The 56,286-nt window shown below is 57.7% G+C and carries 54 protein-coding genes and 1 tRNA gene (1 of these 55 only partly in view); 26 read left to right on the top strand and 29 right to left on the bottom strand.

The window, feature by feature from the left end:
• Window positions 1-49, top strand: the final stretch of a protein-coding gene (cysB, locus tag AAGW23_RS12955; RefSeq protein ID WP_342406883.1) for an HTH-type transcriptional regulator CysB. Its footprint begins 926 nt before the window's first position; the window shows 49 of its 975 coding nt (coding positions 927-975); its start codon lies beyond the left edge, outside the window; its stop codon occupies window positions 47-49.
• A 97-nt stretch (window positions 50-146) separates the two neighbouring features.
• On the opposite strand, the gene AAGW23_RS12950 is transcribed toward cysB, so the two are convergent.
• Window positions 147-881, bottom strand: a complete 735-nt coding sequence (locus AAGW23_RS12950) for a phosphoadenylyl-sulfate reductase (protein ID WP_342406882.1) — start codon at window positions 879-881, stop codon at window positions 147-149.
• A gap of 181 nt (window positions 882-1,062) precedes the next feature.
• Here AAGW23_RS12950 and thrH point away from each other — a divergent pair, with 181 nt between their 5' ends.
• Window positions 1,063-1,680, top strand: coding sequence for a bifunctional phosphoserine phosphatase/homoserine phosphotransferase ThrH (gene thrH / locus AAGW23_RS12945; RefSeq protein ID WP_342406881.1), 618 nt, complete (start codon window positions 1,063-1,065; stop codon window positions 1,678-1,680).
• Window positions 1,681-1,720: 40 nt separating this feature from the next.
• Here thrH and pabB read toward each other — a convergent pair whose 3' ends face one another.
• The 4 genes from pabB to AAGW23_RS12925 are packed head-to-tail and all read right to left on the bottom strand — an operon-like array spanning window position 1,721 to window position 6,173.
• On the bottom strand, window positions 1,721-3,070 hold the full coding sequence (gene pabB / locus AAGW23_RS12940; protein ID WP_342406880.1) for an aminodeoxychorismate synthase component I: 1,350 nt from the start codon (window positions 3,068-3,070) through the stop codon (window positions 1,721-1,723).
• A gap of 48 nt (window positions 3,071-3,118) precedes the next feature.
• Window positions 3,119-4,102, bottom strand: a complete 984-nt coding sequence (locus tag AAGW23_RS12935) for an alpha-L-glutamate ligase-like protein (protein WP_102836311.1) — start codon at window positions 4,100-4,102, stop codon at window positions 3,119-3,121.
• A gap of 3 nt (window positions 4,103-4,105) precedes the next feature.
• Entirely contained in the window at window positions 4,106-5,632 is a 1,527-nt protein-coding gene (locus AAGW23_RS12930; protein ID WP_342406879.1) for an inactive transglutaminase family protein, read from the bottom strand.
• Window positions 5,633-5,636: 4 nt separating this feature from the next.
• Window positions 5,637-6,173, bottom strand: coding sequence for an ATP-dependent zinc protease (locus AAGW23_RS12925; RefSeq protein ID WP_342406878.1), 537 nt, complete (start codon window positions 6,171-6,173; stop codon window positions 5,637-5,639).
• Between the two features lie 266 nt (window positions 6,174-6,439).
• Here AAGW23_RS12925 and AAGW23_RS12920 point away from each other — a divergent pair, with 266 nt between their 5' ends.
• The 5 genes from AAGW23_RS12920 (at window position 6,440) to prpF (ending at window position 13,248) form a co-directional block, all read left to right on the top strand.
• The gene (locus AAGW23_RS12920) at window positions 6,440-7,162 is read left to right on the top strand and encodes a GntR family transcriptional regulator (protein ID WP_342406877.1); all 723 of its coding nucleotides are present in this window, start codon (window positions 6,440-6,442) and stop codon (window positions 7,160-7,162) included.
• Window positions 7,159-8,046, top strand: a complete 888-nt coding sequence (gene prpB, locus AAGW23_RS12915) for a methylisocitrate lyase (RefSeq protein WP_342406876.1) — start codon at window positions 7,159-7,161, stop codon at window positions 8,044-8,046. The genes AAGW23_RS12920 and prpB overlap by 4 nt, the downstream gene beginning before the upstream one ends.
• A 91-nt stretch (window positions 8,047-8,137) precedes the next feature.
• Window positions 8,138-9,265, top strand: coding sequence for a bifunctional 2-methylcitrate synthase/citrate synthase (gene prpC, locus AAGW23_RS12910; RefSeq protein ID WP_342406875.1), 1,128 nt, complete (start codon window positions 8,138-8,140; stop codon window positions 9,263-9,265).
• 75 nt (window positions 9,266-9,340) lie between these two features.
• Window positions 9,341-11,944: a Fe/S-dependent 2-methylisocitrate dehydratase AcnD gene (gene acnD, locus AAGW23_RS12905; RefSeq protein WP_342406874.1), complete on the top strand. Its 2,604-nt coding sequence runs from the start codon at window positions 9,341-9,343 to the stop codon at window positions 11,942-11,944.
• A 116-nt stretch (window positions 11,945-12,060) separates the two neighbouring features.
• On the top strand, window positions 12,061-13,248 hold the full coding sequence (gene prpF, locus AAGW23_RS12900; RefSeq protein WP_342406873.1) for a 2-methylaconitate cis-trans isomerase PrpF: 1,188 nt from the start codon (window positions 12,061-12,063) through the stop codon (window positions 13,246-13,248).
• 110 nt (window positions 13,249-13,358) lie between these two features.
• Here the strand turns inward: prpF and ppsR are convergent, their stop codons facing one another.
• The gene (gene ppsR / locus AAGW23_RS12895) at window positions 13,359-14,177 is read right to left on the bottom strand and encodes a posphoenolpyruvate synthetase regulatory kinase/phosphorylase PpsR (RefSeq protein ID WP_102836319.1); all 819 of its coding nucleotides are present in this window, start codon (window positions 14,175-14,177) and stop codon (window positions 13,359-13,361) included.
• A 156-nt stretch (window positions 14,178-14,333) separates the two neighbouring features.
• On the opposite strand from ppsR, the gene ppsA reads away from it, so the two are divergent.
• The 7 genes from ppsA (at window position 14,334) to AAGW23_RS12860 (ending at window position 21,370) form a co-directional block, all read left to right on the top strand.
• A complete protein-coding gene (gene ppsA, locus AAGW23_RS12890) occupies window positions 14,334-16,706 on the top strand; it encodes a phosphoenolpyruvate synthase (RefSeq protein WP_342406872.1) in 2,373 nt (790 codons plus the stop codon).
• A 222-nt stretch (window positions 16,707-16,928) separates the two neighbouring features.
• Window positions 16,929-17,417 (top strand): ribonuclease E activity regulator RraA, encoded by a 489-nt coding sequence (gene rraA / locus AAGW23_RS12885; RefSeq protein ID WP_342406871.1) that lies wholly within the window; start codon window positions 16,929-16,931, stop codon window positions 17,415-17,417.
• A gap of 68 nt (window positions 17,418-17,485) precedes the next feature.
• Window positions 17,486-18,478, top strand: coding sequence for a zinc transporter ZntB (locus tag AAGW23_RS12880; protein ID WP_342406870.1), 993 nt, complete (start codon window positions 17,486-17,488; stop codon window positions 18,476-18,478).
• A gap of 54 nt (window positions 18,479-18,532) precedes the next feature.
• Window positions 18,533-18,778, top strand: a complete 246-nt coding sequence (locus AAGW23_RS12875; RefSeq protein WP_342406869.1) for a CrfX protein — start codon at window positions 18,533-18,535, stop codon at window positions 18,776-18,778.
• Window positions 18,779-18,780: 2 nt separating this feature from the next.
• Window positions 18,781-19,605, top strand: a complete 825-nt coding sequence (locus AAGW23_RS12870) for a mechanosensitive ion channel family protein (protein ID WP_342406868.1) — start codon at window positions 18,781-18,783, stop codon at window positions 19,603-19,605.
• Window positions 19,606-19,687: 82 nt separating this feature from the next.
• Complete coding sequence (gene sigX / locus AAGW23_RS12865; RefSeq protein WP_148926099.1) at window positions 19,688-20,278, top strand: RNA polymerase sigma factor SigX; 591 nt, start codon at window positions 19,688-19,690, stop codon at window positions 20,276-20,278.
• A 99-nt stretch (window positions 20,279-20,377) separates the two neighbouring features.
• Window positions 20,378-21,370 (top strand): OmpA family protein, encoded by a 993-nt coding sequence (locus AAGW23_RS12860; protein ID WP_342406867.1) that lies wholly within the window; start codon window positions 20,378-20,380, stop codon window positions 21,368-21,370.
• A 691-nt stretch (window positions 21,371-22,061) separates the two neighbouring features.
• Here AAGW23_RS12860 and AAGW23_RS12855 read toward each other — a convergent pair.
• The 10 genes from AAGW23_RS12855 to AAGW23_RS12810 form a co-directional block, all read right to left on the bottom strand.
• Window positions 22,062-23,657: an isocitrate lyase gene (locus AAGW23_RS12855; RefSeq protein ID WP_342406866.1), complete on the bottom strand. Its 1,596-nt coding sequence runs from the start codon at window positions 23,655-23,657 to the stop codon at window positions 22,062-22,064.
• 510 nt (window positions 23,658-24,167) lie between these two features.
• Complete coding sequence (locus AAGW23_RS12850) at window positions 24,168-24,974, bottom strand: secretin N-terminal domain-containing protein (RefSeq protein WP_342406865.1); 807 nt, start codon at window positions 24,972-24,974, stop codon at window positions 24,168-24,170.
• Window positions 24,971-25,600: a histone acetyltransferase HPA2 gene (locus tag AAGW23_RS12845; RefSeq protein ID WP_342406864.1), complete on the bottom strand. Its 630-nt coding sequence runs from the start codon at window positions 25,598-25,600 to the stop codon at window positions 24,971-24,973. Before AAGW23_RS12845 ends, AAGW23_RS12850 begins: the two co-directional genes overlap by 4 nt.
• 4 nt (window positions 25,601-25,604) lie before the next feature.
• The gene (locus tag AAGW23_RS12840; protein ID WP_342406863.1) at window positions 25,605-26,030 is read right to left on the bottom strand and encodes a GNAT family N-acetyltransferase; all 426 of its coding nucleotides are present in this window, start codon (window positions 26,028-26,030) and stop codon (window positions 25,605-25,607) included.
• Window positions 26,023-27,189 (bottom strand): cupin domain-containing protein, encoded by a 1,167-nt coding sequence (locus AAGW23_RS12835; protein ID WP_342406862.1) that lies wholly within the window; start codon window positions 27,187-27,189, stop codon window positions 26,023-26,025. Before AAGW23_RS12835 ends, AAGW23_RS12840 begins: the two co-directional genes overlap by 8 nt.
• Before the next feature lie 75 nt (window positions 27,190-27,264).
• Window positions 27,265-28,635 carry an adenylosuccinate lyase gene (gene purB / locus AAGW23_RS12830; protein WP_342406861.1) on the bottom strand — a complete coding sequence of 457 codons (1,371 nt, stop codon included), beginning with the start codon at window positions 28,633-28,635 and terminating at the stop codon, window positions 27,265-27,267.
• 111 nt (window positions 28,636-28,746) lie between these two features.
• Entirely contained in the window at window positions 28,747-29,370 is a 624-nt protein-coding gene (gene hflD, locus AAGW23_RS12825; RefSeq protein WP_342406860.1) for a high frequency lysogenization protein HflD, read from the bottom strand.
• Window positions 29,367-30,497 (bottom strand): tRNA 2-thiouridine(34) synthase MnmA, encoded by a 1,131-nt coding sequence (gene mnmA, locus AAGW23_RS12820; RefSeq protein ID WP_342406859.1) that lies wholly within the window; start codon window positions 30,495-30,497, stop codon window positions 29,367-29,369. The genes hflD and mnmA overlap by 4 nt, the downstream gene beginning before the upstream one ends.
• Window positions 30,498-30,563: 66 nt before the next feature.
• Window positions 30,564-31,004: an NUDIX hydrolase gene (locus tag AAGW23_RS12815; protein ID WP_342406858.1), complete on the bottom strand. Its 441-nt coding sequence runs from the start codon at window positions 31,002-31,004 to the stop codon at window positions 30,564-30,566.
• A gap of 114 nt (window positions 31,005-31,118) precedes the next feature.
• The gene (locus AAGW23_RS12810; protein WP_342406857.1) at window positions 31,119-33,344 is read right to left on the bottom strand and encodes an NADP-dependent isocitrate dehydrogenase; all 2,226 of its coding nucleotides are present in this window, start codon (window positions 33,342-33,344) and stop codon (window positions 31,119-31,121) included.
• Window positions 33,345-33,710: 366 nt separating this feature from the next.
• Between AAGW23_RS12810 and icd the strand changes: the two genes are divergently transcribed.
• Window positions 33,711-34,967, top strand: coding sequence for an NADP-dependent isocitrate dehydrogenase (gene icd / locus AAGW23_RS12805; RefSeq protein WP_342406856.1), 1,257 nt, complete (start codon window positions 33,711-33,713; stop codon window positions 34,965-34,967).
• A gap of 57 nt (window positions 34,968-35,024) precedes the next feature.
• Here icd and cspD read toward each other — a convergent pair whose 3' ends face one another.
• On the bottom strand, window positions 35,025-35,282 hold the full coding sequence (gene cspD / locus AAGW23_RS12800) for a cold shock domain-containing protein CspD (RefSeq protein ID WP_342406855.1): 258 nt from the start codon (window positions 35,280-35,282) through the stop codon (window positions 35,025-35,027).
• A 213-nt stretch (window positions 35,283-35,495) separates the two neighbouring features.
• Between cspD and clpS the strand changes: the two genes are divergently transcribed.
• Together clpS and clpA are read left to right on the top strand one after the other, a co-directional pair.
• Window positions 35,496-35,858 (top strand): ATP-dependent Clp protease adapter ClpS, encoded by a 363-nt coding sequence (clpS, locus tag AAGW23_RS12795; protein WP_102836338.1) that lies wholly within the window; start codon window positions 35,496-35,498, stop codon window positions 35,856-35,858.
• A 29-nt stretch (window positions 35,859-35,887) separates the two neighbouring features.
• Window positions 35,888-38,158 carry an ATP-dependent Clp protease ATP-binding subunit ClpA gene (gene clpA / locus AAGW23_RS12790; protein WP_342406854.1) on the top strand — a complete coding sequence of 757 codons (2,271 nt, stop codon included), beginning with the start codon at window positions 35,888-35,890 and terminating at the stop codon, window positions 38,156-38,158.
• A 193-nt stretch (window positions 38,159-38,351) separates the two neighbouring features.
• On the opposite strand, the gene infA is transcribed toward clpA, so the two are convergent.
• The 4 genes from infA to trxB form a co-directional block, all read right to left on the bottom strand.
• Complete coding sequence (infA, locus tag AAGW23_RS12785) at window positions 38,352-38,570, bottom strand: translation initiation factor IF-1 (protein ID WP_002553999.1); 219 nt, start codon at window positions 38,568-38,570, stop codon at window positions 38,352-38,354.
• A 99-nt stretch (window positions 38,571-38,669) separates the two neighbouring features.
• Entirely contained in the window at window positions 38,670-39,377 is a 708-nt protein-coding gene (locus AAGW23_RS12780; RefSeq protein ID WP_342406853.1) for an arginyltransferase, read from the bottom strand.
• A gap of 52 nt (window positions 39,378-39,429) precedes the next feature.
• Window positions 39,430-40,110, bottom strand: coding sequence for a leucyl/phenylalanyl-tRNA--protein transferase (gene aat / locus AAGW23_RS12775; protein WP_342406932.1), 681 nt, complete (start codon window positions 40,108-40,110; stop codon window positions 39,430-39,432).
• A 43-nt stretch (window positions 40,111-40,153) separates the two neighbouring features.
• Entirely contained in the window at window positions 40,154-41,101 is a 948-nt protein-coding gene (trxB, locus tag AAGW23_RS12770; RefSeq protein ID WP_342406852.1) for a thioredoxin-disulfide reductase, read from the bottom strand.
• A 214-nt stretch (window positions 41,102-41,315) separates the two neighbouring features.
• Here trxB and ftsK point away from each other — a divergent pair, with 214 nt between their 5' ends.
• From ftsK to cysG, 6 genes are all read left to right on the top strand, one after another.
• A complete protein-coding gene (ftsK, locus tag AAGW23_RS12765) occupies window positions 41,316-43,718 on the top strand; it encodes a DNA translocase FtsK (RefSeq protein ID WP_342406851.1) in 2,403 nt (800 codons plus the stop codon).
• Between the two features lie 15 nt (window positions 43,719-43,733).
• Window positions 43,734-44,360 (top strand): outer membrane lipoprotein chaperone LolA, encoded by a 627-nt coding sequence (lolA, locus tag AAGW23_RS12760; protein WP_342406850.1) that lies wholly within the window; start codon window positions 43,734-43,736, stop codon window positions 44,358-44,360.
• A gap of 75 nt (window positions 44,361-44,435) precedes the next feature.
• A complete protein-coding gene (locus tag AAGW23_RS12755; protein WP_342406849.1) occupies window positions 44,436-45,761 on the top strand; it encodes a replication-associated recombination protein A in 1,326 nt (441 codons plus the stop codon).
• Window positions 45,758-46,132, top strand: a complete 375-nt coding sequence (crcB, locus tag AAGW23_RS12750) for a fluoride efflux transporter CrcB (protein WP_342406848.1) — start codon at window positions 45,758-45,760, stop codon at window positions 46,130-46,132. The genes AAGW23_RS12755 and crcB overlap by 4 nt, the downstream gene beginning before the upstream one ends.
• Before the next feature lie 72 nt (window positions 46,133-46,204).
• Entirely contained in the window at window positions 46,205-47,485 is a 1,281-nt protein-coding gene (gene serS / locus AAGW23_RS12745; protein ID WP_342406847.1) for a serine--tRNA ligase, read from the top strand.
• A 151-nt stretch (window positions 47,486-47,636) separates the two neighbouring features.
• Complete coding sequence (gene cysG, locus AAGW23_RS12740; protein ID WP_342406846.1) at window positions 47,637-49,034, top strand: siroheme synthase CysG; 1,398 nt, start codon at window positions 47,637-47,639, stop codon at window positions 49,032-49,034.
• Between the two features lie 30 nt (window positions 49,035-49,064).
• On the opposite strand, the gene AAGW23_RS12735 is transcribed toward cysG, so the two are convergent.
• The 7 genes from AAGW23_RS12735 to AAGW23_RS12705 all read right to left on the bottom strand — a co-directional run bounded on the left by AAGW23_RS12735 (window position 49,065) and on the right by AAGW23_RS12705 (window position 53,267).
• Complete coding sequence (locus AAGW23_RS12735) at window positions 49,065-50,063, bottom strand: glutathione S-transferase family protein (protein ID WP_342406845.1); 999 nt, start codon at window positions 50,061-50,063, stop codon at window positions 49,065-49,067.
• Between the two features lie 83 nt (window positions 50,064-50,146).
• Window positions 50,147-51,127: a glycosyl transferase family protein gene (locus AAGW23_RS12730; RefSeq protein ID WP_342406844.1), complete on the bottom strand. Its 981-nt coding sequence runs from the start codon at window positions 51,125-51,127 to the stop codon at window positions 50,147-50,149.
• On the bottom strand, window positions 51,124-51,459 hold the full coding sequence (locus AAGW23_RS12725) for a TusE/DsrC/DsvC family sulfur relay protein (RefSeq protein WP_342406843.1): 336 nt from the start codon (window positions 51,457-51,459) through the stop codon (window positions 51,124-51,126). Before AAGW23_RS12725 ends, AAGW23_RS12730 begins: the two co-directional genes overlap by 4 nt.
• Window positions 51,456-51,758, bottom strand: a complete 303-nt coding sequence (gene tusB, locus AAGW23_RS12720) for a sulfurtransferase complex subunit TusB (RefSeq protein WP_342406842.1) — start codon at window positions 51,756-51,758, stop codon at window positions 51,456-51,458. Before tusB ends, AAGW23_RS12725 begins: the two co-directional genes overlap by 4 nt.
• Entirely contained in the window at window positions 51,758-52,117 is a 360-nt protein-coding gene (gene tusC, locus AAGW23_RS12715; RefSeq protein WP_342406841.1) for a sulfurtransferase complex subunit TusC, read from the bottom strand. The genes tusB and tusC overlap by 1 nt, the downstream gene beginning before the upstream one ends.
• On the bottom strand, window positions 52,117-52,509 hold the full coding sequence (gene tusD / locus AAGW23_RS12710; RefSeq protein ID WP_342406840.1) for a sulfurtransferase complex subunit TusD: 393 nt from the start codon (window positions 52,507-52,509) through the stop codon (window positions 52,117-52,119). Before tusD ends, tusC begins: the two co-directional genes overlap by 1 nt.
• A gap of 89 nt (window positions 52,510-52,598) precedes the next feature.
• A complete protein-coding gene (locus tag AAGW23_RS12705; protein ID WP_342406839.1) occupies window positions 52,599-53,267 on the bottom strand; it encodes a Bax inhibitor-1/YccA family protein in 669 nt (222 codons plus the stop codon).
• Window positions 53,268-53,395: 128 nt separating this feature from the next.
• Here AAGW23_RS12705 and AAGW23_RS12700 point away from each other — a divergent pair.
• The 3 genes from AAGW23_RS12700 (at window position 53,396) to AAGW23_RS12690 (ending at window position 56,040) form a co-directional block, all read left to right on the top strand.
• A tRNA-Ser gene (locus AAGW23_RS12700) sits at window positions 53,396-53,485 on the top strand.
• Between the two features lie 278 nt (window positions 53,486-53,763).
• Entirely contained in the window at window positions 53,764-54,669 is a 906-nt protein-coding gene (yedA, locus tag AAGW23_RS12695) for a drug/metabolite exporter YedA (RefSeq protein WP_342406838.1), read from the top strand.
• Between the two features lie 183 nt (window positions 54,670-54,852).
• Window positions 54,853-56,040 carry an MFS transporter gene (locus tag AAGW23_RS12690; protein ID WP_342406837.1) on the top strand — a complete coding sequence of 396 codons (1,188 nt, stop codon included), beginning with the start codon at window positions 54,853-54,855 and terminating at the stop codon, window positions 56,038-56,040.
• Between the two features lie 45 nt (window positions 56,041-56,085).
• On the opposite strand, the gene AAGW23_RS12685 is transcribed toward AAGW23_RS12690, so the two are convergent.
• On the bottom strand, window positions 56,086-56,256 hold the full coding sequence (locus AAGW23_RS12685) for a hypothetical protein (RefSeq protein WP_319296544.1): 171 nt from the start codon (window positions 56,254-56,256) through the stop codon (window positions 56,086-56,088).
• Window positions 56,257-56,286: the final 30 nt, after the last annotated feature.

Raw genomic sequence — 56,286 nt, 5'->3', positions numbered from 1 at the left:
AGTGGAGTTGGATGAATTGTTCATGGACGTCGACCTGCCGACCTTCTAGTTCGAGCGTCATCCAATTCATTAAGCCGACACCCGTACGCGTGGCTCAGTAAGGGGCTCGTTTCAAGCCCCTTGAGTGATAGATCCGGCGTAGATCGTTAGTTTTTAGCGATCAAGTTCCCGGCGTGTAGGCCGCATTCCTTCTGGGTTGACTCTTCCCACCACCAGCGTCCCTCTCGCTCATGCTGATTGGGCAGCACTGGGCGTGTGCAAGGCTCGCACCCGATGCTGATGAATCCGCGTTCGTGCAAGCTGTTGAAGGGCAACTCGAGCATACGGATATAACCCCAGACCTCTTCGCTGGTCATCTGAGCCAGCGGATTGAACTTGTACAGGCTGTGGTTGGGTGTCGAGAACGCGTTGTCAATTTCCAGAACCGCAACCTGGCTACGTGTCCCCGGGCTTTGGTCGCGGCGCTGGCCCGTCGCCCAAGCGCGGACGCCGGACAGCTTGCGGCGCAGCGGTTCGATCTTGCGAACTCCACAGCACTCACCATGACCGTCTCGGTAGAAGCTGAACAGACCCTTCTCGTTAACCATCGGCTGTAACAGCGCCGGGTCCGGCGTCATGATTTCGATGGGAATACCGTAGTGTTCGCGGACCTGTTCGATGAAACGATAGGTCTCGCTGTGCAGTCGCCCGGTATCGAGGCTGAACACTTTCACGTTCTTGTTCAGCTTCCAGGCCATGTCGACCAATACGACATCCTCGGCCCCGCTGAACGAGATCCACAGGTCATCCCCAAACAGGTCGAAGGCAAGTTTGAGTATGTCCTGCGGGGATTTGCCGGCATAGGAGGCTGCCAGCTCGGCTATATCAATGGTTTGGCTCATCAGGCGGCTTCCTTGGTTGGCGCTTGGCGCTCTGCTGCGCGATGGTAACAAAGAGTCTTTATTACCCTAAATAACGTTTAAGGAAGAGCGCCCATTCTTCGTGGCATAAGCAGCGCGTTGCTTCGCCGGGGCCTTGCCGTTAGAGTGCCGCTTCAATTTTTCTGCTGTAAGGAGCGCGTCCGTGGAAATAGCCTGTCTCGACCTTGAAGGGGTATTGGTTCCGGAAATCTGGATCGCGTTTGCCGAGGCCACTGGAATCGAATCGTTGCGGGCAACCACGCGCGACATTCCTGATTACGACGTACTGATGAAGCAGCGGCTGCGTATTCTGGATGAGCACAACCTGAAACTGCCGGACATCCAGAAGGTTATTGCTACATTGAAGCCGCTGGATGGGGCCGTCGAATTTGTGGACTGGCTGCGTGAGCGTTTCCAGGTGGTCATCCTATCGGACACCTTCTACGAGTTTTCGCAGCCGCTGATGCGTCAGCTAGGTTTTCCGACGTTGCTCTGCCATCGCTTGATCACTGACGAATCGGATCGCGTTGTGGATTACCAGCTTCGTCAGAAGGACCCCAAGCGCCAGTCGGTCATTGCGCTGAAGAGCCTCTACTACCGCATCATCGCAGCAGGCGATTCGTACAACGACACCACCATGCTCTCCGAGGCGCACGCCGGCATCCTCTTTCACGCACCGGACAACGTAATCCGTGAGTTCCCGCAGTTTCCGGCGGTCCATACCTTCGACGCGCTCAAGCAAGAATTCATCAAGGCATCCAACCGCAAGCTGACGCTATAGACGACCAGGCTCCACGGCAACTGCTCAAGTCCCGTGGAGCCTATGACGCCAGCGTCGTCTCAAGTGTGCTCAGCAACACGCTCACCTTGTCCATCGTCTCCTGATATTCGGCTTGCCACGCCGAATCTGCCACGATCCCGCCACCGCCCCAGCAATACACGCTGTCCTTGCGGAACAGCAGAGTGCGGATCGCAATAGAGCTGTCCATCTCGCCACGCACGTCCAAATAGAGCAGTGAGCCACAGTAAATGGCGCGGCGAGTCGGCTCTAGCTCATCGATAATTTCCATGGCCCGAATCTTCGGTGCGCCTGTAATCGATCCGCCCGGAAAGGCGCCGGTGAGCAAGTCAAGCGCATCCTTGTTCGGATCAAGTCGACCAGTGACGCTGCTGACCAGGTGATGCACATTGGGGTAGGTCTCCAGGCAAAACAGCTCCGGAACCCGCACGCTTCCGATCTCACAGCTGCGGCCCAGGTCGTTGCGTAGCAGGTCGACAATCATCAGGTTCTCCGCCCGGTCCTTTGTGCTGGCCATCAACGCGTCGGCTTGAGCCAGATCGCTTTCCGGGTCCAGATTTCTTGGACGGGTGCCCTTGATCGGGCGGGTCTCGACTGTCCTGTCGCTCACGCGCAAGAAACGTTCAGGGGAGACGCTTGCAATTGCGCCTTCTTCCATCGTCATGAAACCGGCGAAGGGGGTCGGGCAGGCGTCACGCAGGAGGCGGAACGCTTGCCATGGATCGCCGTTATAGGTCGCTTGAAACCGTTGGGCGAAGTTCACCTGGTAACAGTCGCCTGCCTGGATATACCGCTGGATGCGCGCGATAGCGCCTTGATACTCGCTGGGTTTCAGGTTCGCGACGAAAACAGACGACAAGCTGAACGTCGAGGGTGGAGATTCCCAATCAGTCTCGAACAAGGTGGTCAGGCGACTGCGTTCCGCCTGGACCAACGACGGATGAAAGACCAGGTGCGTGGTTTGACGCTGGTGGTCGTTCACCAAGGCCCAGGCATAGACGCCGAATCGGGCGTGCGGAAGGCCCAGGTCATCGTGAGCATGATCAGGCAGCCTTTCCAAGCGTGAGCCGAAATCATAGCTGAGATAGCCCAGCAGGCCACCTATGAAGGGTAGGTCAATGTCCGACGGCGCTTCGGCATCACCCAGTGAGCGGAGCGCCTCGCGAAGTCTTGAAAAAAATGCGCCCCCTGTTTCCGACGCGCTAGGGACTAGCACCTGTGTTGGCCAGGCGCTGAGCAGGTCGAATCGGCCACGTTCTGCCACCGGACGGCCCGAGTCGAGCAGCACGGCACCGGGCGCGTGGCGAATGCGCTCGAACCAAAAGGCTGGATTGGGGCGATAGGGAAGGGCGTGAAGCGTGCAGAGGGGCATGATGTGTTTCGTTCGGGAGATGGCCCGGCCAATGGGCCGGGCTTTGGCTCAATCGTGAGCCGGTATGTGGCCAAACAATTCTTGAGCGAATCGCACTCGCTCTTCTGGGGTTTCCTGCCCTCCGCTTTTCTTGAGCTCCTCGACGCGATTCTCCACGGCATGCGCCCGGTGGGTAAGGCCACAATCGTTGGCGATCTGAATGTTCAGGCCCGGACGCGCGTTAAGTTCGAGGATCAACGGTCCCTTATCCTCGTCCAGCACCATGTCCACACCGATGTAGCCAAGGCCGCAAAGCTCGTAGCAGCCGGCTGCAAGCTTCATGAACCCGTCCCAGTTTGGCAGTTGTACGCCGTCCACGGCATTGGTGGTATCCGGGTGTTTGGTAATCTTGTTGTTCAGCCAGGTGCCGCGCAACGTGATGCCCGTCGCCAGATCCACTCCGACCCCGATTGCACCCTGGTGGAGGTTGGCCTTACCGCCGGACTGCCGAGTTGGCAGGCGTAGCATGGCCATGACCGGGTAACCCATCAGGACAATGATGCGGATGTCCGGAACGCCTTCGTAGCTGATGCTTTTGAAGATCGGGTCGGGGGTGACGCGGTACTCGATCAGAGCGCGGTCGCGGTGCCCTCCCAGCGAATACAACCCGGTGAGGATGTTGGAGATCTGATGCTCGATCTCGTCGTGAGTCAGGATTTTCCCTGACACCGTTCGATAACGCCCCTCGAAACGATCAGCGATGACGAGGATGCCGTCACCGCCGGCACCCTGTGCCGGCTTGACCACAAAGTCGGTGTGGTCCTTGACGATGTCCTTGAGCTTTTCGATATCGCGCTCGGTCTCGATGATCCCGTACATCTCAGGGACATCGATACCGGCTTCGATTGCTCGCTCCTTGGTGATGATCTTGTCATCGACAATCGGATACAGGTTGCGCTTGTTGTACTTGAGCACGTAGTCCGCATTGCGGCGATTGATGCCCATGATGCCTTTGGCTTCGAGGGCCTTCCACGTCTTGATTAGACCGAACATGGCTCAATCCTTCAAAAAGGCTTTGAAACGAAACAGTTCGGTCAGGCGGTAGCCGCGATAACGACCCATCGCGAGCATGAAGCCAACCATGATCAGCAGCACTGCCGGGAAAGTGAAGATGAAGTAGGTCAGTTCCGGAATGTTCATCAGCAGGAATGCCAGCGCTGCTGCGATCAGCGTACCGACCGCCACCTTGAACGCATGACCGCCGCCACGTTCTTCCCAGGTGATGGAAAGGCGCTCGATGGTCATAGTCAGGATGACCATGGGGAACAGTGATACGGATAGGCCGCGCTCGAGCCCAAGCTTGTGGCTGAACAGGCTGATCACCGCGATCAGCACCACGACGAACGTGAGCACCACTGATAGGCGTGGCAGCATCTGTAGTTTCAAATGCTCAAGATACGAGCGCAGCGACAGCCCCAGTGCGGTGATGACCGTGAACAGGATGATGCCGAAACCGATCTGGGTTTCACGGAAGGCCAGCGCAATCAGTACTGGTGTAAAGGTACCCAGTGTTTGCAGGCCGCCAAGGTTGCGCAGGATCAGAATCACCAGAACACCGATCGGAATCATGATCATGATCTGGTAGGTCTGCTGGGTCTGTAGTGGCAGTCCGTAAAGCGAATATTCGAGGAAGTCTGCGTCGGTATTTTCGTCAGTCAGCTTTGCCAGGCGGATGGCATTCATCTCGCTGCTGTTCAGCGTAAAGGTGACTTGCGGGTTACGTCCTCCTTCGAGGTTCATCAGCGGCTCGTTGCCGGTCCACCAGACCAAGCGGTCCTGCGGCAGGCCCTGCTCACCGGTTTCCGGATTGAAATACAGCCACTTGTCACCGTTGAAGCTCCGCAGCCAGAGCTCCGGAGATTGCGCCATGTCGGCTTGCAGGCGAACCGTGTGCACGCGCTCCATGGGAACGTGGGCTATGGATAGCAATAGCTCGATCACTCGCGCCTTGTTAGGCGTCGAAGCGTCGCCGCCAAGCAGCAGTTTGACGTTATCGTCATTGGCATTGTTGACCCGTTTTATGGCTTCGCTGATGAAGGTTTCAACGTCAGCCGAATGCTGGCGAATGGGTGATAGCAACGCCTCTGCTGCAATTTTCTCAGCCCCTTCGACCGGAATGCTGTCACGGAAGATCGGGCCGGTAGTTTTGGTCTGTTCGCCGCTGTAGCGTCGGGTCAGTACCAGTCGGTAGTAAAGCGTTTGCTTGCCATTGACGCGCCGCGCGGACCAGGTAACCCGGCGGTTGCCATCGGCACGGTTGATGCTCACGCCATAGTTGTTGGAAATGAAGCTCTCATTGAGGCTGACGAATTCCTGATTGAGTGGCGGTACGTACATCTGCAGCTTCACCGGCTCGCGCGGGTTGGCCTGGAATTCGACCTTGGCGTCAATATTCCAAAGGTCATCGGTTTCATCTTCAGTCACCGGAATGCCCAAGATGAAGATCTGGTAAGCGGTAATTGCGATGCCCAGCGAGACGAGCAGAAGAATCAGGATTTTCAGGTGCAGGGTAAGTGCGCGCATGGGGTTACTCGTCAGCGTCAGATTCGATAATGCAGCCGGGTTTGCCAGCGGCGTACTTAAGAGCAGGGTCGACCAGAGCACCGAAGCGAGAGAGCGCATCGGAACCGATCAAAAGTGGGTATTGGAATGCGCTTCGGTCCGTGAGGTTCACTTCGATACTGCGTTTTGCCTTGCCCATACACAAATTGAGTTCAACAACCGGGCGCGGCGTATAAGTTTTCTCTTCCTCTGGATCGAAGTCACCAGCACGACGCTTGATCTTGCTGATGCGCTGTAACGGGAGTTCGATGGGGCGGTCATGGGCTTCATCAATAGCGAGATAAAAGCGAACCCAGCTTTTTCCGTTGCGCTTGAAACGTTCGATGTCGCGCGCGCTGAGCGAGGCAGTCTGGGCACCGGTATCAAGCTTGGCTGGCACCTCCAGACCAAAGTCCGGCAATGCCACGTGCTCATTCAGGCCGTAGATCGTTTTGTCATCGGCCTGTGACAAGAGCGGGACGCTTAAGAGGCAGAGCAATAGAAGACGGGTTTTGGTGCTCATAAATCCAGGTAGTCGAGTCGGAAAAGCGGCCGGAACAACGAGCCAGGCTAAAGCACGTCGGAGCGAGCGCCGACATGGCGTATATAGCGGCGCATTCTAGCATGGGCGGTAGATCACGAAGCTAGGCTCAAGCCAAACTGCGGCGCTACGGGTCCAAATGACTTCGTCATGCGGCAAGCTGATTGTCGACAATCTACTTTTGTATCATTGACCAGGCACGCTTCGAGGGCTAGCTTGTGGCTGTAAAAGGCTTAGGTGTCGACAATATGCTGGATGCGTTGGAAATCCCCCGCCTTGATCAGGTAGACAGCGGAACCCTCTCTGAGCACGTGTTTCGACGGATTCAGGCGGCTATTGTGAAAGGAGATATCGCGCCCGGCAGCAAGATATCGGAGCCTGAACTTGCGCGTACCTACGGCATCAGTCGCGGTCCACTGCGCGAGGCGATCCACCGGCTGGAAGGGCAGAAGCTGCTGGTTCGCGTGCCGCATGTTGGCGCACGGGTGGTTTCGCTCAGCCATGCCGAGCTGATCGAGCTCTACGAAATCCGTGAGTCACTGGAAGGCATGGCCTGTCGCCTGGCAGCCGAGCGTATGAGCGAGGCGGAGATCCAGGATTTGCGTCGGGTGCTGAGCACCCACGAACGCGATGAAGCCTTCCAGGCCGGCGTCGGCTATTACCAGCAGGAAGGCGACTTCGACTTCCATTACCGAATCATCCAGGGTAGCGGTAACCGCACGCTGGCCAAGTTGCTGTGCGACGAGCTGTACCAACTGGTCCGTATGTACCGCATCCAGTTCTCTGCAACGCCCAACCGCCCGCGTCAGGCGTTCGCCGAACACCACCGGATTCTCGATGCCATTGCCGACCGTGACGGCGAGCTGGCCGAGCTGCTGATGCGGCGCCACATCTGCGCTTCCAAGCGCAATATCGAGCGGCACTATCTGGCTGCTCAACAACAGACATCACAACCAAGAGGTGAGGCATGACACTTCCTACCCCCGGTCAGCGTTTCCGTGACGCGGTGGCCAGCGAGCATCCGCTGCAGGTCGTTGGCGCCATCAACGCCAACCACGCCCTGCTGGCCCAGCGTGCTGGCTTCAAGGCCATTTACTTGTCGGGCGGCGGCGTGGCGGCCGGTTCGCTCGGCCTGCCGGATCTCGGTATCACCGGTCTCGACGATGTGCTGACCGATGTGCGTCGCATCACCGATGTCTGCGACCTGCCCCTACTGGTAGATGTCGACACCGGTTTCGGCTCCTCGGCGTTCAACGTGGCGCGTACCGTGAAGTCGATGATCAAGTTCGGCGCGGCGGCGATCCATATCGAGGACCAGGTTGGGGCCAAGCGCTGCGGCCATCGCCCGAACAAGGAAATTGTTACCCAGCAGGAGATGGTCGACCGCATCAAGGCGGCTGTTGATGCGCGTACCGACGACAGTTTCGTGATCATGGCGCGTACCGATGCGCTGGCGGTCGAAGGGTTGAATGCCGCGCTGGACAGAGCCGCCGCCTGCATCGAAGCAGGGGCTGACATGATCTTCCCCGAAGCCATCACCGAGCTGGCGATGTACAAGACCTTCGCCGACCGCGTGAAGGCGCCAATCCTGGCCAATATCACCGAGTTCGGTGCAACGCCGCTGTACACCACCGAAGAGCTGGCCGGCGTCGATGTATCCCTGGTGCTCTACCCGTTGTCGGCGTTCCGTGCCATGAACAAGGCGGCCGAGAATGTCTACACCGCGCTGCGCCGTGACGGCACTCAGAAGAATGTGATCGACACCATGCAGACGCGTATGGAGCTCTACGATCGCATCAACTACCACGCATTCGAGCAGCACCTCGACGCACTGTTCGCTCAAAAGAAGAGCTGACAGAAAGACCCCGCTGGGTGTCGGCGGGCTCTATACGGTCATTTTCAACGTGATTTGCAGTATCCAGAACAAATCCAAGAAGGAGATAGCAATGGCTGAAGCAAAAGTTTTGAGTGGCGCAGGTCTGCGTGGCCAGATCGCCGGCCAGACCGCCCTGTGTACCGTTGGCAAGACCGGTGCCGGGTTGACCTACCGCGGTTACGACGTACGTGAGCTGGCGGCCGAGTGCGATTTCGAAGAAGTGGCCTACTTGCTGTTCTACGGCGAGTTGCCAAACACACAGCAGCTGACCGATTACAAGAGTCGCCTAAAGACGATGCGGGACCTGCCGCAGCCGCTAAAGGAAGTGCTCGAGCGCATCCCTGCCAGTGCGCATCCGATGGACGTCATGCGTACCGGTTCCTCGGTGCTCGGCACGCTGGAGCCGGAGCTCAGCTTCGACCAGCAGCGCGATGTGGCCGAGCGACTGATGGCCGCTTTTCCGGCGATCATGTGCTACTGGTACCGCTTTACCCATGATGGCGTGCGCATCAACTGCACCAGCGACGAAGAGACCCTTGGCGGTCATTTCCTCGCGCTGTTGCATGACAAAAAGCCTAGCGACTTGCACGTCAAGGTGATGAACGTCTCGCTGATTCTTTATGCCGAGCACGAATTCAACGCTTCGACCTTCACGGCCCGCGTCTGCGCCTCAACGCTGTCCGATCTCTATTCCTGCGTGACCGGCGCTATCGGTTCGCTGCGCGGCCCGCTGCATGGCGGCGCCAACGAAGCGGCGATGGACATGATCGAGCAATGGAAGAGTCCGGAAGAAGCCCGCGAGGCGATCCTCGGCATGCTCGAGCGCAAGGACAAGATCATGGGCTTCGGCCACGCGATCTACAGCGTTTCCGACCCGCGCAACGAGGTCATCAAGGTATGGGCCAAGAAGCTCGCCGATGAAGTGGGCGACTCCGTGCTCTATCCGGTCTCGGTTGCCGTTGACGAAACCATGTGGGAGCAGAAGAAGCTCTTCCCGAACGCCGACTTCTACCATGCGTCCGCCTATCACTTCATGGGCATCCCGACCAAGCTGTTTACGCCGATCTTCGTCTGCTCGCGCGTTACCGGCTGGGCATCCCATGTGTTCGAACAGCGCAGCAACAACCGGATCATTCGGCCGAGCGCCGAGTACATCGGTCCGGAGCAGCGCAAGGTCGTCCCGATCGCCCAGCGTTGATCGGAGCGAGGGAGCTCGTCGCCGGGCTCCCCAAACCTTGCCCCACAGAACATTACTGAATTGAGTTCTTCCGGCATGAATACAGAACACCGCAAACCTTTGCCTGGCACTGGGCTTGACTACTTCGATACCCGCGAGGCGATCGAAGCGATTCAGCCGGGTTCCTATGACAAGCTGCCCTATACGTCCCGCGTCCTGGCCGAACAGCTGGTGCGTCGTTGTGAGCCCGAAGCGCTGACCGACTCGCTGAAGCAGATCATCGAGCGCAAGCGCGACCTCGATTTCCCGTGGTATCCAGCTCGTGTGGTCTGCCACGATATCCTCGGTCAGACCGCGCTGGTCGATCTCGCCGGTCTGCGCGACGCGATCGCGGAGCAGGGCGGTGACCCGGCGAAGGTCAACCCGGTTGTTCCGACTCAGTTGATCGTCGACCACTCGCTGGCGGTTGAATTTGCAGGCTTCGATTCGGATGCGTTCGAGAAGAACCGAGCCGTCGAGGAGCGACGCAACGAAGACCGCTTCCACTTCATCGAGTGGACCAAGACCGCCTTCAAGAACGTCGATGTGATCCCGGCCGGCAACGGCATCATGCATCAGATCAACTTGGAGAAGATGTCGCCGGTGATTCAGGCGCGCGGTGGCGTGGCCTTTCCAGATACTTGCGTAGGCACCGACTCGCACACGCCGCACGTCGATGCGCTGGGTGTGATCGCCATCGGCGTCGGCGGTCTGGAAGCCGAAACCGTGATGCTCGGCCTGCCGTCGATGATGCGACTACCCGATATCGTTGGTGTGCGCCTGACTGGCAAGCGTCAGCCTGACATCACTGCTACCGATATCGTGCTGGCGCTGACCGAGTTCCTGCGCAAGGAGCGTGTCGTTGGCGCCTGGGTCGAGTTCTTTGGCGAAGGGGCCGACAGCCTGACGATTGGCGATCGCGCGACCATCTCCAACATGTGCCCGGAATACGGCGCGACCGCATCGATGTTCTACATCGACCAGCAAACCATCGATTACCTCAAGCTGACCGGCCGCGAGCCGGAGCAAGTTGCGCTGGTCGAGCAGTACGCCAAGGAAACGGGCCTGTGGGCAACCGCGTTGGAAGGTGCCGAATACGAGCGCGTGCTCGAATTCGACCTGTCTAGCGTGGTGCGCAACATGGCGGGCCCTTCCAACCCGCACAAGCGTCTGCCGACCTCGGCGCTGCACGAGCGTGGCATCGCCGACGAAAACATGCTGGCTGCGGCCAGGGCCGAAGAGGCCGAAGGCCTGTTGCCGGACGGTGCGGTGATCATTGCTGCCATCACCAGCTGCACCAACACCTCCAACCCGCGCAACGTGGTGGCCGCCGGCCTGCTGGCGAAAAAAGCCAACGAGCTGGGGCTGGTGCGCAAGCCTTGGGTGAAGACCTCCTTCGCGCCGGGTTCCAAGGTCGCCAAGCTGTACCTGGAAGAAGCTGGGCTGCTCAGCGAGCTGGAAAAACTCGGTTTCGGCATCGTCGCCTACGCCTGCACCACCTGTAACGGCATGTCCGGTGCGCTGGACCCGGTGATCCAGCAGGAAATCATCGAGCGTGATCTGTATGCCACCGCGGTACTCTCTGGTAACCGCAACTTCGACGGCCGTATCCATCCGTACGCCAAGCAGGCCTTCCTTGCTTCACCGCCGCTGGTAGTCGCTTATGCCATCGCCGGTACCGTACGTTTCGATATCGAACAGGATGTGCTGGGTACCGACAAGAACGGCAACCCGATCACCCTGAAGGACCTCTGGCCGTCCGACGAGGAGATCGACGCCATCGTCGCGTCCTCGGTCAAGCCGGAGCAGTTCAAGCAGATCTACATTCCGATGTTCGATCTCGGCACCATCGAGGAAGCCAAGAGTCCGCTGTACGACTGGCGTCCGATGTCCACCTACATCCGTCGTCCGCCGTACTGGAAAGGCGCGCTGGCTGGTGAGCGCACACTGAAAGGCATGCGCCCGCTGGCGATCTTGCCGGACAACATCACCACCGATCACCTGTCGCCGTCCAATGCAATCCTGCTGGATTCGGCCGCCGGTGAGTACCTGGCCAAGATGGGTCTGCCGGAGGAAGACTTCAATTCCTACGCCACCCACCGTGGCGATCACCTGACGGCGCAGCGCGCGACGTTCGCCAACCCGCAGCTGGTCAACGAGATGGCGGTGGTCGACGGCAAGGTGCAAAAGGGTTCGCTGGCGCGCGTCGAGCCGGAAGGGAAGGTGATGCGCATGTGGGAAGCCATCGAAGCCTACATGAACCGCAAGCAGAATCTGATCATCGTGGCCGGTGCCGACTACGGCCAGGGCAGCTCGCGTGACTGGGCTGCCAAGGGCGTGCGTCTGGCCGGTGTCGAGGTGATCGTCGCCGAAGGCTTCGAGCGTATCCACCGTACCAACCTGGTGGGCATGGGCGTGCTGCCGGTCGAGTTCAAGCTGGGTACTACGCGCCTGACCCTTGGTCTCGATGGCACCGAAACCTTCGATATCGAAGGTGAGCTGTCGCCGCGCTGCGACCTGGCTCTGGTCATTCGCCGCAAGAGCGGTGAAGAGACCCGTGTCCCGGTCACCTGCCGCCTTGATACCGCGGCCGAAGTCGGCGTCTATGAGGCCGGCGGCGTACTGCAGCGTTTCGCCAAGGACTTCCTCGGGCAGGCGTGACCGTTCGACCACGTAGGGTGGATGGCGTATTTCCATCCGCCGCACCAAATCGGGCGGTGGCTCGGTGAAGCGCGATCCACCCTACGGTCCATTCATTTTTAAGCCAGGAGTCACTCATGGCTCATCAGCCTCAGATCAAGATTTCCGCGACCTATATGCGCGGCGGCACCAGCAAGGGTGTGTTCTTCCGGCTGCAGGACCTGCCGGAGAGCTGCCAGGTGCCGGGCGCTGCGCGCGATAAGCTGTTCATGCGCGTGATCGGCAGCCCCGACCCATATTCTGCGCACATCGATGGGATGGGCGGCGCCACGTCGAGCACCAGCAAATGCGTCATTCTGTCTAAAAGCAGTCGGCCCGATCACGACGTCGAGTACCTCTATGGCCAGGTGTCGATCGACAAGCCCTTCGTCGACTGGAGCGGCAACTGCGGCAACCTTTCAACCGGCGCCGGTGCGTTCGCGCTGCATGCCGGCCTGGTGGATGCCGAGCGCATTCCACAGAACGGCACCTGTGTGGTGCGGATCTGGCAGGCCAACATCGGCAAGACCATCATCGCCCACGTGCCAGTCACTAATGGCCATGTACAGGAGACCGGCGATTTCGAGCTGGACGGCGTGACCTTTCCAGCTGCCGAGGTCGTGCTGGAATTCCTCGATCCGTCCGACGACGGCGAGGAGGGCGGTTCGATGTTTCCTACCGGCAACCTGGTCGATGATCTCGATGTTCCTGGCATCGGTACGCTCAAGGCGACCATGATCAGCGCCGGCATTCCCACTGTGTTCGTGAATGCCGAGGACATCGGCTACCAGGGCACTGAGCTGCGTGAGGACATCAACGGCAATCCGGATGCTTTGGCACGTCTGGAGGCGATTCGTGTGGCCGGAGCGCTGCGCATGGGCTTGATCAAGACCGCGGAGGAGGCGCTGACCCGTCAGCACACACCGAAGGTTGCGTTCGTTTCCCAACCGAAAAGCTATCGGGCGTCCTCGGGCAAGAACATCGAGGCAGGTGAAGTCGATTTGCTCGTGCGGGCGCTGTCCATGGGCAAGCTGCACCACGCCATGATGGGCACCTGTGCGGTGGCCATCGGCACGGCAGCTGCAGTCCCGGGTACGTTAGTCAATCTGGCTGCTGGCGGCGGCGAGCCTCAGGCGGTGCGCTTCGGTCATCCGTCCGGCTCGCTACGTGTCGGCGCAGAAGCAAAACAGGTCGACGGTCAATGGACCGTAACCAAGGCGATCATGAGCCGCAGCGCGCGCATATTGATGGAGGGGTGGGTGCGTGTGCCCAGCGATACCTTCTGACGATTTAACGACACTCGACGCCTGATTTGCGACGGAATCGGATTCCATTGGACCTGGATAACAAAAAAGTCCGCACCAAGCGGACTTTTCGTTGTCTAGCAAAACGGACGCTATTTGAGCCGGCGCTCGACGCCCTTCTCGACAAGGATTTTGGCGGATATTTCTTCTACCGAGAAATGGGTCGAGTTGATGTAGTTGATGTTCTCGCGACGGAATAAGTTTTCGACCTCGCGAACTTCGAACTCGCATTGGGCGTAACTGGCGTAGCGGCTGTTGGGTTTGCGCTCGTTGCGAATGGCGGTCAAACGGTCAGGGTCAATGGTCAACCCGAACAGCTTGTCGCGGTGGGTCTTGAGGGCGGCAGGAAGTTGCAGACGTTCCATGTCGTCTTCGGTCAGCGGGTAGTTGGCGGCCCGGATGCCGTACTGCATTGCCATGTACAAGCAGGTGGGCGTTTTGCCGCACCTGGAGACGCCGACCAAAATAAGATCGGCCTTGTCATAGTAGTGCGTGCGGGCACCGTCATCGTTGTCCAAAGCGAAATTGACAGCGTCAATTCGCTCCATGTAGTTGGCGTTATGGCTGATCGAATGGGATTTGCCGACGGAATAGGAAGAGCGTGACATCAGTTCATGTTCCAGCGGGGCAAGGAAGGATGAAAAAATGTCGATCATGAATCCATTAGACTCAGCCAGGATGTCACGTATCTCCTGGTTTACCAGCGTATCGAATATGATCGGCCGAGCGCCGTCGCTGTCCGCCGCTTTATTGATTTGCTGTACCATTGCCCGCGCTTTTTCAGCCGTATCGATATATGGCCGCGTGAGCTTTGTGAAAGTAATGGTTTCGAACTGTGCCAGTAGGCTTTGGCCGAGCGTTTCGGCCGTAATCCCAGTACCGTCGGATATGAAAAATGCAGTTCGTTTCATTGCGCTTGGGACCTTAAGTCAAGAACGGTTCTCAGCTATAGTAGGCCCCTTCGCCGAGCCTCGATTGGCAGGCATTGTTACTTATTTTGCAGGGCCAGGCCACCGTGCTGCGGATGGGCACGAACCGAGTTTCCAACACAACGTGGAGAGATCACCTTGGTAGAGTACGTAGTTTCCCTCGATAAGCTCGGCAATCATGATGTTGAGCGTGTAGGGGGCAAGAACGCCTCCCTCGGCGAGATGATCAGCAACCTGGCAGGTGCAGGTGTTTCGGTACCTGGTGGTTTCGCCACTACCGCCGAGGCCTATCGTGATTTCATGGAGCTCAGTGGTCTTAACGAGCAAATCCATGATCTTCTGGATGCGCTGGACGTGGACGACGTCAACGCGCTCGCCAAGGCCGGCGCGCAGATTCGCGGCTGGGTCATGGAGGCTCAATTTCCTCCTAAGCTAGATGCCGACATCCGAACCGCTTTCGCTGAGATGGCCGGTGGCAATGAACACATGGCCGTTGCCGTTCGCTCTTCGGCGACCGCGGAGGACCTGCCGGACGCTTCGTTCGCCGGCCAGCAGGAAACCTTCCTTAACATTCGTGGTGTCGACAACGTTATTCGTGCGACTAAAGAAGTATTCGCCTCGCTCTTCAACGACCGCGCAATTGCATACCGTGTCCATCAGGGCTTCGATCACAAGTTGGTCGCACTGTCGGCAGGCGTCCAGCGCATGGTTCGCTCCGAGACGGGCACTGCAGGCGTGATGTTTACCCTGGACACCGAGTCAGGATTTCGCGACGTCGTGTTTATCACCGGAGCCTATGGCCTCGGCGAGACTGTCGTCCAGGGTGCGGTCAACCCTGATGAGTTCTACGTACACAAGCACACCCTCGAAGCTGGTCGCCCCGCCATCCTGCGTCGCAATCTCGGCAGCAAGGCTATCAAGATGGTCTACGGCGAAGAGGCGAGTGCCGGCAAGTCGGTCAAAACCGTCGAGGTCGACCAGGCTGACCGCATGCGCTTCTGCCTGACCGATGAGGAAGTGGCCAATCTCGCCCATCAGGCGATGACTATCGAGAAGCATTATGGCCGTCCGATGGATATCGAGTGGGCAAAAGATGGCGATGACAATCAGCTGTACATCGTTCAGGCCCGCCCGGAAACAGTTAAGAGCCGCAGCAGCGGGAACGTCATGGAACGCTACCTGCTGAAGGAGAAAGGCAAGGTACTGGTCGAAGGCCGTGCCATCGGCCAGCGCATAGGGGCCGGGCCGGTAAAGATCATTCACAACGTATCCGAGATGGACAAGGTTCAGCCGGGCGATGTGCTGGTTTCCGACATGACCGACCCGGATTGGGAGCCGGTGATGAAGCGCGCCAGTGCAATCGTCACTAACCGCGGTGGTCGTACCTGTCACGCGGCCATTATCGCTCGCGAATTGGGTATCCCTGCAGTGGTCGGTTGCGGTAACGCTACCGAGCTGCTGCAGGACGGCCAGCGGGTCACCGTCACCTGTGCTGAGGGCGATACAGGCCTGATCTTTGAAGGCGAGCTGGGCTTCGACATCCGTCAGAACTCTATCGATGCCATGCCGGAACTGCCGTTCAAAATCATGATGAACGTTGGTAACCCGGACCGTGCATTTGATTTCGCCCAGCTGCCCAATGAAGGCGTTGGTCTGGCACGTCTCGAGTTTATTATTAACCGAATGATCGGTGTGCACCCCAAGGCTCTGCTCAACTTCGATGGCTTGCCGGCTGATGTGAAGAGCAGTGTCGAGAAGCGTATTGCCGGCTACGGCGACCCGGTCGACTTCTACGTCGAAAAGCTGGTTGAGGGCGTCAGCACCTTGGCGGCTGCGTTCTGGCCGAAAAAAGTAATCGTGCGGCTGTCTGACTTCAAATCGAATGAATACGCCAATCTGATCGGCGGTAAGCTCTACGAGCCCGAAGAAGAGAATCCGATGCTCGGCTTCCGCGGTGCATCGCGTTACATCAGCGAATCTTTCCGCGACTGTTTCGAGCTCGAATGCCGTGCCATGCGCAAAGTTCGCGACGTGATGGGGCTGACCAATGTCGAGCTGATGGTGCCTTTCGTGCGCACCTTGGGCGAAGCCTCTCAGGTTATCGACATCTTGGGACAGTTCGGTCTCAAGCGTGGCGAGAACGGCCTGCGCATCATCATGATGTGCGAACTACCGTCCAACGCGTTGTTGGCCGATGAATTCCTTGAGTTCTTTGATGGCTTCTCCATTGGCTCAAACGACATGACCCAGCTTACGCTTGGTCTTGACCGCGATTCCGGGATCATTGCTCATTTGTTTGATGAGCGTAACCCGGCCGTCAAGAAGCTGCTGGCGAACGCGATCGAAGCTTGTAATAAAGCGGGCAAGTACATCGGTATCTGTGGTCAGGGGCCTTCCGATCACCCGGACCTGGCCAAGTGGCTGATGGAGCAGGGCATTGAAAGCGTATCGCTGAACCCGGATTCTGTACTCGATACCTGGTTCTTCCTGGCGGACGCCGAAATCAAATAAACGCAGCAGATCAAGCAGAAGGGCGATTGTCGCGCTTCTGCTTGATCTCCATCGCGTCGCAATCTCCGCCGTCTACCGCTGTCGCGATAATCGCGGCTTCAGCCAGTATTTTTGTAGCGATTGCTGCGGGACTCGGTGCTCGAGATTGGTCAGCGAACTGCTTGTCCTTGGTGGATGTTTACGTCCAACGCCGGACGCGTTTCAAGAACGAGGAAACTTATCATGCAATACATCACCCCTGATCTCTGCGATGCCTACCCCGAGTTGGTGCAGGTGGTTGAGCCGATGTTCAGTAACTTCGGTGGTCGCGATTCCTTCGGCGGTCAAATCGTCACCATCAAATGCTTCGAAGACAATTCCTTGGTCAAGGAGCAGGTGGATCTTGATGGTACTGGCAAGGTGCTGGTAGTTGATGGCGGCGGCTCGCTGCGCCGCGCATTGCTTGGTGACATGCTTGCCGAGAAGGCAGCGCGTAATGGTTGGGAAGGTCTGGTCATTTATGGCTGCATACGTGATGTCGACGTGATCGCGCAGACCGAGTTGGGTGTTCAAGCCCTGGCTACTCATCCAATGAAAACCGACAAGCGTGGCATCGGCGATCTAAATATTCCGGTGACTTTTTGTGGCGTTACGTTCCGCCCCGGTGAATACGTGTATGCCGACAACAACGGCATTATCGTTTCGCCAGAAGAGCTCAAGATTCCTGCTTGAGCTGCGGCTGTTGGTTGATCAAGCCCGGCTATGCCGGGCTTTTTTGCGATCTGTAGGAGGCGGGACCGTTGCTTGAAGAGTTAGGGCGTACAGGGCTGCTGCATGCCCTTGTGTTAGACGGGCACGGTGGTGCGCGCAGGATTGCCTATACCGACATCTCTTGCCTGACATTAGCCGAGCATGAAAGCTTGTGGCTCCATTGGGATCGAAGTCAGACACAAGCGCAGGCTTGGCTACGCAACCACAGCGGTTTGAGCGCTTTCGCCTGCGACGTACTGTTGGAAGAAAATACTCGTCCGCGTTTGCTTTCGCTGCCCGACGACGAGTTGCTGTTATTCCTGCGAGGCGTAAATCTGAACCCCGACGCCGAGCCTGAGGACATGGTTTCCCTACGTGTTTTTGCCGATGCACGCAGAGTAATTTCGTTGCGCCTGCGACCGCTGCGCTCGACCGAGGTGGTACTTCATCAACTGGAAACTGGGGTTGGCCCAAAAACGGCGTCCGAAGTATTGCTAAGCCTGGCCGACGCGCTTACTGATCGGGTGGATCAACTGGTCGCAGTGCTGACCGAAAAGCTGGATGAGGAAGAGGATCGAGTCGAGACAGATGAACGCTACACGCCGCCCCAGGACAAAATGTTGTCATTGCGGCGCCAGGCGGCTGGTCTGCGACGTTTCCTGTTACCGCAGCGCGAAATCTATGCGCAGCTGACTCGCAATCGTTTGCCGTGGTTTGTCGACGACGATACGGATTACTGGAATGAGCTTAGCAATCGGTTGATACGTTATTTGGAAGAGCTGGAGCTGGTCCGTGAGCGCGTCAATCTGGTGCTTGAAGCCGAAGAACGGCGAATGCGCGAGCGAATGAACAGAACCATGTACCTGCTCGGCATCATTACAGGCTTTTTCCTGCCGATGAGTTTTCTAACCGGCTTGCTCGGAATCAATGTGGGAGGCATCCCTGGCTCCGAGAACCCTTATGGGTTCGCAATAGCCTGTGTGCTCATTGGTGCGGTTGCGTTTTTTCAGTGGTGGATCTTTCGCCGGCTGAAATGGGTGTGATGTGACTACTCATAGGGCTGTGCCGTCAGAGTCACACTGTTGTCGAGGTAGAACATGCACGATCCCTTTGAAGAATCCCTGCGGGACATGCTCAATACGCAGCCGGAGCGTCATGACGATGCCCGTCTGGACCGTGTGCTGAAAACTGCCAATCGACAAGTTGGTGCTGGCGATCTATTTGGCCTGATCGGACACTGGCTGCAGGCCGTGCTGATCGCATTCAATAGCGGCACTCCGCACACCTCGGCTGTCACCCGTCGTCATTCCGATTCCCATACCTCTTTCAATAAGGTCGATTGATCATGGAACTCGATCCCTGGAGTCAGAGCTTTCTGGGTGCTATGAGCGCTCTTTGGCAACCTGTCGCTGCATTTATTCCGCGCTTGTTCGGGGCGTTGTTGCTCGTAGCCATCGGTTTTGTGGTTGCCAAGCTTTTGGACACGCTACTGTCGAAACTCCTGGCAAAAATAGGGCTGGACCGTCTGGTTGCCGGCACCGGGGCGACGAAACTGCTTGGGCGTGCCGGTATTCGCATGCCAATCTCGGTGTTGCTCGGCAAGATTGTTTATTGGTTCGTGTTGCTGATCTTCCTGGTGTCGGCGGCAGAATCCCTGGGGCTCGCCCGCGTTTCGGCAACACTCGATATGCTCGCGCTTTATGTGCCAAAGGTCTTTGGCGCGGGGCTGATTCTGTTGGTTGGCATACTCCTGGCGCAGCTGGTCAACGGGCTTGTTAGAGGAGCGGCGGAAAGCGTCGGCCTTGAATACTCCGCTGGACTCGGACGGGTTGCACAAGGCTTGGTGATCATCATCATCATCTCGGTCGCAATCGGTCAGCTCGAGATAAAGACCGAGCTGCTCAACTACGTTATTGCAATTGCGCTGATCTCCATTGGGTTGGCTGTTGCGTTGGCTTTCGGCCTTGGCAGCCGAGAGCTGGTGAGTCAGATTCTCGCTGGTATTTATGTGCGAGAACTTTATGAGGTTGGCCAAAGGGTGCGCATCGATGAGCTGGAAGGGTCAATCGAAGAGATCGGGACGGCGAAGACCTTACTGCTCACTGATGAGGGCGAGCTGATCTCGGTTGCAAATAGAGTGCTGCTAGAGCAGCGCGTAGGCAGCCGTTAGGCCCGGTATTCTGTTAAAGTGCGCCGCCTCTTTTGCGGGTTACCGCAAACGGCCGCCACGATTATTGCCGGTTCGAAGCGTCTTGACTAAAGCCCAACCGCCGACCATGAGCTACGATCCCCGCCAGCTTTCCGATGAGGAGCTGGTGCAGCGCGCTCATGCCGAGCTGTTTCATATAACGCGCGCCTATGAAGAGTTGATGCGCCGTTATCAACGCACGCTCTTCAATGTATGTGCGCGGTATTTGGGAAACGACCGAGACGCAGATGACGTCTGTCAGGAAGTGATGCTCAAGGTTTTATATGGTTTGAAGAACTTCGAAGGTAAGTCGAAATTTAAAACATGGCTATATAGCATCACCTATAACGAGTGCATTACCCAATACCGAAAAGAGCGTCGCAAGCGGCGTTTACTTGATGCATTGAGCCTTGATCCTGTCGAGGAAGCATCCGATGAAAAGGCCCCTAGCGTTGAGCAAAGGCCCGAGCTGGACAAGTGGCTGGTCCATGTGAATCAGATTGATCGGGAGATTCTTGTTTTGCGTTTTGTCGCGGAATTGGAGTTTCAGGAAATTGCCGACATCATGCACATGGGGCTAAGCGCGACGAAGATGCGTTACAAGCGAGCGCTTGATAAATTGCGCGAAAAATTCTCGGGAGTCGCTGAAACTTAACGGCATTAAGCTGTCCTATTGTTAGCGAACAGCTTGGGCTTGCAGTTAGCCGGTTTCCTTAGATTGTTCTGATACTCACCACCAGATGGGGATTTACGGATGAAGCTTAAAAACACCTTAGGCGTTGTAATTGGCTCTTTGGTTGCCGCCACTTCTGTTAGCGCGCTGGCCCAGGGCCAAGGTGCCGTAGAGGTGGAGGCATTCGGTAAGCACTACTTCACCGATAGCTCGCGTGATGTGCAGCGTGACGGCGAACTGTACGGGGCTGGCGCTAGCTATTTCCTGACTGATGACGTTTCGCTTGGTTTGTCATACGGCGAATACCATGATTTGACGTCCCAAGACCCTGTTGGCGCAGGCGGTCATAAGGACATCAAGGGCAGCCTGACTTCTTTGGATGCTACTTATCACTTCGGTCAGCCCGGTGTTGGTCTGCGTCCCTATGTATCGGCTGGCGCTGCTCACCAGAGCATCGGTCAACCCGCGCGTGGTGGTCGTGATCACAGCACCTTCGCTAATGTCGGTACTGGCGTAAAGTACTACTTCACCGAGAACTTCTTCGCCAAGGCAAGTGTTGACGGCATGTACAACATCGATGCGGACGAAGCCGAGTGGATGGCTGGCGTAGGCGTTGGCCTGAACTTCGGTGGGGGTGCTCAGCAGCAGGTTGCACAGGTCGAACCGACTCCGGCTCCTGCGCCAGCACCTATGGTCGACAACGAACCAGAGCCGGAGCCGGAACTGGTCCGCGTCGAGTTGGACGTCAAATTCGATTTTGACAAGGCGCGTGTTCGCGAAGAAAGCTACAACGACATCAAGAACCTGGCTGATTTCATGCAGCAGTATCCTCAGACCAACACTACCGTTGAAGGTCACACTGACTCGGTGGGAACTGATCAGTACAACCAGCGTTTGTCCGAGCGTCGTGCGCAAGCCGTTCGTGAAGTACTGGTTAACCAGTACGGCGTAGAGAGCCAGCGTGTCGATTCCGTCGGTTACGGTGAAACCCGCCCGGTTGCTGACAACAGCACTGAAGAAGGGCGTCAGATCAACCGCCGCGTGGAAGCGGAAGTCGAAGCACAGGTTCGTTAATTCGGATCTTGTTTTGCTAGCTCGGCAGGCGCCTGGCAAATCTTAGGTGCCTTCTAGCTTCAAAAAGCCGATGCCAGATTATGGCATCGGCTTTTTTTGCTTTCGCCGTTGCACGGTCGTCTCATTCGTGAGCGCCTTTAAATTTGGGAGTGCTGCATGGGTAACGTCAGCAGCCCTCTGACCACGGCGCTGCAAGGCGCTCTTAGCACTTCTCGGTAACCCTGAGAGCTGTCGCGCGCGGCGCGGGCGTTCAAAGGGGCTCTCCTCTCAGGCCTTTCTCCCGGCCTCCACAATAATTGCTCCGATGCAGGCACGAAGTTCGCTTCGTTGCCGTCCAGCGGCAGGCAGATGCCAGGTAGGTTACGTCGCTGCTTCAGGTGAGTTTGCGCTATGAACCAAGCAGGCTGGTTTGTCGTCCGGCAGCGGGCTGGGTAGTATTCGTTACGGCAGGGCGGCCGCAGTCCACACGCAAATTTTGATTGAGGAGGAATATTCCCGAGCATCTGCAGAGGGTCTGCAGCGTAATGATGCTAGAGCGGAGAAGAACTCATGTGGCGATTGAGGTGATGCCCGTTTGATTGCAGCTCTTGCACAAACAAAAAAGCCGCCCCTTTTAGAGGGCGGCTTTTTGGCAGATGCCAAGACATCTACAGACCATCGACCCAGACCGCGTCTGGGTCAGATCCAGCTCTTAGTGGAACTGGTTCATGGTGTTGTCCTTACCGCTCGCCTTCAGAGCCGCTTCGCCAGCAAAGTACTCCTTGTGGTTGTCGCCGATGTCGGAGCCAGCCATGTTCTGGTGCTTGACGCAGGCGATACCCTGACGCAGCTCTTCACGCTGTACACCTTTGACGTAGGCCAGCATGCCCTGATCAGCGAAGTACCCTTTAGCCAGATTGTCGGTCGACAGTGCGGCGGTGTGGTAAGTCGGCAGGGTGATCAGGTGGTGGAAGATACCGGCATGAGCGGAGCCATCCTTCTGGAAGGTACGGATCTTCTCGTCGGCAACTTGAGCCAGTTCGGTTTCGTCGTACTCGACGCTCATCAGTTTGGCGCGATCGTAGGCTGAAACATCTTTGCCTTCGGCAACGAATGCATCGAACACCTGCTGGCGGAAGTTGAGGGTCCAGTTGAACGACGGGCTATTGTTGTAGACCAGCTTGGCGTTCGGGATCTCTTTACGGATCTCGTCAACCATGGCTGCAATCTGGCCAACATGAGGCTTCTCGGTTTCGATCCACAGCAGGTCGGCGCCGTTTTGCAGCGAAGTGATGCAGTCGAGGACGCAGCGGGCTTCGCCGGTGCCTTTGCGGAACTGGAACAGGTTGCTCGGCAGGCGCTTAGGACGCAGCAGCTTGCCTTCGCGATTCAGAACGACGTCACCGTTGTTCAGGTCGGCAGCAGAGACTTCTTCACAATCCAGGAAGGAGTTGTACAGGTCGCCCAGGTCACCAGGCTCTTTGGTCACTGCGATCTGCTTGGTCAGGCCGGCACCCAGAGAGTCGGTACGCGCAACGATAACGCCGTTGTCGATGCCCAGCTCGAGGAATGCATAGCGGACGGCGGCGATCTTGGCCAGGAAGTCGGCGTGAGGAACGGTTACTTTGCCGTCCTGGTGGCCGCACTGCTTCTCGTCGGAAACCTGGTTTTCGATCTGGATGCAGCAAGCGCCTGCTTCGATCATGCGCTTGGCCAGCAGGTAAGTGGCTTCCGGGTTACCGAAGCCAGCGTCGATGTCGGCGATGATCGGTACGATATGGGTTTCGTAGTTATCGATCTGATTCTGAATTTCGGCAGCCTTGGCGTTGTCGCCAGCTTCACGAGCAGCGTCCAGCGCTGTGAACAGCAGGTCTAGCTCGCGGCTGTCAGCCTGACGCAGGAAGGTGTACAGCTCTTCGATCAGGTCGGATACGGCAGTCTTCTCATGCATGGACTGGTCCGGCAGCGGGCCGAACTCGGAGCGCAGAGCAGCAACCATCCAGCCGGACAGGTAGAGGTAACGCTTGTTGGTAGTCTTCAGGTGCTTCTTGATGGAGATCAGCTTCTGCTGACCGATGAAGCCGTGCCAGCAGCCGAGGGACTGGGTGTAGGCGGACGTGTCGGCGTCGTACTCGGCCATGTCCTTGCGCATGATGTCGGCAGTGTACTGCGCAATTTCCAGACCGGTCTTGAATCGGTTCTGAGCGCGCATGCGAGCTACGGATTCAGGGTTAATCGCGCTCCAGCTGCTTCCAGCTGCTTCTTTCAGAGCGGCAACGGCTTTGATGTCGTTTTGATAAGCGGACATGGTCAATCCTTCAAAGAGATTCGTGTTTGGTTGAGCACCGACTTTTCCCACTGAAACCTGCGTGTTTGCGCTGATGATGCGGGCAACACGCGGCAGAGCGTCGAAATATCGACCGAGACGAGGATTGAACCAAGGAGAGGAGGGTATGCAGTTACGACCGCAAGAGAATTCGGTTAGCTGTGGAATGATCGTGGCATTCCTGCACACAGCGACGCGTGGGCCGTTGAGTGAGTCAGCATACTGATGTCTCAAGCTGATGCGTTAATCGCTTCCCCGTCCCTCAGGACGACTCGTTCCAGTCGCAACCTCGTCAGTCCGCCTTGTGGGCAGTACAGTCACGGAACGCCTCTGCTGGTTGGCTGAGTGCGATCCGGAGACCCTCTTCAGGGCCCCTGGTTAGCGGGAGCGGAGCCATAATGCGCTGGCGAAAAGTGTTCGTCAAATGTTTTGTAGTGAACTTTAGTAGGCACTACATTTTTTAACTTAGCGGTGTTTCGCCGCTGAACCTTTTTAATTCAGCGTGTCTACTTTTAGTCGTAGCGATAGGTCTTGGCGACCGCCGGTGGAATATCTGCGTGCCAGGCCGCTCTCGCTAGAGCTTGCGGATTCGTCGACGCCACCGAGCTCAATCCATTCCCCAAGCCGCCCGCTCACTCGAGTATCGGTTTGCTGGATATTGATCGTGCCTGGCTGAGAATTGCTCATGCGGTCGTTATGGCTGCTGATAGTCACTTGCACCCGGTCGCCTTGGACAGTAGCGGTGGCATAGAAGCCCCGAGTTACATCCCGATACTGCGTCTGCTGATAGATCTGCCCGTATCCATCGCTCCCCGTGGTGTTGATTGGGACGCTTTGACCTATCTGAATCAGCGCTGGATAGCCCTCGGTGGCTTGGACTTGTTGAACGCCGCCGCCTTGGCTATTGGTGCTGTGACGAATTATCCGCACCTGGTCCCGACCTCTGTTCTCGCCGCGTCCGCTCTGGATCTCGACCTCACCGAAGCGCGTAGCGCCGTCGATGCGGTAGCCGCTTTCGCTGCCTGTAGCCGTGTTTTGCGTATCGACACTGATGAGCAATCTGCGGGGTTCGGTATCGAGCCTGGTCAGCACCTCGCGCAATTCAGTGATTACAGCAGGCGGTGCGTTCACGATCAGCTGGTTGCCATATGCGTTGACCTTGCCTTGATCACCTACCACTGATTGAGCAATCGGTAGTACGTCTTCAGCCATCCGGAAATCCAGTGGAATGACCTCCGTGGCGGCATGTAGCGTCGAGCTAATGATCAATAGGCAGGCAGCGAGAACGTGACGAGTCATATCAGAAAGCTCCGCATATCGGGATCGGGAAGGCTACGGTCCCAGGCGGCATCGAATAGTCTTTGCTGTTGGCGAGCACGCGTGGGGTCTCGGTATAGCGCATGACCAGAAAATTGATCCGCGTTCGGTCGAATCAGCATGCCGCACTCATCGGCTATAAGGAATGCGGAGGTCTGTATTGAATAATCCGGATGAGCACTGCGAATGTGGCAGTTGCTGGTCAATCTGCGGCTCAGGCTGACCAGGCGGTGTCCATCGGTGACTGCGCGAGACGAGTCACCTACCAAGATGCGCAGGCGATTGCGTGGATGCGCCCGCAAGAACCGTGCGCATGACGTTTGAATGCTGCTGTGGTTGTACAGCCAGGGTTCCAGATCTGGTGTGTAGATGCTCAGGTTACGCCTGACTTGCTCAATCAGTGAAAGCGCGTGCTCACGTGCTTCAGTCATGTCATGGAATGGCTGAATTGTTGTATCGACATCTAGCGAAAACGGCGCTGCGCTCCATTCTTGGAGCGGTGTGGGCCGTGCCGCTGGGTTGTCAATCTGGAAACGACCCGGTGACTGGAACTCGATCATCGACGAGGCGTCTTTGCTGACAGAGTGATCCGGGTCGTCATGCGCCATATGGCTAGTGGCTCTTTCGTAGCATATCGACGTGGGGGAGGCCGGCCTCGAGAAACTCTTCGCTGACGACTTCAAAACCAAGTCGCTCATAGAACGACGTGGCGTGTACTTGGGCGGTGAGTCGCTGTTCATTAAGGCCGCGCCGCTCGGCCTCGTTAATAACCGCTTTCATCAGTGCGCCGCCGACGTTCATCCCTCGCCAATCGCGCAGTACCGAAACGCGACCAATGTGTCCGTCATTAAGTAGTCGGGCGGTACCGATCGGATAGCCGCTTTCCAGAGCTAGGAAATGCACGGCCTCAGCATCATCCGAATCCCATTCCAGTTCGGGCGGTACCGATTGCTCAGCAATGAACACAGTCTCCCGAATCCGGCGTAGGTCGGCGTTGTCCTGCTGCCAGTCGGCGATGCGAACTTCTATGTCACTCATCAGCAAACTCCAGACTTCCCTGTTTGACCAGTTGCAGCATGAGATTACGCCCATCCTCATCGCTCAGCCACCCAGCGAGGTTTTCTGCATGGAGCGCGTCGGCGGAACAAACCAATTTCAGCAGCTCTTTCAGGTGCCCTGGCAGCAGTCGGCTTTGGCCGCTGGCAAACAGCAACAGGCCGATGTCCACCTCGCTCCAGGCCAGCCTTGCACTCAGGTTGCGGACCAGTATGGCGCCATCCTCAAGCGCTGCCAGCATTGCCTGTTCGTCAATCTCCGGACCCTGTACTCGCTCTGGATAGCGCGGCTCGGTCATGAACTGCCCGAACCAGGTGAGCAGCAAGCGCTCGTCACCCATATGCTCGGCGAGCATCGCTCGCAAGCGATCCAGCGCATCGCTCTGGATCTGGTGTGGGTCTTCGATCGGGAGGAGGTCTGCATCACTGTAACGTTCTTCATCAGGCAAAAACTGCGCGAGGAAGTCGGTGAAGTGGGTTAGGACCTCCGCTGCGCTGGGTGCTCTGAAGCCCAGCGAGTAGGTCATGCATGCGTCTTCGGCGGTGCCGAAATGAGCCAGTCTCGGTGGCAGATAAAGCATGTCGCCTGGCTCGAGAACCCATTCGTCAGTGCCTTGAAAATCGGCAAGTATGCGCAGGTCGGCATGCTTGAGCATTGCGCTCTCGCTGTCACACATCTGTCCTACGCGCCAGCGCCGCTGGCCATGGGCCTGGAGCAGGAAAACGTCGTAATTGTCGAAATGCGGGCCAACTCCGCCACCCGGCGCTGCGAAGCTGACCATGACGTCGTCGATTCGCCAGTTTGGCAGGAAACGAAAATGTTCGATCAGCTCGGCGACTTCCGGCACTAGCTGATCGACCGCCTGAACGAGCAGAGTCCAGTCTCGCTCAGGCAGGTTCTGATAGGTGTCTTCGCTGAACGGCCCTCTGCGTAGTTCCCATGGCGTCTCGCCATGCTCGACAACCAGGCGCGACTCGACTTCTTCTTCCAGCGACAGCCCGGCCAATTCGTCCGGAGACACCGGGCTTTCAAACCCAGGAATGGCTTGGCGGACCAATAGGGGTTTTTTCTGCCAGTAGTCACGAAGAAACTCGCGCGCGCTGATCCCGCCGAGGATTTGCAAAGGGGTGTCGGAAGTCATGCCAGTTACCTTGCTCTATTTAAGAGCTGCAAATAAAAACGCCCGGCACAGCCGGGCGTGCAAAAAATGGGTCGCTTAGATCCGCTTGGCCTGCTCGGCCGCGTTGCCGATGTAGGCGGCCGGAGTCAACTTGCGGAGCTCCTGCTTGGCTTCGGTCGGCATATCCAGTCCTTCGATGAAAGTCTGCAGCGCCTCGGGGCTGATGCCTTTGCCTCGGGTCAATTCCTTGAGTTTCTCGTAGGGGTTCTCGATGGCATACCGACGCATGACGGTCTGGATCGGCTCGGCCAGTACTTCCCAGCACGCGTCGAGGTCTTCGGCAATGCGCGCTTCGTTGAGCTCCAGTTTGCCGATACCTTTGAGGCTGGCTTCGTACGCAATGATGCTGTGAGCGAAACCAACACCCAGATTGCGCAGTACGGTGGAGTCGGTCAGGTCCCGCTGCCAGCGCGAGATAGGCAACTTGCTCGCCAAGTGGCTGAGCAGTGCATTGGCAATGCCGAGGTTGCCTTCGGAGTTTTCGAAGTCGATCGGGTTGACCTTGTGAGGCATGGTCGAAGAGCCGATTTCGCCAGCGACGGTGCGCTGCTTGAAATAACCCAACGAGATGTAGCCCCAGATGTCGCGGTCGAAGTCGATGAGGATCGTATTGAAACGTGCTACTGCATCGAAGAGCTCAGCAATGTAGTCGTGCGGTTCGATCTGAGTCGTGTAGGGGTTCCAGGAAAGGCCAAGATCGTTTTCGATGAATTCACGCGCGTTAGCTTCCCAGTCAACGTCGGGATAGGCTGAGAGGTGGGCATTGTAGTTACCGACGGCGCCATTGATCTTGCCGAGCAGCGGTACTGCCTCCACCTGTGCAATCTGGCGTTCGAGACGATAAACCACATTGGCCAGTTCCTTGCCCAAGGTGGTAGGCGACGCCGGTTGGCCGTGCGTACGGGAGAGCATCGGCACATCGGCGTGGGCTATGGCCAGACCACGGATTGCCTCCGCCAGTTGGCGCATCAGCGGCAATAACACCTCGTCCCGGCCTTCGCGCAGCATCAGTCCGTGGGACAGGTTGTTGATATCCTCGCTGGTACAGGCGAAATGAATGAACTCGTTGACCTTGGCGAGCTCAGGCAGCTGCTTGGCTTGCTCCTTGAGGAGATATTCCACAGCTTTTACATCGTGATTAGTCGTGCGTTCGAATTCCTTGACGCGTTCGGCATGCTCGACTTGAAAGTTCTCGGCGAGCTGATCGAGAAGGGCATTGGCCTCGTCCGAGAAGGGCGCCACTTCAGGAATGCCGGCATGCGCGGCCAAGCGCTGCAGCCAGCGGACTTCAACCTGAACACGGCAGCGAATCAAACCGAATTCACTGAAAATGGGGCGCAGGGCGCTGGTTTTGCCGGCGTAGCGGCCATCGACAGGGGAAACCGCGGTGAGCGAGGAAAGCTGCATAAAGGGCATTCTCGGACAGTCGAGCAACGAAAAGAGGGCGCAGATTATACATGAAAGCGAAGGGCAGACTGCTGCAGTGGCGACATTGCTTGCCGAGCAACTTGCTGTGGCCTATTCCGATCGAAGCATTGGGTAGAGCTCATCGAGCAGCTTGCGCCGGCTGAATACCATCTGCCAACGGTGCCCGCCAAGCTGCCGCCAGAGCCGCGCTGAACGTATTCCCGCCAGCAGAAGCGCGCGGATCTTAGCGGCGTTGTCGCTCTGCTGAAGGTGGCGCATATCGCCTTGGACCTGAATGCGTTGGCGAAATGTGCTGAGCGTATCCTGATACAGCCCGCCAAATGACGCGATCACGTTTTCGTGCGTCAGACCAAAGTGGTCGGCCTGCTGCTGTATCTGGTCCAGGCGATTGCCGATCACCTGTAACAGGTCTCTACGTTTATCCAGTTGCCGTTCCAGGCCTATCATCGCCAGCGCATAGCGCAGTGGCTCGCGTTGCAGACTGCTGGTATCTCGTTCCAGTGCGCCAACTAGGGCTCGATAGCCCTCCCGAAGGTTCAAGTCATCGCCGCCATAGATTTCCAGAGCAGGCTTGTCTTCTCGAACCAATAGGCTGCCTAGCAGGTTTGCCAAGGCAGCGTTTGGTACCTGGCCGGTTCGGGCTATTCGATCAACCAGTGCCGCAGCTTCGAATACAGCGCCGAGGGCAACGAGCTGTTCCTGTCGCGGCGTCATGGGCGGGCTCCAGCGAACCAGGGCTCTGCAGTTTCGATCACGCCGCCACCGAGGCAGACCTCGCCGTCATAGAACACCACGGACTGGCCAGGCGTTACCGCGCGTTGCGGCTCCTCGAAGACCGCACGATAGCCGTTATCGGTCTGCTCCAGCGTGCAGGTCTGGTCGCTTTGGCGGTAGCGAACCTTGGCTGAGAGTCGCAAGGGTGCGGACACTTCGATCGGATTGACCCAGAAAATTTCCGACACCAGCAGGGCGCGAGAAAACAGCCAGGGGTGATCATTGCCCTGTCCTACTACCAGAACGTTGCGCTCAAGATCTTTGTTCAAAACATACCAGGGCTCGTCGCTGGCATCCTTAAGTCCGCCAATTCCCAAACCCTGTCGCTGGCCAATGGTGTGATACATGAGGCCGTGATGGCGCCCAATGATCTCGCCTTCAACGGTCTCGATGTCGCCCGGCTGAGCAGGCAGGTATTGCTTGAGAAAGTCGCTGAACCGGCGCTCGCCAATGAAGCAGATTCCTGTCGAGTCCTTCTTTTTTGCCGTCGCCAAGCCGTGTTTTGCGGCAACTTCCCGGACCGCCGGCTTTTCTAGCTCGCCTACCGGAAACAGTGTTTTGCCTAGCTGCTCGCTGCCCACGGCATGAAGGAAATAGCTTTGATCCTTATTGGGGTCTAGCCCCTTGAGTAGCTCGCTGCGCCCGTTGATGTCGCGGCGTCGTACATAGTGCCCGGTGGCAATCAGATCGGCTCCGAGCGCAAGGGCGTAATCAAGAAAGGCCTTGAACTTGATTTCGCGGTTGCAAAGTATGTCCGGATTCGGTGTCCTTCCGGCTTTGTACTCCGCAAGAAAGTGCTCGAACACATTGTCCCAGTACTCAGCGGCAAAGTTCGCTGTGTGCAGTTTGATGCCGATCTGGTCGCAGACGGCCTGAGCATCGGCGAGATCTTCCCGAGCAGTGCAGTACTCGGTGCCGTCATCTTCTTCCCAGTTCTTCATGAACAGGCCTTCGACCTGATATCCCTGTTCAAGCAAAAGCAGGGCGGAAACCGAGGAGTCGACGCCGCCGGACATGCCGACGATGACGCGCAGGTTTTCGGGGGCAATGAGCGGTGAATCAGGCATAAAGACTCAGGATTAACTGCAAAAAATCAATTCTAACAGGCCGGCATAGCCAGCGGTTAGGGGCGATCAGTCACGGATGACCGCGAGGTCGTGGGTCGGGCCAGTCAAGTAGTCATCAATACAGCGAAGAATCAGCTCGCTGCGCCAGCGTTCTGGTTGCCGGGCCAGTTCGTCTCGGGTCAACCAGAGGGCGGCGACAATGCCGGTGTCGAGCTCGCGCTGTGGGTCATGGCGAACCGGCGAGGCCGAGAAGCAGACGCGCTGGTAGGTCACGCCATTGCTTGGGGCAGTGTAAAGGTAGATGCCCACCACGCCATCAAGCTCGACTTCCCAGCCGGTTTCCTCAAGGGTTTCGCGTACCGCTGCCTGGCGTAATGTCTCGTCGGGCTCTAGGTGTCCCGCCGGTTGGTTGAGTACCAATCGACCGCCTTTTGACTCCTCGACCATTAGGAAGCGGCCATCGGCTTCGACAATCGTCGCCACGGTGATGTGTGGGTGCCAGGTCATTTTTGGCCTCTGCTTTTTTTCGAGCTTCGATGGCTGCGCAGTGGATGCGCCCAAAAAAAGAAACCCCGGCTTAGCGCCAGGGTTTTTTTCATGCATCTGTAACAACAGTCCTGATCAAGCCAGGGCGGCGAGCGCAGCGTTGAACGTTGCGCTAGGGCGCATCGCCTTGCTGGTTAGCTCGGGGTTGGAGCGATAGTAGCCACCAATGTCGACTGGCTTACCCTGCACCTCGGCCAGCTCAGCAAGAATGGCTTCTTCGTTATCCTGTAACTGCTTAGCCAGGGGGGCGAAGTTGGCTTGCAGGTCGGCGTCTTCGGTTTGTGCTGCTAGCTCCTGTGCCCAGTACAGCGCCAAATAGAAGTGGCTGCCGCGGTTGTCCAGTTCGCCGGTGCGGCGAGACGGGGACTTGTTGTTGTCGAGCAGTTTACCCGTAGCAGCGTCAAGGGTCTTGCCAAGTAGCTTGGCTTTGACGTTGTCGGTTTTGATTCCGGTCTCTTCCAGCGATACGGCCAGCGCCAGGAATTCGCCCAGCGAGTCCCAGCGCAGATGGTTTTCTTCGATCAGCTGCTGGACGTGCTTGGGTGCAGAGCCACCGGCACCGGTTTCGTACATGCCGCCACCGGCCATAAGAGGGACGATAGACAGCATCTTCGCTGAGGTCCCGAGTTCCATGATCGGGAACAAGTCGGTCAGGTAATCGCGCAGCACGTTGCCGGTCACGGAGATGGTGTCCTGGCCGCGAATCAGGCGTTCCATGCTGACGCGGATGGCTTCGTTATAGCCCATCATGCGGATGTCGAGGCCGGTCAGGTCATGGTCCTGCAGGTAGGTTTCAACCTTCTTCTGCAGCTCGCGATCGTGAGCGCGCTCTGGGTCAAGCCAGAAGATCGCCGGCGTGTCCGATTGGCGCGCGCGGGTCACGGCCAGCTTGACCCAGTCGCGAATCGGTGCGTCTTTGGTCTGGCAAGCGCGCCAGATGTCGCCTTTCTCCACCGGGTGCTGCATCAGTACGGTGCCATTGGCCAACACGACACGCATGATGCCGTCCGCTTGCATCTCGAAGGTCTTGTCGTGAGAGCCGTACTCTTCGGCCTTTTGTGCCATCAGGCCGACGTTCGGTACGCTGCCCATGGTCACAGGATCAAAGGCGCCGTTGGTTTTGCAGAAGTTGATCATCTCCTGGTAGATGCGAGCATAGGTGCTCTCCGGCATCACCGCTTTGGTGTCTTTCTGCTTTCCGTCTTTGCCCCACATCTGACCCGAATTGCGGATCATGGCGGGCATGGAGGCGTCGACAATCACATCACTCGGGATGTGCAGGTTGGTGATGCCTTTGACAGAGTCAACCATCGCCATTTCAGGACGCTCGGCATAGCAGGCGTGGATGTCGTGAAGGATCTCTTCCTGCTGGGAGTCGGGCAGCGACTTGATCTTGTCGTAGACGCTGCTGATCCCATTGTTCGGGTTGACGCCCAGCTCCTTGAACAGCTCGCCGTATTTGTCAAAAACGTCCTTGTAGTAAACGCTAACCGCATGGCCAAATACGATCGGATGCGAGATTTTCATCATGGTCGCCTTGACGTGCAGGGACCACATGACGCCGGTTTCTTTGCAATCCTGCAGCGTTTGCTCGAAAAATTCGCGCAGCTTGTTGCAGCTCATGAACATGCCGTCGAGCACTTCGCCTTCTTGTAGGGCGAGCTGCTTCTTGACCTCGACGTTACCATCCTTGCCGACAAACTCGATGCGCACATCGCCGGCTGCTTCCATGGTGATGGATTGTTCGCTGGAGAAGAAATCGCCGCCGCGCATGTAGTCCGCATGCGACTGCGACGCCTTGCTCCACTTGCCCATAGAGTGCGGGTGCTTGCGAGCGAAGGCTTTAACGGCCGCTGGTGCGCGCCGATCAGAGTTTCCTTCTCGCAAGACGGGGTTTACCGCGCTGCCGAGCACCTTGCCGTAGCGTGCGCGCACTTCCTTGTCCGCTTCTGTTTGCGGATCTTCTGGAAAGTTGGGGAGGTTATAGCCCAAGGCTTGCAGTTCGGCGATAGCCGCCTTGAGCTGAGGTACGGAGGCGCTGATGTTGGGCAGCTTGATGATGTTGGCGTCCGGCTGGTTCGTCAGCTCGGCAAGCTTGGCCAGGTCATCATCTACCGCTTTGTCGGCATCCAACTGATCAGCAAAGCTTGCAAGAATGCGCCCTGCGAGAGAGATGTCACGTGTTTCGACAGCTATGTCAGCGGAGGCGGCAAAGGCTTCTACAATGGGCAGAAGCGAGTAGGTGGCCAGCGCCGGGGCTTCGTCGGTGAAGGTGTAGATAATCTTCGAGCGGGTGGACATGTAGAGTTGACTCTCTCTTGCTGAGCGTGCACAGAAACTCGAAGTGCGCAGGTAGGCGCCTGGCTGCGTCAGCCGTGCCAGTCTCGAGGTTCGCCGCGATGATGTTGGATGCAGCACCACTGGAGTGTTGAGTGTTTGATCCGACCAGCTGCGGTTGGCAGCCTGGCGGTACAGAGACAAAGATCTCGTCAAAGATCGGCTGTCTCTCATGACTCGTTAGTCACCTAAGCAGTATATCACCGACCCTCGTTGTCAAAGAATGCCCTGGCCATACGACGAATGAACATATGGTTCTGGCCATTTCAACTGGGTTACTCTTCGAAGATGACCACTGTTTAATGTTTAACCACAAAAACGGAGTCCAGCATGGGATACCAAAAGATCCAGGTGCCTGCCAGCGGTGACAAAATCACCGTCAATACCGATAACACCCTGAACGTACCCAACAATCCGATCATTCCTTATATCGAGGGCGACGGTATTGGCGTGGACATCAGCCCAGTGATGATCAAGGTCGTAGATGCGGCCGTAGAAAAAGCCTACGGCGGTGAGCGCAAGATTGCCTGGATGGAGATCTATGCAGGTGAGAAGGCGACGCAGGTGTATGACCAGGACACCTGGCTACCCAAGGAAACCCTGGATGTAGTGCGTGATTTTGTGGTGTCAATCAAGGGGCCGCTGACCACTCCGGTCGGGGGCGGCATTCGCTCGTTGAACGTCGCGCTGCGTCAGGAGCTTGATCTTTATGTATGTCAGCGTCCGGTTCGCTGGTTTACCGGTGTGCCCAGCCCAGTGAAGAAGCCTGCCGATGTGGACATGGTCATCTTCCGCGAGAACTCAGAAGACATCTACGCGGGCGTAGAGTGGAAGGCCGGTTCCCCTGAGTGCGAAAAGGTCATCAAGTTTCTAACTGAAGAAATGGGCGTCAAGAAGATCCGCTTTACTGAAAACTGCGGTATCGGTATCAAGCCGGTTTCGCTGGAAGGGACCAAGCGGCTGGTGCGTAAGGCATTGCAGTATGCAGTTGACAATGACCGTAGCTCGGTCACCTTGGTGCACAAGGGCAACATCATGAAGTTCACCGAAGGCGCATTCAAGGAGTGGGGCTACGAGGTGGCACGCGACGAGTTCGGTGCAGAGTTGCTGGACGGTGGCCCGTGGATGCAATTCAAGAATCCCACCACAGGTAAGAATATCGTCGTCAAGGACGCCATTGCTGATGCAATGCTCCAGCAGATCCTGCTGCGTCCCGCCGAGTACGACGTTATTGCAACCCTTAATTTGAACGGTGACTACCTCTCCGATGCGTTGGCAGCGGAAGTAGGCGGCATCGGTATCGCGCCGGGCGCCAATCTCTCGGATACGGTTGCCATGTTTGAGGCCACGCACGGCACGGCGCCAAAGTACGCGGGTCAGGACAAAGTCAACCCGGGGTCGCTGATCCTTTCGGCGGAAATGATGCTGCGTCACATGGGGTGGCTGGAAGCTGCGGATCTGATTATCAAGGCGACCGAAAGCGCTATCGCTGCCAAGACAGTAACTTATGACTTCGAGCGCCTGATGGACGGCGCGAAGCTTATGTCCTGCTCTGAATTTGGCGACTCCATGATCTCCCACATGTAATTGTTCGGGAGAAACACAAAAAGGCCGATCAATGATCGGCCTTTTTGTTGCCTAGCGTCAGGCGTCTACGGTCGAGTCCTGAGAGGCAGGCGCAACTGCCTCCGCATTGGTTTGCAGCGACCGTATGTTGGTTGCGTGTAGGCCCTTGGGACCTTGCAGTATGTCGAACATGACCGCTTGCCCAGCTTTCAGAGTTCTGTACCCTTCCATTTGAATGGCCGAGTAGTGGGCGAACAGGTCCTCATCGCCGCCGTCTGCTACGATAAACCCGTAGCCTTTAGCGTTGTTGAACCACTTGACCTTACCGCTTAGCATGCTGTTATCCCTCTGCAAAGGAGTCCATCACTGGAGTAACATCCATTTCATTCCGCGCTGATGCAGCACATGGCCCACATGCGCAGCCCGTTGCCGTTGTGGCACATACTGTTTGTATCATCGTTTTGCCGATAGTCAAGGCGACTCGTCAGGTGGCTGTGAAGCCCTTCTATTTACCCGGCCTCGGCGCCCCGATCTAGAACTGTTATACGCATGCGTGCATTTCCCAAGATTCGACTAACATTCAATCAGGATCGTCCGAAGCCGTCGGACGACGATTCTTCTGGCCTGGCGGTCGAAGAAGCCAAGCCGCAACTGAAGGCACCACCGATGTTCAAAGTTGTCATGTTTAATGATGACTACACGCCGATGGATTTCGTCGTGGAGGTGCTCGAGGGAATTTTCAATCACAATCGGGAGCTGGCCACCAAGATCATGCTGGCGGTTCATACCGAAGGGCGGGCCGTTTGTGGCGTCTATACGCGCGACGTCGCTGAAACCAAAGCAATGCAGGTCAATCAATATGCAAGGGAATGCCAGCATCCGTTGCTTTGTGAGATCGAGAAGGACGGTTAAACCCGACTGCTGGGTAAGAGGTGAAAGCTATGTTGAACCGTGAGCTCGAAGTCACTCTGAATCTGGCTTTCAAGGAGGCACGTACCAAGCGTCATGAGTTCATGACGGTTGAGCACCTTCTGCTAGCCCTGCTGGACAATGAAGCGGCCGCAACGGTTTTGCGCGCCTGCGGAGCCAGCCTCGATAAACTGCGTCATGACCTTCAGGAATTTATTGACTCTACTACACCATTGATCCCGCAACATGATGACGAGCGCGAAACCCAGCCAACGTTGGGCTTTCAGCGGGTACTGCAGCGAGCGGTCTTCCATGTCCAGAGTTCGGGTAAGCGTGAAGTTACAGGGGCCAATGTGCTGGTTGCGATCTTCAGTGAGCAGGAAAGCCAGGCGGTATTCCTGCTAAAACAGCAGAACGTGGCTCGCATTGACGTCGTCAACTACATCGCTCATGGCATTTCCAAGGTGCCGGGTAACAATGGCAATCCTGATAGCGATGCGGAAATGCAGGATGAGGAGGGTGGCGAATCCTCCACTGCGGGCAACCCACTCGATGCTTATGCAAGCAACCTGAATGATCTGGCTCGTCAGGGACGCATCGATCCGTTAGTCGGCCGTGAGCATGAAGTTGAGCGAGTTGCTCAGATTCTTGCTCGTCGTCGCAAGAATAATCCGTTGCTGGTCGGTGAGGCTGGGGTAGGTAAAACTGCGATTGCTGAAGGGCTTGCCAAGCGCATCGTCGACAATCAGGTGCCCGAGCTGCTCGCCAATAGCGTGGTTTACTCGCTCGATCTTGGGGCTCTGTTGGCCGGTACGAAGTATCGGGGGGATTTCGAAAAGCGCTTTAAAGCGCTCTTGAACGAGCTTCGCAAGCGTCCGCAGGCTGTGCTGTTCATTGATGAAATTCACACCATTATCGGGGCTGGGGCCGCCTCGGGTGGTGTAATGGATGCGTCAAATCTACTTAAGCCGCTGCTGTCATCTGGTGAGATTCGCTGTATTGGGTCCACCACTTTCCAGGAATTCCGTGGCATCTTCGAAAAGGATCGTGCGCTCGCGCGTCGCTTCCAGAAGGTCGATGTTTCAGAGCCTTCCGTTGATGACACAATCGGTATCCTGAGAGGTTTGAAGGGTCGCTTCGAACAGCACCACAATATTGAGTATAGTGACGAATCGCTTCGCGCTGCAGCCGAGCTCGCCGCTCGGTACATCAATGACCGGCATATGCCGGATAAGGCAATCGATGTAATTGATGAGGCGGGCGCATATCAGCGTCTTCAGCCTGAACACAAGCGCGTCTCACGGATAGATGTCGAGCAGGTAGAAGACATTGTCGCGAAGATTGCGCGCATCCCCCCGAAGCATGTGAGCACCTCAGACAAAGAGCTGTTACGCAATCTGGAACGCGACCTGAAGCTGACCGTATTCGGTCAAGATGATGCTATCGATTCGCTGTCCACGGCGATCAAGCTATCGCGTGCGGGGCTGAAGGCTCCAGATAAGCCGGTAGGCTCGTTCCTCTTCGCCGGTCCTACCGGGGTCGGTAAGACGGAAGCAGCTCGGCAACTTGCGCGGGCGCTCGGCATAGAGCTTGTTCGCTTCGACATGTCTGAGTACATGGAGCGTCATACCGTGTCTCGGCTTATCGGTGCGCCGCCAGGCTACGTTGGCTTTGATCAGGGCGGGTTGTTGACGGAGGCGATCACCAAGCAGCCGCACTGCGTCCTCCTCCTAGATGAGATCGAGAAGGCACATCCAGAAGTCTTCAATCTGCTTTTGCAGGTTATGGATCATGGCACGCTGACGGACAACAACGGCCGCAAGGCTGACTTCCGTAACGTCATTATCATCATGACGACCAATGCCGGAGCGGAAACTGCGGCGAGGGCTTCGATTGGCTTTACTCATCAAGATCACGCTTCAGACGCGATGGAAGTGATCAAGAAGAGCTTCACTCCGGAGTTCCGGAACCGCCTGGACACGATCATCCAGTTTGGTCGCCTCAGTCACGAGGTTATCAAGAGCATCGTCGACAAATTCCTCATTGAGCTGCAGACGCAGCTTGAGGATAAGCACGTCACGCTTGAGGTGTCGGATGCGGCGCGGGGTTGGTTGGCCGAGCGTGGCTATGATGTGCAAATGGGCGCGCGGCCAATGGCTCGTCTGATCCAGGACAAAATCAAGCGCCCGCTGGCGGAGGAGATTTTGTTCGGGGAGCTGGCTGAGCATGGTGGCGTGGTACACATCGACATACGTGATGGAGAACCGTACTTCGACTTCGAAACTTCTGTCGAGTTGGCCTAGCGCATTGATGCGCCGAAACAGAAACGCCCGGCATCGCCGGGCGTTTCTGTTGATGGCTGCAGGGGAGGCGTATACCCCAGAGAAGCGCGGCGCTGTGCTTGCCGATGCCTGAATCGAATGAGTTGGATCCTCGCGTTGCGCGAGCACAAACAAAAAAGCCCGGTCGATGCCGGGCGTTCATGCTCGCGTCCTGTCAGCGGGCGCGGTAAGTGATGCGGCCTTTGCTCAGGTCGTAAGGCGTAAGTTCAACGCGAACCTTGTCACCGGTAAGAATCCGGATGTAATTCTTGCGCATCTTTCCGGAGATGTGCGCAGTAACGACGTGCCCATTTTCCAACTCCACACGAAACATGGTGTTGGGCAGGGTGTCGACGACAGTACCTTCCATTTCGAAGCTGTCTTCTTTCGACATTCAGTAAAGCCCTCGGTGTCCAATGATAGACCCGGTGCGAAGAATGCCCGGGTAAAAGCGGCAAGTATTGTGCCTGAAAGGGGCCCGAGAGCCAAGGGTTCAGGTTAGGGTTATCCAGCGTTGGTTAACCAACAGCTCGATTGGTCGGTATTCGGTCTTGTAGCTCATCTTGCGGCAGTTTTTGATCCAATAGCCCAGGTAGATCGCTTTCAGGCCAAGTCGGGCTGCCTCAGCGACTTGCCAGAGAATCGCAAAGCGGCCCAGGCTGCGACGTTCCTCGCAGGGGTCGTAAAAGGTGTAAACAGCGGACAGGCCGTTGGGCAGGAGGTCAGTCACAGCCAGGGCAAGCAGGCGTCCTTCCAGGCGAAACTCATAGAATCGAGAAAAGGGCAGATCGCGAACCAGAAAGGTATGAAACTGATCTCGGCTTGGCGGGTACATATCGCCGTCAGCATGGCGCTGTTCAATATAGCTTGCGTAGAGCGCGTAGTACTCTTCGGTGAATGAAGGGCGCACGTCGGTGACGGTAAGATCGGCGTTGCGCTTGATGATGCGTTTCTGCTGGCGATTGAGCTGCAAACCGTCGGCGGGTATTCGTGCTGGAATACAAGCGGTGCAGCGTTGACAGTGGGGGCGGTAGAGATGATCACCACTGCGACGAAAGCCCATCTCGGACAGCTCTGCGTACACCTGTACATCCATTGGCTGGCTGGGATCTAGGAAGAGCGTAGTGGCCTGTTCGTCGGGCAGATAACTGCAGGCGTGAGGCTGGGTTGCGTAGAACTTGAGACGAGCCAGTGAAGTCATGGTCAGCTCTCGAAAATCTTGAAATCAGTGTAGGTCAGCTTGGCTTCATCGACTAGGATTCCCATCGGGCCGTACTGGGGGCATCCAGATAGTGGGCGAGCGTTTTGGCGAAGGTCTGGCGTGGTATGGGTCTCGCGCCAAAACTGGCTAGGTGTTGCGTGTGCATCTGGCAGTCAATCAATTTGAATCCCCAGTCGCGGAGACGTTCCACTAGTGTCACGAATCCCGCTTTGGATGCGTCGGTCGTTCGACTGAACATTGATTCGCCGAAGAATAGTCGACCCATTGCCAGGCCATAGAGGCCTCCCACCAACCGTTCGTCTTGCCAGACTTCAACAGAGTGAGCGATGCCGAGCTGATGCAGCTCCAGATAGGCCTCTTGCATCGGTAGGGTGATCCAGGTGCCGTCGGCGTAGTTCCGTGGTCCGGCACAGCCTTCAAGGACGTCTCTAAACGCTGTGTCGAAGGTGATGCTGAATGCACCTTGCCGCAATTTCTTGCCGAGGCTGCGTGAGACATGCAGCTCTTCGGGGTAGAGGACGGTTCGTGGGTCGGGTGACCACCAGAGCAGTGGTTGTCCTTCCTGGTACCAGGGAAAGCAGCCGTGACGGTAGGCCGCTAGTAAACGCTCAGGCGAGAGATCGCCTCCTGCAGCGAGAAGCCCATTGGGATCGCGCATGGCTTTTTCGAGCGGGGGGAACGACAGGTCGTCGCGCTGCAGCCAGGTCAGCATATTGATAGTCACGGGGCGGATGGTGCATCCGCCCGTAGAAGGTTTACAGGTCGAGATATTTTTCAGCATCGAGCGCGGCCATGCAGCCGGCGCCAGCCGAAGTGATCGCCTGTCGATAAACGTGATCGGCTACATCGCCTGCAGCAAACACGCCTGGGATAGTAGTGCTCGTCGCATCTCCCTCATTGCCGCCCTTAATCATGAGGTAGCCGTCTTTCATCTCGAGTTGGCCTTGGAAAAGGTCCGTGTTGGGCTTGTGTCCGATAGCGATGAAAACGCCTGCCAGTTCGAGCTTCTGCTCTTCGCCGGACTCGGTGCTCTTCAGTCTCACTCCGGTTACACCGCTTGCATCGCCCAGTACCTCTTCAAGCGTGTGGTTCCAGTGCAGGCGAATGTCGCCATTGGCTGCCTTCTCCATGATCTTGTCCTGCAAAATCTTCTCGGAGCGCAGCTTGTCGCGGCGGTGGATCAGATGCACTTCCTTGGCAATGTTTGAGAGGTACAGCGCTTCTTCCACAGCGGTGTTGCCGCCACCGATTACCGCCACGACCTGGTTACGGTAAAAGAAACCGTCACAGGTGGCGCATGCCGACACGCCTCGTCCGGCGAACGCTTCCTCTGAGGGCAGGCCGAGATACTGGGCTGAAGCGCCGGTTGCGATGATTAATGCGTCACAGCTGTAGGTTGCGCTGTCGCCCTTGAGGATAAAGGGCTTTTGCTGCAGTTCGGCGGTGTGGATGTGATCAAAGACCACTTCGGTGTCGAAGCGCTCTGCGTGTTTCTGCATGCGCTCCATCAATGCTGGGCCAGTCAGGCCTTCGACGTCTCCAGGCCAATTGTCGACCTCAGTGGTGGTGGTCAGCTGGCCGCCAGGCTGAATGCCGGTGATCATCACCGGTTTCAGGTTGGCCCGGGCTGCGTATACGGCGGCGGTATAACCGGCCGGGCCCGAGCCGAGGATGATCAGACGTGAATGCTTGACTTCATTCATAAAAAGCCCTCATAAGCCTTTGTTGCCAATGGAGAAGCGTGCTCCAGTCGAGTCACGCTTAAAAAACTGGCGTTTATGCTACACCGAAGCACGGACAAAAGCCCAAGCCGGCACGGAACCGGCAATGCCATCGAATCGACAAACCCGTACAATGTGCAAGTTCAGGCAGATTACGGTTCATAGAGCGCGCCGCGGGCGCAGGAAATAAAGCGTTTTGAAGAATACCTCCTCTACCGCGCCAGCTTCCGTCTGGCGCCAGCAGCTGCACTACCGTCTCAAAGAGGGTGCACTGATCGCGCTCGGCGCGCTGTGTGCTTACCTTTGGATGGCACTGCTTACTTACGATCCCTCCGATCCTGGTTGGACGCATACCAGCAATGTCCAGCAGGTCCAGAACGCCGCCGGCCGCGCTGGCGCCTGGTTTGCCGACGTGCTGTTCATGGCGCTTGGCTACTTTGCTTTCCTGTTTCCGTTGTTGCTAGGCGTCAAGACCTGGCAGGTCTTTCGTGCGCGTCACCAACCCTGGAGCTGGAATGGGTGGCTGTTTTCCTGGCGTTTGATCGGGCTAGTCTTTCTGATTCTTTCCGGATCCGCACTTGCCTATATCCACTTCCAGTTTGCAGATGGTCTACCTGCGTCGGCTGGTGGGGCGTTGGGCGAAAGCCTGGGCCAGCTCGCAGAGGCAGCGCTTAATGTCCAGGGCAGCACGTTGCTGCTGCTGGCATTCTTTCTATTTGGCTTAACGGTATTTACGGACCTTTCATGGTTCAAAGTGATGGACCTGACAGGCAAGATCACCCTCGACCTGGTGGAACTGATTCAGAGTTTTTTCAGCCGCTGGTGGTCCGCTCGTAACGAGCGTAAGCAGATTGTTGCGCAGCTGCGCGAAGCCGACGATGTGGTCAACGACGTCGCCAGCTCGCTCTCGGATCAGCGGGAGCGGGCCAAGGTCAAGGAGCGCCTACTGGAGCGCGAAGAGTCTTTGAGCAAGCACATGAGCGAGCGTGACAAGCGACCGCCTCCCGTGATTCCTCCCGCCGCACCGCAAAAGCCGGTTGAGCAAAGCAAGCGTGTGCAAAAGGAGAAGCAGGCCAACCTGTTCGTCGATCCGCTGATCGAAGGCAGCGTGCCTCCATTGTCGCTACTGGACGTGGCGGAAAAGCAGCAGAAACAGTACTCGCCGGAATCGCTTGAGGCCATGTCGCGGCTGCTGGAAATCAAACTGAAAGAGTTCGGGGTAGAGGTCATTGTCGAGTCAGTTCACCCTGGCCCGGTGATCACGCGTTTCGAAATCCAGCCGGCCGCGGGGGTCAAGGTCAGCCGCATCTCCAACCTGGCGAAGGACCTTGCGCGCTCGCTGGCCGTGATCAGCGTGCGCGTGGTTGAGGTGATTCCAGGCAAGACCACCGTCGGTATCGAGATTCCTAACGAGGATCGCCAGATAGTACGCTTCTCCGAGGTCCTCTCGTCGGCGCCCTACGATGATGCCAAATCGCCCGTCACTATCGCCCTCGGCCATGATATTGGTGGCAAGCCGGTTATCGCCGACCTAGCGAAAATGCCCCACCTGCTGGTTGCCGGTACCACAGGTTCAGGTAAGTCGGTCGGTGTGAACGCGATGATCCTGTCGATCCTTTTCAAGTCGACGCCGGAAGATGCGCGGTTGATCATGATCGACCCGAAGATGCTCGAATTGTCGATCTACGAAGGCATCCCGCACCTGCTGTGCCCGGTCGTGACTGACATGAAGGAAGCCGCTAACGCGCTGCGCTGGAGCGTCGCCGAAATGGAGCGGCGCTATAAGCTGATGGCGGCCATGGGCGTGCGTAACCTGGCAGGGTTCAACCGTAAGGTGAAAGATGCGGAGGAGGCCGGTACGCCACTGACCGACCCGCTGTATCGCCGCGAAAGCATGGAAGATGAAGCGCCGCTGCTGAAGAAACTGCCGACCATCGTGGTTGTGGTGGACGAATTCGCCGACATGATGATGATCGTCGGCAAGAAGGTTGAGGAGTTGATTGCGCGCATTGCCCAAAAGGCGCGGGCTGCGGGCATTCACTTGATCCTGGCGACCCAGCGGCCCTCGGTGGACGTCATCACGGGTTTGATCAAAGCCAACATTCCGACTCGTATGGCGTTCCAGGTGTCGAGCAAGATCGACTCGCGGACCATTCTAGACCAGGGGGGCGCCGAGCAGTTGCTCGGGCATGGCGACATGCTTTATCTGCCGCCGGGCACCGGTTTGCCGATTCGCGTCCATGGTGCGTTCGTTTCCGATGAAGAGGTACACCGAGTGGTTGAAGCCTGGAAGGCTCGCGGTGCGCCTGATTACATCGAAGAAATTCTGGTGGGTGTTGAAGAGTCCGGTAGCGGCTTCGATGGCGGCGGAAGCGAAGGCGGGGGTGAGAACAGTGAAGACGATCCGCTTTACGATGAGGCGGTACGCTTTGTAACCGAAAGCCGCCGTGCATCGATTTCTGCCGTTCAGCGCAAGCTCAAGATCGGCTACAACCGCGCCGCGCGGATGATCGAAGCCATGGAAATGGCGGGCGTGGTGACATCAATGAACACTAACGGCTCGCGCGAAGTGCTCGCGCCGCCTCCTACCCGCGACTAGTTCGCCGAGGGCTTCATGCAATTGATTCGTGCATTGTTTGCATCCGCTCTGCTGATTACCCTGGCTCCGGCTCATGCTGACCAGGCGGCTTCTGTACAGCGCCTGACGGGCCTGCTGCAGAAGGCCGAGACCCTGACCGGCCGGTTTTCTCAACTGTCTCTGGATGGCACTGGAACCCAGCTGCAGGAGACTTCGGGCGAAATGTCGCTTAAGCGCCCGGGCCAGTTTCGCTGGCACACAGATGAGCCGATGGAGCAGTTGCTGGTTTCCAACGGCAAGAAGGTCTGGCTGTACGATCCGGATCTGGAACAAGTCACCATCCAGGCGCTCGATCAGCGGCTGACGCATACCCCTGCATTACTGTTGTCGGGTGATGTCTCGGCAATCAACGAGAATTTCGAGGTGTCGCACCAAGAGGCGGGCGAAGTGGTTGATTTCACGCTCAAGCCGAAAGCCAAGGACACGCTGTTCGACAGCCTTCGTTTGTCTTTCCGCAGTGGAGTGATCAACGACATGCAAATGGTTGACGGCGTTGGTCAGCGCACCAATATCCTGTTTCAGGGCGTCAAGTTGAACCAGCCACTCAAGGCTGACCTGTTTACCTTTGAAGTACCGGAAGGGGCTGACGTCATTTCCGAGTAACAGCTGCTCGCCATTCCGTTTACCAATGCGGCCTGCTTCCCTGCAGGCCGTTTGCATCAGAGGCTTCCGTCGCCGATGGACCTGTTCAGTCGTGACCCTGTCGCCCAACCCCTTGCAGCACGCCTGCGCGCCGCCAGCCTGGATGAATATGTCGGGCAGGAGCACCTGTTGGCGCGTGGCAAGCCGTTGCGCGAGGCCCTCGAGCAGGGCGCCTTGCACTCGATGGTGTTCTGGGGGCCGCCTGGAGTTGGCAAGACAACACTGGCCCGGTTGTTGGCGAAAGTCTCGGACGCCCATTTTGAAACCGTCTCGGCAGTGCTAGCCGGTGTGAAAGAGATCCGGCAAGCAGTCGAGATTGCTAAACAGCAGGCGGCCCAGTACGGACGACGTACGATTCTTTTCGTCGACGAAGTCCACCGCTTCAACAAGTCCCAGCAGGATGCGTTCCTCCCGTATGTCGAAGATGGCACGCTGATATTTATTGGTGCGACTACAGAAAACCCGTCGTTCGAGCTGAACAACGCGCTGCTCTCTCGCGCACGCGTTTATGTACTCAAGAGCCTCGATGAAGCGGCACTGCGAAGACTTGTCACCCGCGCCTTGACCGAACCGAAAGGCCTTGGTGATTTACATCTGAGCCTGCCGGACGAGAGCTTTCAGATCCTGATGGCGGCCGCGGATGGCGATGGGCGACGGTTGCTGAATCTGCTGGAAAACGCTTCCGATCTGGCGGAAGAAGGCGGCAAGATCAGCGTCGAACTGCTACAGGACCTGTTGGGCGACAGCCGTCGGCGCTTCGATAAAGGCGGCGAAGCTTTTTACGACCAGATCTCTGCGCTGCACAAATCGGTGCGCGGATCGAACCCGGATGCCTCGCTGTATTGGTTTTCCCGAATGATCGACGGTGGCTGCGACCCGTTGTACATCGCTCGCCGAGTGGTGCGCATGGCCAGTGAAGAGGTCGGGAATGCCGACCCACGAGCGCTGAGCCTGTGTCTATCGGCCTGGGATGTGCAAGAGCGGTTGGGCAGCCCTGAAGGTGAGCTGGCGGTGGCGCAGGCGATTGTCTATCTCGCGTGTGCGCCCAAGAGCAATGCCGTCTACAGCGCCTTCAATGCGGCCATGCGTGACGTGCGCGAGAACGGTTCACAAGAGGTTCCGTTGCACTTGCGCAATGCGCCAACCCGCCTGATGAAGGAACTGGGTTACGGCAACGAATACCGCTACGCACACGATGAACCTGAGGCGTACGCCGCTGGCGAAGACTACTTCCCGGAAGCCATTGAGCCGAGGCACTACTACCATCCGGTACCTCGGGGACTGGAAAGCAAGATTCGCGAGAAGCTCGAGCATCTGACGCGGCTTGATCGGCAAAGCCCGCGCCAACGGAGAAAGACATGATTCGCATGGCACTGGCTGTAGTTGCTGGCGGGGTTGTCGGGACGCTGATCCGGTTCGGTGTTTCAACCTGGGTTTCTGTTCAGTGGCCCAAGCATTTCTACCTGGCGACCTTGGCGGTCAATGTGCTCGGTTGCCTGCTCATTGGCTATCTCTACGCGTCGTTTCTGCAGCGCCCAGATCTATCGCCGGAGCTACGCGGCGGTTTGATCATTGGTTTTCTCGGTGCCTTGACCACCTTTTCCAGCTTTTCTCTCGATGGGTTGCGTTTGCTGGAGAGCGGTCAGGCTGCGACGGCGTTGAGTTATATCGGCGTAAGCGTATTCGGTGGTCTGTTGGCTGCCTGGGCCGGGCTGGCGCTCGCGCGGTTATGAACCTGGCACATATCGCAGTAAACTCCTGTTCCTCTTCGCCTTTCCTCAAAGCTTTCATAGACGAGACCCACCATGCTTGATTCGAAACTGGTACGCACACAGCTGCAAGACGTGGCCGAGCGCCTCGCCACCCGCGGCTATCAGCTGGACGTGGCGCGTATCGAGGCACTGGAAGCCCAGCGCAAAACCGTGCAGACCCGTACCGAGCAACTTCAGGCTGAGCGCAACGCTCGCTCCAAGTCCATTGGCCATGCCAAGCAGCGTGGTGAAGACATCGCGCCGCTGCTTGCCGATGTCGACCGTATGGGCTCCGAGCTGGAAGCCGGAAAGGCCGAACTGGAGAACATCCAGAGCGAACTCGATCAACTGATGCTCAGCCTGCCGAACCTGCCGCATGAGTCGGTTCCTGTCGGCAAGGATGAAGATGGGAACGTTGAAGTGCGTCGCTGGAGCACGCCCACGGTGTTCGAGTTCGAGGTCAAGGACCACGTCGCGCTGGGTGAGCAACACGGTTGGCTGGACTTCGAGACGGCTGCCAAGCTGTCCGGCGCGCGCTTTGCGCTGATGCGCGGTCCGATTGCTCGCCTGCACCGTGCGTTGGCGCAGTTCATGCTCGATCTACATACCCGCGAGCACGGCTATGAAGAGGCCTACACGCCATATCTGGTCCAGGCGCCGGCGCTGCAGGGCACCGGGCAGCTGCCCAAGTTCGAGGAAGACCTGTTCAAGATCAGCCGTGAGAACGAAGCTGATCTCTACTTGATTCCAACCGCTGAGGTCTCGCTGACCAATATCGTGGCTGGTGAAATTCTTGATGCCAAACACCTACCGCTGAAGTTCGTGGCTCATACCCCGTGCTTCCGCAGCGAGGCAGGCGCGTCGGGCCGCGACACGCGCGGGATGATTCGCCAGCATCAGTTCGACAAGGTTGAGATGGTTCAGATCGTCGAGCCGAGTCAGTCACTCGAAGCGCTCGAAGGCCTCACAGCGAATGCCGAGAAAGTGCTTCAGCTTCTCGAGCTGCCTTACCGGGTTTTGTCCCTGTGCACGGGCGACATGGGCTTTAGCGCCGTCAAGACCTACGACCTGGAGGTATGGGTTCCAAGCCAGGACAAATATCGTGAAATCTCCTCTTGCTCCAGCTGCGGTGACTTCCAGGCCCGTCGCATGCAGGCGCGCTACCGCAACCCCGAAACCGGTAAGCCTGAACTGGTGCATACCTTGAACGGCTCCGGCCTAGCCGTCGGCCGCACGCTGGTTGCCGTGCTGGAAAACTACCAGCAGGCCGACGGCACTATCCGCGTACCGGAAGCGCTCAAGCCATACATGGGCGGGATTGAACTAATCGGTTGATTCGGCGAGGACTGCTTCGGCGGGCTAAAGCTTCGAGCTCGCTGCCGGCCGATAATCAACAGCTCGTCCGGCCTCCTTGATTCTCGACAAGGGCTGTCTTTGCCGTAGTGGTTGAGATGGCCCTATCTCACTATGTCATCAGGACTTGCCCATGGATTTTCTGCCGCTTTTTCACAATCTGAAGGGCCGCACAGTATTGGTTGTCGGCGGCGGTGAGATTGCGCTGCGCAAGGCGCGGTTATTGTCAGAAGCAGGTGCAATGCTGCGCGTGGTTGCTCCAGAAATAGCAGCAGAGCTGAGTGAGTTGGTTGCGGAGGGTGGTGGTCAGACCCTGGTCCGCGGTTACCTCTCCAGCGATCTGTCAGGCTGTGTGCTGGCCATTGCGGCGACTGATGATGAACCGTTGAACGCGCAGGTTTCTGAAGATGCCAAGGCGCTTGGCATGCCCGTCAACGTGGTGGACTCGCCTCAGTTGTGCACGGTGATCTTTCCTGCAATCGTCGATCGCTCTCCATTGATGATTGCCGTCTCAAGCGGTGGTGACGCACCGGTGCTGGCCCGACTCATGCGCGCGCGCATCGAAACCTGGGTGCCCTCGGTTTATGGCGAGCTGGCCGGTCTGGCGAAAAAATTCCGCGGGCAGGTCAAAGCGAAGTTCGCCAACGTGCAACAGCGGCGTGTTTTCTGGGAGGAGGTCTTCCAAGGCGATGTCGCGGAGCGAGCATTGGCAGGACAGCAGCAGGAAGCTGAGCGACTGTTGGTCGAGAAGCTTTCCGGTGCCGAGCCAAAAAGCCTTGGAGAGGTGTATTTGGTCGGCGCAGGCCCCGGTGATCCTGACCTGCTGACGTTCCGCGCCCTGCGTTTGATGCAGCAAGCCGACGTGGTGCTCTATGACCGTCTCGTCGCGCCAGCGATTCTCGATCTGTGCCGCCGTGATGCTGATCGTATCTATGTCGGGAAGCAGCGCGCCGCGCATGCGGTGCCGCAAGACCAGATCAACCAGTTGCTGGTGACATTGGCCAAAGAAGGCAAGCGCGTGCTGCGCCTCAAAGGAGGCGATCCGTTCATCTTTGGCCGCGGTGGTGAAGAAATCGAGGAGCTGGCAGAGCACGACGTACCGTTCCAGGTGGTTCCCGGCATCACGGCAGCCAGTGGTTGCGCCGCCTATGCCGGCATTCCCTTGACGCATCGCGATCACGCACAGTCGGTGCGCTTTGTGACCGGGCACCTAAAGGATGGCAGCTGCGATCTGCCGTGGTCGGAGCTCGTGGCGCCCAGTCAGACGCTGGTGTTTTACATGGGACTGGTCGGGCTGCCGGTCATCTGCCAGCAGTTGATTGCCCATGGTCGAGCCGCCGATACGCCTGCAGCATTGGTTCAACAGGGCACTACGGTGAACCAGCGAGTCTTCACCGGAACGCTTGCAGATCTGGCCGAGCGGGTCGCGAGTGAGCAGGTCCAAGCGCCTACGTTGGTTATCGTCGGCGAAGTTGTGCAGTTGCGCGAGAAACTCGCGTGGTTCGAGGACGCTCAGAACCGCGACAGATGATCTGTTCGCGGAATGCAGGCAGCCAAGCGATTACCGCGACCAGATGCCTTTGCCGGTCATACGTTCGCGATCATGTGTGCGGTGTAGCGCCAGTTCTGGGCCCTTCGGTACGAGGCCGTTGGCGTTGATGTGGCGATGACTGGCGTAGTAGTGATGCTTGATATGGTTGAAGTCGACCGTATCGGCAATGCCTGGCCATTGATAGAGCTCCCGAAGCCAGTGCGAAAGGTTCGGGTAGTCTTCGATACGCCGCAGGTTGCACTTGAAATGACCATGGTAGACCGCATCGAAGCGAATAATCGTGGTGAAGAGTCGCCAATCGGCTTCGGTCAGGTATTCGCCAGTCAGGTAGCGTCTTTCACCGAGGCGCTGCTCCAGCCAGTCGAGTTCCATAAATACTTCATCGAATGCTGCCTCGTAGGCTTTTTGCGTCGAAGCGAAGCCTGCCCGGTAAACACCGTTGTTGATGTGCGGATAGATGCGCTCATTGAGTGAGTCAATCTCGGCACGTAGCGGCTCCGGGTAGAGGTCCAGCGTCGAACCGGTCAGCTCATCGAAGGCAGTATTGAAGATTCGGATCAGCTCGGCGGACTCGTTATTAACGATACGCTGCTGCTCCCGGTCCCACAGGACGGGAACTGTCACGCGGCCGGTGTAATCCTTATCGTCCGCGGTATAGCGCTGATGCAGGTAGGTCAGCCCGTCCAGTGCATCGCCGGTGGAGCCTTTCTCCCTGTCGAACGTCCAGCCGTGTTCGGCCATGAGCCAGCTGACTACCGAAACATCAATGAGCGACTCGAGTCCTTTGAGCTTGCGGTAGATCAGGGTTCGGTGGGCCCAGGGGCAGGCCAGCGACACATAGAGATGATAGCGACCGGCCTGCGCTTGGACGGCGGCGCGGTTATCCGGACCAGGCGAGCCGTCCGCAGTAATCCAGTCTCGCCGTTGGGCTTGCTCTCGCTGGAATTCACCGTCTTTGCTGTTCTCGTACCAGCGGTCTTGCCACTGTCCGTCCACCAAAAGTCCCATGCTTGCCTCCTAGTTTCGAGTTGGAAACAGTGTAGGTGGCACGGTTCGATGGATCAGTCGTAATCACAGGTCAAATCAATCGTTTAGCTCGATAGATTTCGATTCATCCAGAACTCCCGGGCCTGCGCAAATGCGGCGTCGCGCGGCTGTCCGAGGCCTCGCAGTGCCAACGCCATGGTCGCAACGACCGCGAGTTCGCCGTAGGCATCTTCGCCCCCTTGCCAGACAGCGAGCAGGTGCTGCGGATCGAGTTGCGCCGGCTTGACGTGACGTTGGGGTGATAGGGCAGGCCAATCTTCGTCCCAAGATTCGCCTGCCTGCGTCCCGTACAGGTGGGCGACACCGTCCGGGTTGACCTCGATTTCGCCACCTTCGCCCTTGATCACGATTGAGGTGTCGCCCAGCAGCCGGCTGGCTTCCCGGTGATTGGCCTGATAGCCAGGGTGGAAAATGCTCTGCAGGCCGCAGCGAGCACCCAGGGGATTGAGGATTCGAGCCAGCGAATGGATCGGTGATCGCAGGCCAAGAATGTTGCGTTGATCAATCATGTGCTGAAGCCCTGGCATCCAGGCACCGAGCGGCATGAATGCAAGATTGCGCTGGTCCAGCGCGGCGCTAGCCTCAGCCCAGTTCTCGCATCGAGGGATGTCCAACAACTCAAGCTGCTGTTCGGTATACGTGCGCCCTGCGGTATGTGCGCCACCGCCGTGCATGAATATCCGAACGCCGTTGCGTGCCAGGCATTTCGCCGCCAGCAAGTACCACGGTAGATGCCGTTTTTTCCCCGCGTAGGTGGGCCAATCAATGTCCACCGCGATCGCTGGGGCCTTCAGCCGTTCACGCACGGCTTCGGTGAAGCCGGCGAGTTCTTCTGCGCTTTCCTCTTTGTGGCGTAGCAGCATTAGAAAGGCGCCGAGTTGCGTGTCCTCGGCCTTGCCGTCCAGCAACATGCCCATCGCTTCGCGGGCCTCTTCACGAGTCAGGTCGCGGGCGCCGCGTTTGCCTTTGCCGAGAATACGGACGAAGACGGCGAACGGATGTTCAGCAGGGGTGATGACGCTCATATGCAGTTGCTCGGTTTCGGCAGGCCTGCCAACTTTGCTGCAAGCTTGGCGGGCGTGCCTTTGAATAAACGGTTGAGGTGCATGCTGTTGCCTTTGTCCGGGCCTAACTTGAGTGCGGTGTACTTGATCAGCGGACGCGTCGCGGGCGACAGCTGAAATTCCTGATAAAACTCCCGCAGTACTCTGATGATTTCCCAGTGCTCAGGCTGAAGCGCGATGTCTTCTGCATGGGCCAGCGCCACGGCCACTGGCTCGCTCCAGTCATTCAAATCGAGCAAAAAGCCATCCTGATCTATAGCAACCTCTGTGCCATTTACGTTCAGCGTTTTCATAGCCAGGAGTTGGTCCGCTCAAACCGGCAGCACAGCTCGACGAAATTCTCATAGTCGATCTGTTGCAGGCGTGTTGGAAGAGCACAAAGGCTGCGCGCGGAGATATCTTCCTCTAGTGCAAATAGCTCGATGCTATCTGGCATCAACTCCAGCGCCTGGCGCTGGGACGTGCCGTGTTGCAGGGCGTACACGGCATCGCCGCAGAGCAACAGCGCATCGTCAACCGAGAGCAGTCGCAGGCAGCTGGCCAGTCGGTCATCGGAAAAAGGCGAGTGTGAAAGCAGGTGCAAGGTTGCCATCAGAGCGTGATCACATGGTCGTAGCGGTTGATAAGAGCGCCGAGCCCAGCGTCGTCCAGTAACTCAACCGGAAGAGACAGCTGTGCATCATCCAAGCCGCGCTCCCTTAGGCTGCGTTTGGCTGCATAAAGCGACTCGATGCCGAACATCGGCAAGGCCTGCAGGTTGGCAGTCAGATCCTTCTGTTCAAGCCGAGCAGCTTTTTGTGCGGATATCAGCTGAAACACACCGTCATCCAGAAACAGCAGGCCGAGCGGCAGCTCAAACGCACCGCCGGCCAGGACGATATCCAGCGCCTCGCGTGCAGACGGACCAGACCACGGCGATTGGCGAGAGATGATGAGCATCGAGCGAGCCATCAGTGACCTCCGAAACACACGAGGCGGTCGGCCTGCTGGCTGGCTTCGTGTAGTTGACCTAGACCGGACAGCTCCCATCCCGCAGCCAGGTTCGCCGCCGGACGCCGATAACGGTTTGCTTCCTGTTGATCCAGTACGCCGCGGCGCAAGCCGGCGGCGATGCAGACCACACCATCCAGCCCGTGGAGAGAGATGAACTGGCCCCACTGTTCGCTCACGCTGAGCTCGTCCTGCGCAGCGACAATGTTGGCTGAAGCGCTGTGCACGCCGTCCTGATAAAGGAACAGCCGGACAATCTCGTGTCCACCCGCCAGCGCTGCTTCTGCAAAACGCAATGCACGCCGTGCGGCAGGAGAGTGCGGAGGTGAAAACAGAGCGATTGCGAATTTCATGGGCCACCAGTTTGAGTACTGGCGGACATGATACGCGAGCTTTGGAAACGAAAAAGCCCGCCGAAGCGGGCTCATTCTAGGCATAGCTATTAGTCGTCGCCGCCCATGATGCCCATCAGCTGCAGCAGGCTGATGAACAGGTTGTAAAGCGAAACGTACAGGCCGATGGTGGCCATGATGTAGTTACGCTCGCCGCCATGAATGATGGCGCTGGTCTGGTAGAGGATGCAGACCGAGGAGAACAGCACGAAGCCGGCGCTGATCGCCAGTTGCAGGCCGCTAATCTCGAAGAAGAAACCAGCAACCATTGCGCCCAGCAGGACAAAGAAACCAGCGGTGATAAAGCCGCTAAGGAAGCTCATGTCCTTACGTGTGATCAGCACGAACGCCGACAGGCCAAAGAACACCAGAGCGGTCATCGACAGCGCCGAGGCAATCAGCTCACCCCCGTTGGCGGTACCCAGGTACATGTTGAGGATCGGCCCCAGCGTGTAACCCATGAAACCGGTCAGGGCGAAGGTGGAGAGGAGGCCCCACGCGGAATTGCGAAGTTTGACCGTGAGGAAGAACAGACCGTAGAAACCGACCAGCACCACGAAGATGTTTGGGTAGGCTGCGTTGGCTTGCATCGCCATGTATGCGACGAAAGCACTGAAGCCCAGCGTGATGGCCAGAAGGCCGTAGGTGTTGCGCAGAACGCGGCTGACTTCCTTCTGTTCAACCTGCGTATGCGTAGGTGCGTACTGTTGCTTGAGCATGGCGACACTCCTGTAGATGTATTCAGCCTAAGGTGAATTGCCCCGGATCATAACAGAGCTTTTGTTTCCTCCTAACGACAGTGTTTGACAGACTGTTTCGTTCGGGTACTATTGCGCCCGCTCTCTGCGGAGGAGTGGCAGAGCGGTTGAATGCAACGGTCTTGAAAACCGTCGAAGGGGAAACTCTTCCGTGAGTTCGAATCTCACCTCCTCCGCCACATCAAGAAAAAGGCCCCGACTCTCGGGGCCTTTTTCGTTTCTGCTCACAACTGCTTGGGGGACCGAATGGGTTGCGTCGTTCCCCGCTGACGCTGAGAGGGGACCGCGCTGGTTCACCGAGCCGAGCCACAGCATTGATGATCCCTCCGGCCTCAACTGCTGTGGCTGAGACGGTGCGCCTAACTGCACCGCTAAACGAATGGCTGACTGTGCTTATTCTTGGCTAGGGCGGCTATCTAGAATGGCTGATCCCTACCACCCGCTCGGGCCTCTCCTCATGTCTTCGCGCCGCTTCCCGCTGCTGCTCGTGGGCGCCTTTATCGCCCTGTATCTGATCTGGGGTTCGACTTATTTCGTGATTCGTATTGGCGTCCAGTCGTGGCCGCCGATGCTGCTGGCCGGGTTGCGCTTTGTCATTGCTGGCAGCCTGCTGTTTGCCTGGCTGCGTTGGCGTGGTGTGCCGCTACCCACTGGGCGTGAATGGCGATCTTGCGCGGTTGTAGGGTTTCTTCTGCTCAGCTGCGGTAACGGTGGAGTCACCATTGCCGAACATCTCGGCGTGGCGTCTGCAGTTGCGGCACTGGCGATAGCTACGGTGCCGCTGTTCGCGTTGCTGTTCGGCTTGATCTGGGAGCAGCGGACCACCGGGTTGGAGTGGGGTGGCATTCTCCTGGGGCTGATCGGCATCGGTTTGCTCAACCTCGGGCACAACCTTCAGTCCAGTCCGCTAGGCGCGGTAATCGTGTTGCTCGCAGCGGCAAGCTGGGCGTTCGGTTCGATGTGGAGCAGGCATCTCAGTTTGCCGAACGGCGCGATGGCGAGCGCCGCGCAGATGCTGATCGGTGGCGCTGTGCTGTTGTTTGGTAGCGCGGTGAGTGGAGAACGCTTGCAGCAGATTCCGGATATGGCCGGTTGGCTTGCCCTGGTCTACCTCACGTTGCTCGGCTCGATTGTTGCGTTCAGCGCGTATCTCTATCTGCTCAAACATGTAAGGCCAGCGGCAGCAACCAGCTATGCCTACGTGAACCCAGTGGTGGCCGTACTGCTTGGCATCACGTTTGCCGGTGAGCGAGTTGGCCTTGAGGAATGGTTGGCGATGATAGTAATCGTCAGCGCGGTGGTGCTGATCGGATTGCTACAGTGGCGCCGACCCAAAGTTGCTGTTGCGGCAAGCAATACCTAGATCGCTCGAACCGACCGCCTGACAGAGGTTGTATGATGACTGTCTCTTGGGCAAGATCAAACTGCTCGCTTGGCGGTCTGAGCCCTTGGCAACCAGTACCCGGCATCTCCCGCTGACCTGCGCTTGGGGCTGCCCGGCTTTGCATAGCCATATCCCATTTCTTCATCCTCGACAGGCGATCCGATGCCCGCGGCGAAAAAACCGGCTTCCAACGACACTTTTTTCATCCTGTCGCTGGTGGTTTTCAACTTCATATCGTTCATCTCCATTGGTATTCCGCTGGCGTCGTTGCCGGGCTATATCCATGAAAACCTGGGATTCAGCACCGCCACTGCGGGCATCGTGATCGGTGCGCAGTACCTCACCACTTTATTGTGTCGCCCTTTGGCCGGGCGGCTCGCGGACGAGCGGGGCGCGAAGAAAACCGTTTTGATCGGCATGACGTCCGGGTTGCTCAGCGGCCTGTTGTTGCTCGCGTCAGCGCTGCTGGAGTCCTGGCCGATGGCGAGCATTGCGGTGATGATCGGGAGCCGTTTAATTCTGGGCTTTGCGCAAAGCCTGATCGGCATTTCCGCTATCAGCTGGGGTATCAGCCGGTTGGGAGCAGAAAGCACCGCGCGGATGATTTCCTGGAACGGTGTTGCGGCGTACGGCGGTGTAGGCATCGGCGCGCCGCTGGGCGTTTTTCTGTCGCAGTCATTGGGATTGTGGGCGCTGGGCGTGGTGACGATGCTCCTGGCCACGACCGGCTTGGCGCTGGCTTGGCGGCGCGGCGATGCACCGCTGAACCCCGGCAAGCGGCTGCCGTTCGGAAAAGTGCTGTGGAAGGTTGCACCGCCCGGACTCAGCCTGGCACTGGCGACCATCGGATACGGCACGCTGACCGCGTTCATCGCGTTGTATTACAACGCGCGCGGCTGGGATGGCGCGGCCTGGTGCCTCACCGCATTTGCGTTTGCCTTTATCGGGACGCGTTTGTTGTTACCCAACCTGATCAACCGAGTCGGCGGTTATTCGGTGGCGATGGTGTGCCTGGTCGTGGAAATCTTAGGGCTGTTGTTGCTCTGGCTGGCCGAGGCTCCGAGCTTTGCCTTGGCAGGCTCGGCACTGACCGGCTGCGGGTTGTCGCTGCTGTATCCAGCGCTGGGGGTTGGGGTGGTAACCCGTGTAGGGGTCGCTAACCGCAGTTCCGGTCTTAGCGTTTTCGCGATGTTCTTCGACCTGTCGCTGGGTTTGTCCGGCGCCATTATGGGCGCGCTAGCCGCTTATATCGGTATGCAAAGTATCTTCCTCGGAGCGGCCTTCATGGCCGTGGCAGGGCTGTCGATTGTCTGGCTGTTGTTGCGGCAGGAGCGTGGTACCGAAGGCTGATCCGGCCATGGCGGGTGGGCCCGCCTGACCGATACCCATGCTGGCTCATTGGCTTGGCGCGCACATGCCGAGATCCAGCGAAGCGCGCCTTGCCAGTGCCGCCGCGCTGGGGCGGTAGTCGCGCTTGCTACGGTGCAGCTGCTTCCAGAGCTCCAGCGGCTGTTTGGTGCTGAGGTCCGATTGCTTGACCAGGTTTTCCAGCGTTTTGCTGCTCATGTGGCCTCCAATGTCTCGGTCGAGTGGTTG

It is taken from the genome of Stutzerimonas chloritidismutans (assembly GCF_038562055.1).
GTDB lineage: Bacteria > Pseudomonadota > Gammaproteobacteria > Pseudomonadales > Pseudomonadaceae > Stutzerimonas > Stutzerimonas chloritidismutans_A.
Note: the sequence above shows the minus strand (reverse complement) of the source record. Positions and strands in the feature narration are given on the sequence as shown.

Excerpts from the sequence above, each read along its gene's own strand:
- AAGW23_RS12950 (WP_342406882.1), bottom strand. The coding sequence starts at position 881 with ATGAGCCAAACCATTGATATAGCCGAGCTGGCAGCCTCCTATGCCGGC.
- pabB (WP_342406880.1), bottom strand. The coding sequence starts at position 3,070 with ATGCCCCTCTGCACGCTTCACGCCCTTCCCTATCGCCCCAATCCAGCC.
- AAGW23_RS12935 (WP_102836311.1), bottom strand. The coding sequence starts at position 4,102 with ATGTTCGGTCTAATCAAGACGTGGAAGGCCCTCGAAGCCAAAGGCATC.
- AAGW23_RS12930 (WP_342406879.1), bottom strand. The coding sequence starts at position 5,632 with ATGCGCGCACTTACCCTGCACCTGAAAATCCTGATTCTTCTGCTCGTC.
- AAGW23_RS12925 (WP_342406878.1), bottom strand. The coding sequence starts at position 6,173 with ATGAGCACCAAAACCCGTCTTCTATTGCTCTGCCTCTTAAGCGTCCCG.
- AAGW23_RS12920 (WP_342406877.1), top strand. The coding sequence starts at position 6,440 with ATGCTGGATGCGTTGGAAATCCCCCGCCTTGATCAGGTAGACAGCGGA.
- prpB (WP_342406876.1), top strand. The coding sequence starts at position 7,159 with ATGACACTTCCTACCCCCGGTCAGCGTTTCCGTGACGCGGTGGCCAGC.
- prpC (WP_342406875.1), top strand. The coding sequence starts at position 8,138 with ATGGCTGAAGCAAAAGTTTTGAGTGGCGCAGGTCTGCGTGGCCAGATC.
- acnD (WP_342406874.1), top strand. The coding sequence starts at position 9,341 with ATGAATACAGAACACCGCAAACCTTTGCCTGGCACTGGGCTTGACTAC.
- prpF (WP_342406873.1), top strand. The coding sequence starts at position 12,061 with ATGGCTCATCAGCCTCAGATCAAGATTTCCGCGACCTATATGCGCGGC.
- ppsR (WP_102836319.1), bottom strand. The coding sequence starts at position 14,177 with ATGAAACGAACTGCATTTTTCATATCCGACGGTACTGGGATTACGGCC.
- rraA (WP_342406871.1), top strand. The coding sequence starts at position 16,929 with ATGCAATACATCACCCCTGATCTCTGCGATGCCTACCCCGAGTTGGTG.
- AAGW23_RS12875 (WP_342406869.1), top strand. The coding sequence starts at position 18,533 with ATGCACGATCCCTTTGAAGAATCCCTGCGGGACATGCTCAATACGCAG.
- AAGW23_RS12870 (WP_342406868.1), top strand. The coding sequence starts at position 18,781 with ATGGAACTCGATCCCTGGAGTCAGAGCTTTCTGGGTGCTATGAGCGCT.
- AAGW23_RS12860 (WP_342406867.1), top strand. The coding sequence starts at position 20,378 with ATGAAGCTTAAAAACACCTTAGGCGTTGTAATTGGCTCTTTGGTTGCC.
- AAGW23_RS12855 (WP_342406866.1), bottom strand. The coding sequence starts at position 23,657 with ATGTCCGCTTATCAAAACGACATCAAAGCCGTTGCCGCTCTGAAAGAA.
- AAGW23_RS12850 (WP_342406865.1), bottom strand. The coding sequence starts at position 24,974 with ATGACTCGTCACGTTCTCGCTGCCTGCCTATTGATCATTAGCTCGACG.
- AAGW23_RS12845 (WP_342406864.1), bottom strand. The coding sequence starts at position 25,600 with ATGGCGCATGACGACCCGGATCACTCTGTCAGCAAAGACGCCTCGTCG.
- AAGW23_RS12840 (WP_342406863.1), bottom strand. The coding sequence starts at position 26,030 with ATGAGTGACATAGAAGTTCGCATCGCCGACTGGCAGCAGGACAACGCC.
- AAGW23_RS12835 (WP_342406862.1), bottom strand. The coding sequence starts at position 27,189 with ATGACTTCCGACACCCCTTTGCAAATCCTCGGCGGGATCAGCGCGCGC.
- purB (WP_342406861.1), bottom strand. The coding sequence starts at position 28,635 with ATGCAGCTTTCCTCGCTCACCGCGGTTTCCCCTGTCGATGGCCGCTAC.
- hflD (WP_342406860.1), bottom strand. The coding sequence starts at position 29,370 with ATGACGCCGCGACAGGAACAGCTCGTTGCCCTCGGCGCTGTATTCGAA.
- mnmA (WP_342406859.1), bottom strand. The coding sequence starts at position 30,497 with ATGCCTGATTCACCGCTCATTGCCCCCGAAAACCTGCGCGTCATCGTC.
- AAGW23_RS12815 (WP_342406858.1), bottom strand. The coding sequence starts at position 31,004 with ATGACCTGGCACCCACACATCACCGTGGCGACGATTGTCGAAGCCGAT.
- AAGW23_RS12810 (WP_342406857.1), bottom strand. The coding sequence starts at position 33,344 with ATGTCCACCCGCTCGAAGATTATCTACACCTTCACCGACGAAGCCCCG.
- icd (WP_342406856.1), top strand. The coding sequence starts at position 33,711 with ATGGGATACCAAAAGATCCAGGTGCCTGCCAGCGGTGACAAAATCACC.
- cspD (WP_342406855.1), bottom strand. The coding sequence starts at position 35,282 with ATGCTAAGCGGTAAGGTCAAGTGGTTCAACAACGCTAAAGGCTACGGG.
- clpS (WP_102836338.1), top strand. The coding sequence starts at position 35,496 with ATGCGTGCATTTCCCAAGATTCGACTAACATTCAATCAGGATCGTCCG.
- clpA (WP_342406854.1), top strand. The coding sequence starts at position 35,888 with ATGTTGAACCGTGAGCTCGAAGTCACTCTGAATCTGGCTTTCAAGGAG.
- infA (WP_002553999.1), bottom strand. The coding sequence starts at position 38,570 with ATGTCGAAAGAAGACAGCTTCGAAATGGAAGGTACTGTCGTCGACACC.
- AAGW23_RS12780 (WP_342406853.1), bottom strand. The coding sequence starts at position 39,377 with ATGACTTCACTGGCTCGTCTCAAGTTCTACGCAACCCAGCCTCACGCC.
- aat (WP_342406932.1), bottom strand. The coding sequence starts at position 40,110 with ATGCTGACCTGGCTGCAGCGCGACGACCTGTCGTTCCCCCCGCTCGAA.
- trxB (WP_342406852.1), bottom strand. The coding sequence starts at position 41,101 with ATGAATGAAGTCAAGCATTCACGTCTGATCATCCTCGGCTCGGGCCCG.
- lolA (WP_342406850.1), top strand. The coding sequence starts at position 43,734 with ATGCAATTGATTCGTGCATTGTTTGCATCCGCTCTGCTGATTACCCTG.
- AAGW23_RS12755 (WP_342406849.1), top strand. The coding sequence starts at position 44,436 with ATGGACCTGTTCAGTCGTGACCCTGTCGCCCAACCCCTTGCAGCACGC.
- crcB (WP_342406848.1), top strand. The coding sequence starts at position 45,758 with ATGATTCGCATGGCACTGGCTGTAGTTGCTGGCGGGGTTGTCGGGACG.
- serS (WP_342406847.1), top strand. The coding sequence starts at position 46,205 with ATGCTTGATTCGAAACTGGTACGCACACAGCTGCAAGACGTGGCCGAG.
- cysG (WP_342406846.1), top strand. The coding sequence starts at position 47,637 with ATGGATTTTCTGCCGCTTTTTCACAATCTGAAGGGCCGCACAGTATTG.
- AAGW23_RS12735 (WP_342406845.1), bottom strand. The coding sequence starts at position 50,063 with ATGGGACTTTTGGTGGACGGACAGTGGCAAGACCGCTGGTACGAGAAC.
- AAGW23_RS12730 (WP_342406844.1), bottom strand. The coding sequence starts at position 51,127 with ATGAGCGTCATCACCCCTGCTGAACATCCGTTCGCCGTCTTCGTCCGT.
- AAGW23_RS12725 (WP_342406843.1), bottom strand. The coding sequence starts at position 51,459 with ATGAAAACGCTGAACGTAAATGGCACAGAGGTTGCTATAGATCAGGAT.
- tusB (WP_342406842.1), bottom strand. The coding sequence starts at position 51,758 with ATGGCAACCTTGCACCTGCTTTCACACTCGCCTTTTTCCGATGACCGA.
- tusC (WP_342406841.1), bottom strand. The coding sequence starts at position 52,117 with ATGGCTCGCTCGATGCTCATCATCTCTCGCCAATCGCCGTGGTCTGGT.
- tusD (WP_342406840.1), bottom strand. The coding sequence starts at position 52,509 with ATGAAATTCGCAATCGCTCTGTTTTCACCTCCGCACTCTCCTGCCGCA.
- AAGW23_RS12705 (WP_342406839.1), bottom strand. The coding sequence starts at position 53,267 with ATGCTCAAGCAACAGTACGCACCTACGCATACGCAGGTTGAACAGAAG.
- yedA (WP_342406838.1), top strand. The coding sequence starts at position 53,764 with ATGTCTTCGCGCCGCTTCCCGCTGCTGCTCGTGGGCGCCTTTATCGCC.
- AAGW23_RS12690 (WP_342406837.1), top strand. The coding sequence starts at position 54,853 with ATGCCCGCGGCGAAAAAACCGGCTTCCAACGACACTTTTTTCATCCTG.
- AAGW23_RS12685 (WP_319296544.1), bottom strand. The coding sequence starts at position 56,256 with ATGAGCAGCAAAACGCTGGAAAACCTGGTCAAGCAATCGGACCTCAGC.